Annotated in this window: 43 protein-coding genes, 2 pseudogenes and 1 riboswitch; of the genes and pseudogenes, 33 read left to right on the forward strand and 12 right to left on the reverse strand. The window is 70.3% G+C overall.

From position 1 onward, the window contains the following. From E3T48_RS14185 to E3T48_RS14230, 10 genes are all read left to right on the forward strand, one after another. A partial coding sequence (locus E3T48_RS14185; protein WP_198417680.1) for an FGGY-family carbohydrate kinase occupies positions 1-279 on the forward strand: 279 nt, incomplete at its 5' end. 195 nt (positions 280-474) lie between these two features. Continuing rightward, on the forward strand, positions 475-1,311 hold the full coding sequence (locus E3T48_RS14190; protein WP_134524691.1) for an SDR family oxidoreductase: 837 nt from the start codon (positions 475-477) through the stop codon (positions 1,309-1,311). 134 nt (positions 1,312-1,445) lie between these two features. Further along, a riboswitch (cyclic di-GMP riboswitch) is annotated at positions 1,446-1,519 on the forward strand. A 16-nt stretch (positions 1,520-1,535) separates the two neighbouring features. After that, complete coding sequence (locus E3T48_RS14195) at positions 1,536-3,074, forward strand: GGDEF domain-containing protein (RefSeq protein ID WP_134524692.1); 1,539 nt, start codon at positions 1,536-1,538, stop codon at positions 3,072-3,074. A 171-nt stretch (positions 3,075-3,245) separates the two neighbouring features. Then, positions 3,246-4,280, forward strand: coding sequence for a LacI family DNA-binding transcriptional regulator (locus E3T48_RS14200; RefSeq protein ID WP_134524693.1), 1,035 nt, complete (start codon positions 3,246-3,248; stop codon positions 4,278-4,280). 1 nt (position 4,281) lies between these two features. Next, complete coding sequence (locus tag E3T48_RS14205; protein WP_134524694.1) at positions 4,282-5,817, forward strand: sugar ABC transporter ATP-binding protein; 1,536 nt, start codon at positions 4,282-4,284, stop codon at positions 5,815-5,817. 18 nt (positions 5,818-5,835) lie between these two features. Beyond that, complete coding sequence (locus E3T48_RS14210) at positions 5,836-6,807, forward strand: ABC transporter permease (RefSeq protein ID WP_134524695.1); 972 nt, start codon at positions 5,836-5,838, stop codon at positions 6,805-6,807. A gap of 59 nt (positions 6,808-6,866) precedes the next feature. Further along, entirely contained in the window at positions 6,867-7,811 is a 945-nt protein-coding gene (locus E3T48_RS14215; protein ID WP_134524696.1) for a substrate-binding domain-containing protein, read from the forward strand. Continuing rightward, a complete protein-coding gene (locus E3T48_RS14220) occupies positions 7,808-8,731 on the forward strand; it encodes a ribokinase (protein ID WP_134524697.1) in 924 nt (307 codons plus the stop codon). Before E3T48_RS14215 ends, E3T48_RS14220 begins: the two co-directional genes overlap by 4 nt. After that, a complete protein-coding gene (rbsD, locus tag E3T48_RS14225; RefSeq protein WP_134524698.1) occupies positions 8,728-9,111 on the forward strand; it encodes a D-ribose pyranase in 384 nt (127 codons plus the stop codon). The genes E3T48_RS14220 and rbsD overlap by 4 nt, the downstream gene beginning before the upstream one ends. Positions 9,112-9,281: 170 nt before the next feature. Next, on the forward strand, positions 9,282-9,809 hold the full coding sequence (locus tag E3T48_RS14230) for a pyridoxine/pyridoxamine 5'-phosphate oxidase (protein ID WP_134524699.1): 528 nt from the start codon (positions 9,282-9,284) through the stop codon (positions 9,807-9,809). 131 nt (positions 9,810-9,940) lie between these two features. On the opposite strand, the gene E3T48_RS14235 is transcribed toward E3T48_RS14230, so the two are convergent. Beyond that, positions 9,941-10,330: a heavy metal-responsive transcriptional regulator gene (locus E3T48_RS14235; protein WP_134524700.1), complete on the reverse strand. Its 390-nt coding sequence runs from the start codon at positions 10,328-10,330 to the stop codon at positions 9,941-9,943. A 134-nt stretch (positions 10,331-10,464) separates the two neighbouring features. Between E3T48_RS14235 and merA the strand changes: the two genes are divergently transcribed. Next, a complete protein-coding gene (gene merA / locus E3T48_RS14240; RefSeq protein WP_134524701.1) occupies positions 10,465-11,907 on the forward strand; it encodes a mercury(II) reductase in 1,443 nt (480 codons plus the stop codon). Positions 11,908-12,009: 102 nt separating this feature from the next. On the opposite strand, the gene E3T48_RS14245 is transcribed toward merA, so the two are convergent. Further along, positions 12,010-13,095 (reverse strand): nucleoside hydrolase, encoded by a 1,086-nt coding sequence (locus tag E3T48_RS14245; RefSeq protein ID WP_134524702.1) that lies wholly within the window; start codon positions 13,093-13,095, stop codon positions 12,010-12,012. 44 nt (positions 13,096-13,139) lie between these two features. Next, entirely contained in the window at positions 13,140-14,546 is a 1,407-nt protein-coding gene (locus tag E3T48_RS14250) for an MFS transporter (protein ID WP_134524703.1), read from the reverse strand. 107 nt (positions 14,547-14,653) lie between these two features. Between E3T48_RS14250 and E3T48_RS14255 the strand changes: the two genes are divergently transcribed. Both E3T48_RS14255 and E3T48_RS14260 read left to right on the forward strand, forming a co-directional pair. Next, positions 14,654-15,442, forward strand: a complete 789-nt coding sequence (locus E3T48_RS14255) for a GntR family transcriptional regulator (RefSeq protein WP_134524704.1) — start codon at positions 14,654-14,656, stop codon at positions 15,440-15,442. A 111-nt stretch (positions 15,443-15,553) separates the two neighbouring features. After that, positions 15,554-15,742, forward strand: a pseudogene (locus E3T48_RS14260) (HPr family phosphocarrier protein); the annotation flags it as partial. Positions 15,743-15,810: 68 nt separating this feature from the next. Here E3T48_RS14260 and E3T48_RS14265 read toward each other — a convergent pair. After that, the gene (locus E3T48_RS14265; protein ID WP_134524705.1) at positions 15,811-16,626 is read right to left on the reverse strand and encodes an alpha/beta fold hydrolase; all 816 of its coding nucleotides are present in this window, start codon (positions 16,624-16,626) and stop codon (positions 15,811-15,813) included. Positions 16,627-16,710: 84 nt separating this feature from the next. Here E3T48_RS14265 and E3T48_RS14270 point away from each other — a divergent pair, with 84 nt between their 5' ends. After that, a complete protein-coding gene (locus E3T48_RS14270; RefSeq protein WP_134524706.1) occupies positions 16,711-17,640 on the forward strand; it encodes an AEC family transporter in 930 nt (309 codons plus the stop codon). 260 nt (positions 17,641-17,900) lie between these two features. On the opposite strand, the gene E3T48_RS14275 is transcribed toward E3T48_RS14270, so the two are convergent. Then, positions 17,901-18,398 carry a putative antibiotic biosynthesis monooxygenase gene (locus E3T48_RS14275; protein WP_241986837.1) on the reverse strand — a complete coding sequence of 166 codons (498 nt, stop codon included), beginning with the start codon at positions 18,396-18,398 and terminating at the stop codon, positions 17,901-17,903. 208 nt (positions 18,399-18,606) lie between these two features. Beyond that, the gene (locus tag E3T48_RS14280) at positions 18,607-19,443 is read right to left on the reverse strand and encodes an exodeoxyribonuclease III (RefSeq protein WP_134524708.1); all 837 of its coding nucleotides are present in this window, start codon (positions 19,441-19,443) and stop codon (positions 18,607-18,609) included. A 99-nt stretch (positions 19,444-19,542) separates the two neighbouring features. Here E3T48_RS14280 and E3T48_RS14285 point away from each other — a divergent pair, with 99 nt between their 5' ends. The 5 genes from E3T48_RS14285 (at position 19,543) to cofC (ending at position 23,730) form a co-directional block, all read left to right on the forward strand. After that, entirely contained in the window at positions 19,543-20,544 is a 1,002-nt protein-coding gene (locus E3T48_RS14285) for a TIGR03557 family F420-dependent LLM class oxidoreductase (protein WP_134524709.1), read from the forward strand. After that, positions 20,541-21,482, forward strand: coding sequence for a coenzyme F420-0:L-glutamate ligase (locus E3T48_RS14290; protein ID WP_241986839.1), 942 nt, complete (start codon positions 20,541-20,543; stop codon positions 21,480-21,482). The genes E3T48_RS14285 and E3T48_RS14290 overlap by 4 nt, the downstream gene beginning before the upstream one ends. A 210-nt stretch (positions 21,483-21,692) precedes the next feature. Next, the gene (locus E3T48_RS14295; RefSeq protein WP_134524710.1) at positions 21,693-22,235 is read left to right on the forward strand and encodes a TetR/AcrR family transcriptional regulator; all 543 of its coding nucleotides are present in this window, start codon (positions 21,693-21,695) and stop codon (positions 22,233-22,235) included. Then, positions 22,232-22,894, forward strand: a complete 663-nt coding sequence (locus E3T48_RS14300; RefSeq protein ID WP_166789752.1) for a GAP family protein — start codon at positions 22,232-22,234, stop codon at positions 22,892-22,894. The genes E3T48_RS14295 and E3T48_RS14300 overlap by 4 nt, the downstream gene beginning before the upstream one ends. A gap of 44 nt (positions 22,895-22,938) precedes the next feature. Further along, positions 22,939-23,730, forward strand: coding sequence for a 2-phospho-L-lactate guanylyltransferase (gene cofC, locus E3T48_RS14305; protein ID WP_134524711.1), 792 nt, complete (start codon positions 22,939-22,941; stop codon positions 23,728-23,730). A gap of 33 nt (positions 23,731-23,763) precedes the next feature. On the opposite strand, the gene cofD is transcribed toward cofC, so the two are convergent. The 4 genes from cofD to E3T48_RS14325 form a co-directional block, all read right to left on the reverse strand. Beyond that, a complete protein-coding gene (gene cofD / locus E3T48_RS14310) occupies positions 23,764-24,861 on the reverse strand; it encodes a 2-phospho-L-lactate transferase (protein ID WP_134524712.1) in 1,098 nt (365 codons plus the stop codon). Further along, a complete protein-coding gene (locus E3T48_RS14315; RefSeq protein WP_134524713.1) occupies positions 24,858-25,805 on the reverse strand; it encodes an ABC transporter ATP-binding protein in 948 nt (315 codons plus the stop codon). The genes cofD and E3T48_RS14315 overlap by 4 nt, the downstream gene beginning before the upstream one ends. After that, entirely contained in the window at positions 25,796-26,851 is a 1,056-nt protein-coding gene (locus E3T48_RS14320; protein ID WP_174844179.1) for a putative F420-0 ABC transporter permease subunit, read from the reverse strand. Before E3T48_RS14320 ends, E3T48_RS14315 begins: the two co-directional genes overlap by 10 nt. Positions 26,852-26,984: 133 nt before the next feature. Next, positions 26,985-28,013 (reverse strand): putative F420-0 ABC transporter substrate-binding protein, encoded by a 1,029-nt coding sequence (locus E3T48_RS14325; protein ID WP_134524714.1) that lies wholly within the window; start codon positions 28,011-28,013, stop codon positions 26,985-26,987. Between the two features lie 657 nt (positions 28,014-28,670). Between E3T48_RS14325 and E3T48_RS14330 the strand changes: the two genes are divergently transcribed. After that, a complete protein-coding gene (locus E3T48_RS14330; RefSeq protein ID WP_134524715.1) occupies positions 28,671-29,303 on the forward strand; it encodes an HNH endonuclease family protein in 633 nt (210 codons plus the stop codon). A gap of 90 nt (positions 29,304-29,393) precedes the next feature. Here the strand turns inward: E3T48_RS14330 and E3T48_RS14335 are convergent, their stop codons facing one another. Further along, positions 29,394-30,764, reverse strand: coding sequence for an aminotransferase-like domain-containing protein (locus E3T48_RS14335; protein ID WP_134524716.1), 1,371 nt, complete (start codon positions 30,762-30,764; stop codon positions 29,394-29,396). Positions 30,765-30,956: 192 nt separating this feature from the next. Here E3T48_RS14335 and E3T48_RS14340 point away from each other — a divergent pair, with 192 nt between their 5' ends. From E3T48_RS14340 to E3T48_RS14385, 10 genes are all read left to right on the forward strand, one after another. After that, positions 30,957-31,835, forward strand: coding sequence for a nitrilase-related carbon-nitrogen hydrolase (locus E3T48_RS14340; protein ID WP_134524717.1), 879 nt, complete (start codon positions 30,957-30,959; stop codon positions 31,833-31,835). Positions 31,836-31,896: 61 nt separating this feature from the next. Next, positions 31,897-32,157: a hypothetical protein gene (locus tag E3T48_RS16845; RefSeq protein ID WP_166789753.1), complete on the forward strand. Its 261-nt coding sequence runs from the start codon at positions 31,897-31,899 to the stop codon at positions 32,155-32,157. Further along, positions 32,154-33,599 (forward strand): dihydropyrimidinase, encoded by a 1,446-nt coding sequence (gene hydA, locus E3T48_RS14350; RefSeq protein WP_134524718.1) that lies wholly within the window; start codon positions 32,154-32,156, stop codon positions 33,597-33,599. The genes E3T48_RS16845 and hydA overlap by 4 nt, the downstream gene beginning before the upstream one ends. Before the next feature lie 10 nt (positions 33,600-33,609). Then, the gene (locus E3T48_RS14355; protein WP_134524719.1) at positions 33,610-34,626 is read left to right on the forward strand and encodes a TIGR03842 family LLM class F420-dependent oxidoreductase; all 1,017 of its coding nucleotides are present in this window, start codon (positions 33,610-33,612) and stop codon (positions 34,624-34,626) included. Then, positions 34,623-35,528, forward strand: a complete 906-nt coding sequence (locus E3T48_RS14360; protein ID WP_241986838.1) for an ABC transporter permease — start codon at positions 34,623-34,625, stop codon at positions 35,526-35,528. Before E3T48_RS14355 ends, E3T48_RS14360 begins: the two co-directional genes overlap by 4 nt. 29 nt (positions 35,529-35,557) lie before the next feature. Beyond that, positions 35,558-36,397: an ABC transporter ATP-binding protein gene (locus E3T48_RS14365; RefSeq protein WP_198417681.1), complete on the forward strand. Its 840-nt coding sequence runs from the start codon at positions 35,558-35,560 to the stop codon at positions 36,395-36,397. Next, complete coding sequence (locus E3T48_RS14370; protein ID WP_134524720.1) at positions 36,394-37,203, forward strand: ABC transporter permease; 810 nt, start codon at positions 36,394-36,396, stop codon at positions 37,201-37,203. The genes E3T48_RS14365 and E3T48_RS14370 overlap by 4 nt, the downstream gene beginning before the upstream one ends. 84 nt (positions 37,204-37,287) lie before the next feature. Next, positions 37,288-38,439: an ABC transporter substrate-binding protein gene (locus tag E3T48_RS14375; protein ID WP_134524721.1), complete on the forward strand. Its 1,152-nt coding sequence runs from the start codon at positions 37,288-37,290 to the stop codon at positions 38,437-38,439. 121 nt (positions 38,440-38,560) lie between these two features. Continuing rightward, on the forward strand, positions 38,561-39,883 hold the full coding sequence (locus E3T48_RS14380; protein ID WP_134524722.1) for an aspartate aminotransferase family protein: 1,323 nt from the start codon (positions 38,561-38,563) through the stop codon (positions 39,881-39,883). Positions 39,884-40,106: 223 nt separating this feature from the next. Further along, positions 40,107-41,606 (forward strand): CoA-acylating methylmalonate-semialdehyde dehydrogenase, encoded by a 1,500-nt coding sequence (locus tag E3T48_RS14385; RefSeq protein WP_134524723.1) that lies wholly within the window; start codon positions 40,107-40,109, stop codon positions 41,604-41,606. A 67-nt stretch (positions 41,607-41,673) separates the two neighbouring features. Here E3T48_RS14385 and E3T48_RS14390 read toward each other — a convergent pair whose 3' ends face one another. Beyond that, positions 41,674-42,612 carry a LysR family transcriptional regulator gene (locus E3T48_RS14390; protein WP_134524724.1) on the reverse strand — a complete coding sequence of 313 codons (939 nt, stop codon included), beginning with the start codon at positions 42,610-42,612 and terminating at the stop codon, positions 41,674-41,676. A 136-nt stretch (positions 42,613-42,748) separates the two neighbouring features. Here E3T48_RS14390 and E3T48_RS17445 point away from each other — a divergent pair, with 136 nt between their 5' ends. The 3 genes and pseudogenes from E3T48_RS17445 to E3T48_RS14400 form a co-directional block, all read left to right on the forward strand. Next, positions 42,749-42,871 carry a hypothetical protein gene (locus E3T48_RS17445; RefSeq protein ID WP_255455840.1) on the forward strand — a complete coding sequence of 41 codons (123 nt, stop codon included), beginning with the start codon at positions 42,749-42,751 and terminating at the stop codon, positions 42,869-42,871. 64 nt (positions 42,872-42,935) lie between these two features. Continuing rightward, the gene (pyrE, locus tag E3T48_RS14395) at positions 42,936-43,484 is read left to right on the forward strand and encodes an orotate phosphoribosyltransferase (RefSeq protein WP_134524725.1); all 549 of its coding nucleotides are present in this window, start codon (positions 42,936-42,938) and stop codon (positions 43,482-43,484) included. Beyond that, positions 43,484-44,516: pseudogene (locus tag E3T48_RS14400) on the forward strand (hypothetical protein); the annotation flags it as partial. The gene pyrE and the pseudogene E3T48_RS14400, both read left to right, overlap by 1 nt.

Here is a 44,516-nt window from a genome sequence, read left to right on the forward strand (position 1 = left end):
GACCTCTGGCTCGCCGGCGGCGGCACGACCTCGACGCCCTGGCGCGGGATGCTGGCCGACCACCTCGGCCACGGGCTGGCCGCCCTTGAGGTGCCCGGGGCATCCGCCCGCGGCGCGGCGATCGTCGCCGGGCTGGCCGTCGGGCAGGTCGAGAGGGCCGGGATATCCGGGGCGCTGGCCCCCGCGCGGCGGCACGTGGCCGACCCGCGGCCGGGCTCCTTCACCCAGGTCGAGGAGCGGGCCGCGCTCTGGGCGGACGCCGTGCGGCGAAGCCTGTAGGGATCCTTACGCCGAGATCGACCTTTCCGGCCCAGACCGACCGGTGTGCCGGTTAACCTCGACCGGAAAGGTAGATCTCGGCGGGAGTCGGGAGGCGGGAGGCGGGAGTCGGGAGGCGGGCGGCGGGAGGCGGGAGGAAGGTGCCCGCGGGGGGAGGTGGGGGCCGCGCGCGGAAAGTCTTGGGATGATGGAGCAATGACTCGAACCGTATCCGGAGCCCGCGTGCTGATCACCGGCGCAGCGATGGGCATGGGCCGCCTCTACGCCGAGCGGGCAGTCGCGGAGGGAGCGAAGGCCGTGATCCTCTGGGACCGCGACCCCGCGGCGCTGGCCGTCACCACCGCCATCCTGAACGAACGCGCGGATGGTCGCAGCCAGGTTGCGCCGTACGTCGTCGACATCGCCGACCTGGGAGCGATCGCCCAGACGGCCCAGCGGGTGCGCACCGAGGTTGGAAATCCCGACATCGTGATCAACAACGCCGGCATCGTGCGCGGCTCCTACTTCTGGGAACACGACAACGGCGACGACACCCGCCCGACCATGCAGATCAACGCCCTCGCCCCCATGTACATCACGCGTGAGTTCCTGCCCGCGATGATCTCGGGGGCCGGCCGCGAATCGCGCATCGTCAACATCGCCTCGGCGGCCGGGATGCTGTCCAACCCCCGGATGAGCGTCTACGCCGCCTCGAAGGCCGCGCTGATCGGCTGGAGCGATTCCCTCCGCCTCGAACTCACCCAGCAGGGCCACGGCCACGTCAAGGTCACCACTGTCTGCCCGAGCTACATCACGACCGGCATGTTCGAGGGCGCTCGCGGCCCCCTGCTCACCCCGCTGCTGACCCCGGAGCACGTCGTCGACCGGGTGTGGCGCGCCATGCTCGCGGGCCGTCCGATGCTCCTGATGCCGTGGACGGTCGGCCTGTCCAGCGCCTTGCGGGGCCTGCTCCCTCTCCCCGTCTGGGACTTCGTCGCCGGCCGGGTCTTCGGCGTCTACCGGTCGATGGACTCCTTCGTCGGCCGCCGCTGACCTGCCCGCCCCGCCGCATCCGCAGCCCCGCCGGGCTCACACGTGCCCCGAACTGGGGTCCTCATTTATGAGGACAAGACGGTGGTTCTCGCCTACGTTGAAGGTGCACCCCCGGGCGAGCCGACAACCGTCGTCCGGAGGACAGGCACACGCGTCGCAAGGCGGGGTCGCAAAGGCACGGGGCCTCAAGGTCAGCCGGCCCACCGGGAATAGGAACCAGTTCGATGAACACAGTGACCGACGGCCCCGCCGTCCGCACGGGTGGGTCGGAAATCTTCACGCGTCCGACGGGCATTTCGGATGGCGCCCGCTGGCTCTTCCTCTGGCTCGCCGTCGTATCCGTGCTCCTGGCCCTTCCCGGAGTGCTGTTCACGGCGCGGGGCGGACTGCTGGCCCTGGGGCTCGCGGGTGCTGCTACGCTCGTGTTCTCGCTCGCCACCGGTTTCGTGCGCCGACGCATCCCCCTGGGCGTCGACCTGATCGACGCCCTGGCGATGATGGCCTTCGCGCTGGCGTCGCCGAAGGCCTTCTCCGTGGTCATGATCATGTTCGGCGCCCTCTGGTTCCGTTCGCTGTACGGCTCGGGCGGGCAGGCCCTGCTGCGGGTCAGCGTGTATGCCGCGGCCCTCGGCTCGCTGTTCGTGGCGTGGCCTCTGCTGCGCGAAGACTGGATAGGAACCGATTTCGGTGCCTTCCTCGGCGTTCTCCCCACGATGTTCTTCACCGTGTTCATCGCCCGTCAGTTGGGCAAGTCGCTCGCCGCCCGGGAGCAGAGCATGGGGCGCGACCGGGTGCTCGCCGCCACCGGGTCCCAGCTGCTCGGCGCCACAGGCACGGCCGCCATCCTGGCCCTGGCCTGGACGGCGTCGAAGGAGTTCTGCGCGGCGACGCCGGGGCTCCGGCTGGTCCTGCTCGCGCCGGACGGCCGCACCCTTCGGATCGAGGGGACCGCAGGCCACTTCCGGAACGTCCCGGGCCGGCTGCCCGGCGAGGTCCTGTTCACCCGGCCGGGGGCATCCCTCGCACGCATCCTCGACCCGGCGCCGTTGAACGCGGTGGTCGGCGAACCGCTGATGTGGGAATGCCTCGAATTCGAGGGGCGGGACGAGCGAAGCTGGCTGCTGGTCGGCGCGCCGGGCCGGATCCCCACCGAGGCGATCCTCTCCGTGCGTGGCCTGGTCGGCCAGGTCGCGCTCGCCATCCGCAACAGCCACGCGCACGAGGAACTCTCGACCCAGGCGCGCACCGACTCGCTGACCGGGTTGCACAACCGCGCCTCGCTGCTCGCCGGGTTGTCCGCCAGCCTCGCCATTGCGGAGGGAGGCGAGGGGCTCCAGGTGCTCTTCCTCGACCTCGACGACTTCAAAGACGTCAACGACGAGCGGGGACACCGGGCCGGCGACGCCGTGCTGATCGAGGTTGCCGCCAGGCTGCGCGCCTCGGTGCGCCCGACCGACATCTGCGCGCGCCTCGGCGGCGACGAATTCGCGGTGCTCCTGCACGGCACCGGTCTGGTTGAGGCCACCGAAATCGCCCAGCGCATCGTCGACTCCGTGGCAGAGCCCTTCCTGGTCGGCGCGGACTCGATGAAGGTCGGCGCCAGCATCGGCATCGCAACGCCCGCCGCCGGAGTCGACATCGAAGAGCTCGTGCACCAGGCCGACGTGGCGATGTACGCCGCCAAGGCGAAGGGCAAGGGCCGGGTCGAGGCGTTCACCCCCGACCTCCTGACCGTGGATCGGTCCCAGGCCGTCCACGCCTGACCTGGCACCGCGGACCCGAACGCGGCGCCAGGCACGGGACACAGCGCACCGCGCGCCAGCGCCATCGCGCAACCGCGGCGGCGGCCCGGTTGACGGATGCTCACCCAGGGACGTAGTATGGAATCGTTTCCATGGAAACGATTCCATACCTACACGATGAGGTGACACCCGATGGTTGCGATCACGATCAAGGACGTGGCGGCGCTCGCCGGCGTCTCGGCGGCCACGGCCTCGCGGGTGCTCTCCGGCAACCCCGCCACTTCGCCGGACTCCCGGGCCAGGGTCGCCGCGGCCGTCACCGAACTCGACTACCGGCCCAACGCCCAGGCCCGCGCACTGCGCTCCACCAGGTCCGACTCGATCGGCCTCCTCGTCTCCGACGTGCGCAACCCGTTCTTCGCCGACCTGGCCCACACCGTGGAGCAGGCCGCGCTGGCCGCCGGCTACGTCACCCTGCTCGGCAACGCCAATGAGCGCAAGGAGCAGCAGGACCGCTACCTCGACACCCTGATCTCCCGCCGGGTGGACGGCATCATCGTGGCCCCGCTCGGCGACGGCAGCGGCAGCATCCGTTCGCTCATCACCCGGGAGATCCCCACCGTCTTCGTCGACCGCACCGTGGACGGCCTCGACATCCCGAGCGTGACCACCGACAGTGAGGCCGGCATCCGGCAGGCCGTCGAACATCTCGCGGCTGCCGGGCACACCCGCATCGGCTACATCTCCGGGCCGCAGGCCACCTCGACCGGCCGGGACCGGTTCGCCGCGTTCACCCGGGCGATCGCCGACAAGGGCCTCAGCCAGGATCACGAACTGGTCTACTTCGGCGACTACCAGGCGGCCAGCGGTTCGGCCGGGGTGCACGCCCTCCTGCAACTGCGCCGCCCGCCCACCGCGCTGCTCGCCGCCGACAGCCTGATGGCCGTCGGCGCGATCGCCATCCTGCACAAGCTCGGCCGCCGGATCGGCGTCGACATCGCGCTGATCGCCTTCGACGACATCGAGTGGTTCGCCCTGCTCAACCCCGCGCTGAGCGTCATCTCGCACAGCGTCGAGGAGATGGGCCGGATCGCCGTGGACATGCTGCTCCAGGTCATCGACGGCGGCCAGCCGGAATCGGTGGTGCTGCCCAGCGAACTGATCGTGCGCGCCTCGTCGTCGACCCCCACCTCACCCGTATCCGGGCCCAGCCTAAGGACGAACTGAAATGAGCCAACAACCACTCGTCACCCTGCAGAACGTGGGCAAGACGTTCGGCCCGGTCACGGTCATCAAGGACGTCACCGTGAGCGTCTACGCCGGCAAGGTGCAGGTGCTGCTCGGCGAGAACGGCGCAGGCAAGTCCACGCTGATCAAGATGATGGCCGGCGTGTACCAGCCCGACGCGGGCCGGATCGTCGTCGACGGCAAGACCGTCACGCTGCCGACCACCCGCGCCGCCGAGGAGCTCGGCATCGCCACCATCCATCAGGAGCTCAACCTGGTGCCCACCCTGAGCATCGCCGAGAACGTCATGCTGGGGCGGATGCCGACCAGGCACGGCATGGTCGACCGCAGCGCCCTCCGCAACCGGGCGCGCGCCGCCCTCTCCCTGATCGGCCTCGACATCGACGTCGACACCCTGGTCGGGGAGCTCGGAATCGCCCGCCAGCAGCTCGTGGAGATCGCCAAGGCGCTCAGTATCAACGCCCGCATCCTCATCCTGGACGAACCGACGGCGGCCCTGACCCGGCACGAGACCGAGAGCCTGTTCGCGGTGATGGCCGACCTGCGCAGCCGCGGCGTCGGGATGCTCTTCATCAGCCACCACCTCGACGAGATCGCCGAGGTCGGCGACACCGTGACCGTGCTCCGCGACGGCGAGTTCATCGCCGAGGTGCCGGCCTCCACCCCGGAGGACGAACTCGTCAAGCTGATGGTCGGCCGGAGCATCGAGGACCAGTACCCCCGCAACACCGGCGGCGCCCCGCAGCCGGCCGCCCCGCAGCCGGCCGAGACACAGTCGGCCGAGATCCTGTCGGTCGAGCACCTCAGCTCGAGCGGGCGGTTCACCGACATCAGCTTCACCGTGCGCGCCGGAGAGGTGCTCGGCATCGCCGGTCTGGTCGGAGCCGGCCGCACCGAACTGATCCGTGCCATCGCCGGCGCCGACCACTACGACTCCGGGACCGTCACGGTGCGCGGCCGGGCACTGCCCAGGGGCAACATTCAGGCGGCGATCAAGGCCGGCATCGGTCATGTGCCCGAGGACCGCAAGGGCCAGGGTCTCGTGACGAGTGCCTCCGTCAACGACAACCTCGGCTACGCCACCCTCGCCTCCACCGCGCGGCTCGGCCTGGTTGACTTCGCCGGCCAGCGCAGCCGGGCGCAGGCGGTCGCGACCAAGCTGCGCATCCGGATGCACACCATCGACCAGCCGGTCGGCGCCCTCTCCGGCGGCAACCAGCAGAAGGCCGTGTTCGGCCGGTGGATCATCGCCGCCTCCACCGTGCTCCTGCTCGACGAACCCACCCGGGGCGTCGACGTCGGCGCGAAGGTCGAGATCTACGAGCTGATGAACGCGATCACCGCGGCCGGCGGCGCGATCGTCATGGTCTCCAGCGAACTGCCCGAGATCCTCGGGATGAGCGATCGCATCCTCGTGATGCGCGACGGCAGGCTGGCCGGCGAACTCACCGCGGCAGAGGCCACCCAGGACGCAGTAATGACACTCGCCGCCCGCGATGTCGACGAGAAGAACTGAAAGAAAAGGGATCCACGCATGTCAACGACAACCCAGCCCGCAACGCGGCGCGGCTTCGACTACAAGAAGTTCCTCGCCAACAACGGCGCCCTGGTCGGCCTCGTGGTGCTCTGCATCGCACTGTTCATCGCGACCCCCGACTTCCTGACCGGGCAGAACCTGCTCAACATCGGCATCCAGGTCTCCACCGTGGCCGTGCTGGCCTTCGGCATGACGTTCGTCATCGTCGCCGGCGGGATCGACCTGTCGGTCGGCGCCGTGGCGGCCCTGTCGGCGATGGTGTCGAGCTGGCTGTTCGTCGGCGCCGGGCTGCCCGGCTGGCTCGCCCTCGCCGGCGGGCTCGTCGCCGGCCTGCTCGCCGGCGTGGTCAACGGCCTCGCCAACGCCTATGGCAAGCTGCCCAGCTTCATCGCAACCCTCGCCATGCTCAGCGTCGCCCGCGGCCTGACCCTGGTCATCTCCGACGGCCGGCCGATCAAGACTCCCGCCGAGGTCTCCTTCCTCGGCGGAAACCTGGGCCCCGTGCCGATGCCCATCGTGGTGCTCCTCGTTGCCGCCCTGGTCGCGTCCTTTCTGCTCAACCGCACCGTCATCGGCCGCTCGATGTATGCCGTCGGCGGCAATGCCGAGGCCGCCCGGCTGTCCGGGCTGCCGGTCAAGCGCATCCTCGTCACCGTGTTCGCGCTCGCCGGGCTCTTCGCGGCGCTCGCCGGGCTGCTGCTGGCCGGCCGCCTCGACTCCGCCCAGCCCCAGGCCGCGGCCGGCTACGAACTCGACGCGATCGCCGCGGTCGTCATCGGCGGTGCCTCGCTCTCCGGCGGTCTCGGCAAGATCTCGGGCACCTTCGTGGGCGCCCTGGTGCTCGTGGTCATCCGCAACGGCCTCAACCTGCTCAACGTCACATCGTTCTGGCAGCAGGTCGTGATCGGCCTCGTGATCGCCCTCGCCGTCGGCGTCGACGTGCTGCGCCGCAAGACCCGCAGCAGCTGAGCCCTCCCGCTCGCACCCCGCGCCTTCCCTCACCCCGATCCACCAACAAAGGAAAAACAATGAAGTCCTCCTCATTCCGCAAGATCGCCGCACTGACCGCCACCGCGGCCCTGATCCTCGCCGGCACGACCGCCTGCGGCCGGGGCGGCGGCGACGCCGGCGGCAGCACCAAGATCGTGATGGCCATCTCCACCCTGAACAACCCGTTCTTCGTCGAACTGCGCGACGGAGCCCAGGCGGCGGCGAAGAAGGCCGGCGTTCAGCTGAACATCGTCGACGCCCAGAACGACTCCGCCACCCAGGCCAACCAGCTGGCCACCGCGGCCGCCGGCGCCACCAAGGCCGTCATCGTCAACCCGGTCGACTCGGATGCCGCGGCCTCGGCCGTCAAGGCCCTGACCAAGGCTGACATTCCGGTCGTCGCCGTCGACCGCACCGTCAACGGCGCCGCCCTCACCTCCCTCGTCGCGAGCGACAACGTCGCCGGCGGACGCCAGGCCGCCGACGAGCTGGCCAGGTCGATGGGCGAGAAGGGCAGCGTCATCGCCCTGCAGGGCGTGTCGGGCACCTCCGCCAGCCGCGACCGCGGCGCCGGCTTCGCGGAGGGCATGAAGGCCTACCCGAACATCACGGTCGTCGCCAAGCAGACCGCGAACTTCGACCGCGCGGCCGCGCTCGACGTGACCACGAACCTGATGCAGGCGCACCCCGAGGTGACCGGCCTGTTCGCGGAGAACGATGAGATGGCCCTCGGCGCAGTGCAGGCCCTCGGCGCCCGCGCCGGCACGGTTGTCATGGTCGTCGGCTTCGACGGCACCGCCGACGGCCTCGCCGCCATCAAGAAGGGCACCCTCGTCGCGACCATCGCTCAGCAGCCGGCCGAGCTGGGCAAGCTTGCCGTCGAACTCGCCGTCAAGGCCATCAAGGGCACCAAGGTCGACAAGACCGTCCCCGTCGAGGTCGTCTCGGTCACGAAGACGAACGTGGGCGACTTCGCCAAGTGAGTCCCTCCACAGCGTCGGTGGTCGTCGTCGGATCGATCAACGTCGACCAGCTGATCACCATCGAACGCCACCCCCTGCCCGGTGAGACCCTGATCGGGAAGTCGATGGAGTTCCTCCCGGGCGGCAAGGGCGCCAACCAGGCCGTCGCCGCAGCCCAACTGGGTGCCGCCGTAAGCCTGGTCGGCGCCGTCGGCCGGGACGCGCAGGCCCCGATTGCCACCGCGATCCTCACCCGTTCGGGTGTCGGCCAGTCGGCCGTGCGGGCCGTCGACGGCCCGACCGGCCTCGCGCTGGTGACCGTGGCCGACGACGGCGAGAACACCATCGTCGTCATCCCCGGCGCCAACGCGCTGATGGGCGCGGATGCCGTCACGGCCAGCGCGGGCGAGATCGCCGCGGCCGCGGTGGTCGTGCTTCAGGGCGAGATCCCGGCGGCCGGCATCGACACCGCTGCCCGCCTCGCCACGGGAAGGGTGGTGCTGAACCTGGCGCCGGTCATCCCCGTCGCCGCCGAGACGATCCGGCGTGCCGATCCCCTCGTCGTGAACGAGCACGAGGCTGCCCTCGTGCTCGCCCAGATCGACCCCGGTGCGGCCATCCCCACGGCGGACGAGGATCTGGTGGCCCGCCTGCGCGAGTGGGGCGTGGCATCCGTCGTGCTCACCCGCGGCGCGAAAGGGGCGATCTGCGCCGACTCAGGCGGCACGACCAACCTGCCGTCACCGGTGGTGTCCGCGGTGGACTCCTCGGGGGCAGGCGACGCGTTCGTCGGGGCGTTGAGCGCGAGGCTGGCGACCGGCGCGTCGCTGCTGGACTCGGCGCGCTTCGCCGTGCGGGTCGGCGCCTTCGCGGTGCAGGGCCGCGGCACCCAGACGTCGTACCCGACCCTGGCCGATACCCTGCCGGAGGTGCTCGCATGAAGCGCCGCGGCATCCTGAACGCCGAGCTGTCGGGGGCCATCGCCCGGCTCGGGCACACCGATCTGGTGCTGCTCGCGGACTGCGGGATGCCCATCCCGCGCGGCGTGCCGGTGGTCGACCTGGCGCTCGTGCACGGCGTGCCGCGGTTCGAGCAGGTGCTCGACGCGCTGCTCGGCGAGCTGGTCGTGCAGCAGTGCATCGCGGCCGATGAGGCGCACACTGCGCCGGCCGGGGCCTGGCTGGCCGACCGGTTCGACGAGATCGAGTACATCAGCCACGAGGAGTTGAAGGACCTCTCCGCTTCGGCGAAGCTGTTCATCCGCACGGGCGAGGCCACCCCGTTCGCCAACGCGGCGCTGGTCTGCGGCGTCTCGTTCTGACACCCGTCCTGACACTCGCCCCGGGCCCGTTCCGCCACGTGCCCGTTCCGCCTCGCGGCGCAGGTTGGGGAAGCCGGCTCAGGTTAGACCCTGCGCCCGCTTCCCTAACCTGCGCCGGGACGGCGAGGCGGTCCGGAGGGATGAGCGGGATGGCGGAGTAGGCTCACCGGATGACTGAAGCCTTCCGCCGCCGGCTGCGCGCCCTCCCGGATTTTCCCGACGATCTGCCGGTGTTCGACCCGGCCACCGCGCCGGACGACCCGATGGTGCTGTTCAAGGAGTGGTTCGAGGATGCCCTCGCCGCGGGGGTCCCCCAGCCGCACGCCTTCAGCCTCGCCACGGTCGGCCCGAAGGGAATGCCGTCCTCCCGGATGCTGATCCTCAAGAACCTCGACGCCCGGGGCTGGCAGTTCGCGTCGGCGCGTACCTCCCGCAAGGGGCGGGAACTGGGAGAGAACCCGCGGGCCGCGATGAACTTCTACTGGTCGCGCCTCGGTCGGCAGGTGCGCGTGCTCGGGCCGGTCTCCGAACTGTCGGCGGAGGCATCCGCCCTCGACTGGGCCGAGCGACCGGCGGCGGACGGCGAGGCCAACCCGGCCTGGCAGCTCTACACACTGCTCCCGGTCGAAATCGAGTTCTGGCAGGCCAGCCCCGATCGCAATCACGTGCGGCACCGCTACGCCCTTCCCGCCGACTGAGCGGCGCAGACCCGCAGACCCGCCGATCCGCTGACCTGCCTGCACCGTCGTATCCCGAAGAGCACCTGCCGCTCGCGGCTGGGCGCTGCAGCGGACGGCCCAATCGACGACGGATGCGCGAGGCGCGAGTCCTATAGGTAGCTGCAGATCTCGTCGGGTTCGCATCTGGTGGGGTCTGCCGCGGCGACGTCCCGATAGAAGCCGGCGACTGTCGTGCGCAGTGCGGTCAGTTCCGTGATCCGCGCGTCCAGTTCGGACAGCCGCCTGGCGAGCAGGTCGCGCACGTGGGTGCAGGGGGAATCGCCGGAGTCGCGCAGGTGAAGGATGTCCTGGATGTGGGCCAGTGTCAGTCCGGTGGCGCGGGCGCGGCGAATGAAGTCCAGCCGGCTGAGGGCGTCCTGCCCGTACTCTCGGTACCCGTTGGCGGCGCGCTCTGCCGTCGGCAGCAGGCCGCGGTCCTCGTAGAACCGCAGTGTTTTCGTCGTCATCCCGGCCGCGTCGGCCGTTTCTCCTATGCGCATGCCGTGCTCCTGCCGTGACCGGATTTGCAGTCCGTCTTGACCTTCCAGCATAGGGGAAGGTGCATGCTTGGCTCAGCGCACACCGGCTCTGTCCAGCGGCGACGCGATGACCATTGGCGCCACCTGGAGGATTCATGTCTGACGTAACACCGGCCCACTATGACCTGGCGATCATCGGTTCCGGTGGCGGTGCGTTCGCCGCTGCAATCCGGGCGACCAAGCTCGGTAGGCGGGTGCTGATGGTCGAGCGTGGCACCATCGGCGGCACCTGCGTCAATACCGGGTGTATTCCCTCCAAGGCCTTGCTGGCGGCCGCCGAGTCCCGCCACGTTGCCCTGGATTCGAGCCGGTTCCCGGGCATCGTCGCTTCGGCCCAGCCGGTGGATATGGGAAAGCTCATCGGCGGGAAGCGTGACCTGGTCGACACGATGCGCGCGGGCAAGTATGTGGATTTGATCGCCGACTACGACTGGGATCTGCGCCACGGCGACGGTACGTTCACCGGGACGGCGGAGGAGCCTCTGCTGAACATCACCGCGACCGACGGCTCGGTCGAAACAATGCGCGCCGACCACTACCTCGTGGCCACCGGCTCCGCACCGTGGGCACCTCCGATCGAGGGGCTGTCGGAGGTGGGCTACCTCACCTCCACGACCGCAATGGAATTGGAGGAGGTTCCCAAGTCGCTTCTGGTCCTGGGCGGCGGCTACGTAGCCCTGGAACAGGCACAACTCTTCGCCCGGCTCGGCTCCCAGGTGACCGTGCTGGTGCGTTCCCGGCTGGCATCGCAGGAAGAACCCGAGGCCGCTCGGGCCCTGATGGGGGTCTTCGCTGACGAAGGCATCCGGGTCATCCGCCGGGCCACCGTGTCTGCGGTGCACCGCGACGAGAGAACCGGCGACGTGATCGCCGAGGTGACCAGCGCCGGCGGGAAGGAAAACGTCCGGGCCGGAAAACTGCTCGTGGCCACCGGGCGCCGCCCGGTCACCGCGGGCCTGAATCTCGGCGCGGTCGGCGTGACGGTCGGTGACCTGGGCCAGATCGAGGTCTCCGACATGCTGACCAGCACCAACCCGCGGATCTGGGCCGCCGGGGACGTGACCGGACACCGCGAGTTCGTGTACGTGGCAGCTTCCCATGGCGCCCTGGTCGTGCAGAACGCGTTCACCAATGCCGGGCGCACTGTGGGCTACCGCCACCTTCCCCGCGTCACCTTCACCAGCCCGGCCCTAGCCGCGGTGGGCATGACGGACAAGGAAGCAAACGCCGCCGGAATCTCCTGTGAATGCCGGGTGCTGCCCCTGGAATACGTGCCCCGGGCACTGGTCAACCGGGACACCCGCGGCTTCATCAAGATCGTCGCGGACTCCCAAACCGGACTGATAGTCGGCATCACCGCCGTCGCGAAAGACGCCGGCGAGATCGCCGCGGCCGGCGTATACATCCTGGAGGCCGGGATGACCGTCGACCAAGTCGCCACAATGTGGAGCCCCTACCTGACCATGGCCGAAGGCATCAAAATCGCCTGCCAGTCCTACGGCACTGACGTCTCCAAACTCTCCTGCTGCGCGATCTGACGCTCCGGCCCGGACGCGGTCAACGCCAACCGTGCCGTTGCGCGGCAGAAAACCCGGCTGCAGGACCGCTGGGAATCATGCAGGAGGTCCGGCCGACCTCGGTCAGGCGGCCACCGATTCGGACCGGCCGCCGGCGAAGGCAGGCTCGTGCGCGACCGGAGCCGCGGATCGTGCCGGCGTGAGGGCGAGGATGCGCTCGAGCAGGCGCGGCGCGGCATCCCGGCGCAGGGACAGCAGCACGCGCGCCTCGTGCGGGTTCTGCCCGTTGCGCACGTCGGCGCTGACCGCGCCCTCCACCTTGGCGAAGTAGGTCTGGCCCCGGCGCGGGCCGGTGCTCACGTCCACGCCGATGCGGAGGGTGGGCATCCGCTCCGGCTCGAGGTCGCCGGTGGCGAACGCCGCGGCCAGGCAGTCCTGCGGGGTCATCCGCCGGGTGCTGAAATGCTTCTCGTAGTAGGTGAAGCAGGTGCCGAGCATGTGGGCCAGCGCCTGTTGGGTCAGCCCGTCGGCGGCGGCCAGGGCGCGCCGGTGGGTCTCGTCGAACGAGTGCGCCATGGTCACGTCGAGCGGAACCAGGGTCACCGGCCAGCTGGCCGCGAACACGTCCGCGGCCGCCTCGGGGTTGGTGGCGATGTTGGTCTCGGCGAACTTGCCGGCGTTGCCCGGCACGAAGACGGCGCCGCCCATGACCGTCACGCGGCGCACCAGCCGCGGCAGCTCGGGGTCGAGGTAGAGCGCCTCCGCGAGGTTCGTCAGCGGGCCGGTGGCGATGATCTCGAGCTCGCCCGGGTGCTCGTGCGCGAGCCGGATCAGGAGCTCCGTGGCGCTCTCGTCCACGGGGTGCCGCCGCGAGCGGGGGAGCAGCACGTCGCCGATGCCGTTCTTACCGTGCCCGTTCCGGCCGTGCTCGATCTTGTTGTGCCCTGGGGTCCCCGGCCGCGTCGCATCGACGGGGTCGTAGCCGCCGACGGCGACGGGGATGTCGTCGCGGTCGGCCGTGGCCAGCAGGTTCAGGGTGTTGGCGGCGGCGACGGCCGCAGTGACGGACCCGGCCACGGTGCCGATACCGGCCAGGCGGATGCCGGGCGTCGCGAGCAGAAAGGCGAGCGCCAGCGCGTCGCCGACTCCCGTGTCGCAATCGAGGTAGATCGGGGTGATCGGCGTCTTCGGGGTGAGGTGGGAGTTCATCGGTGAACCATCCAGTTCTGGGGTCGGGTCTGGGGTCGAGGGGGTCATGCGCCGGTCTTTACGGCGGCGCGCAGGATCAGGGAGGCGAGGAAGGACCCCGCGGTCAGCAGCACGGAGATCCAGAGCGCGCTCTGGTAGCCGGCGGCGGATGCCGTCGCCACAAGTGGTGCCACGAGGGCGATGCCGGTGCCGATCCCGATCCCGAAGCAGGCGCCGTTGAGACCGGGCAGGGCGCCGCGGGCATCCGCCGGTGAATTGACGACGGACACGCCGTTGACCGCACTCTGGAACAGGCCGAGGTAGCAGATCCCCATCACGATGAGCAGGCCGAAGACGGCCCAGCGGTCGAGGGCGAACACGGCGAGGGCGAGGGCGACCAGCGCGATCAGGCCGCTGCTCAGCCGGAGAGAGGTGATCCAGCCGATCCGCACGGCCACCCAGCCGGAGAAGATCGCCGCGGTGACACCGAACAGCGCCGTGGGGGAGAGGTAGAGCAGCGCGGACATCGACGCGTTCAGGCCGTAGCCGACCTGCTGGTCCTGGCTGAGCATGATGACCGTGAAGTTGAGCGCCGAGTATGCTCCCGCCATGGTCAGGACGGTGCTGACCAGGAGCGGCCACACCTGCCGGGAACGCAGGGCGCGGATCGGGATCAACGGGCGGGCGATGCGGTTCTCGACCATGACGAAGGCGACGGCGGTGACGAGGGTTCCGACGAGGTACGCGATCGTCAGCGGGTCGGACCAGCCGGCGGAGGAGGCCTGCGAGATCAGGCTGGTGACCGAGACCAGGAACAGGGAGAGGATGCCGGCGCCCCACCAGTCCATCGACCCGGCCTGGTTCCCCGGCTCGTCCTGCGGCACGAACAGTGCGACGCAGATGATCGCGATCAGCCCGAGGGCGAGGGTGATCACGAACAGGAACCGCCAGCCGATGGTGTCGGTCACCAGGCCGCCGAGGAGTCCGTCGACCCCGAACAGGCCGCCGTTGACCGAGGTGATGATGCCGACCGCGATCCCGAACAGGCGGGAGTTCAGGCGCTCGGAGAGCAGGAGGAAGGAGATCGTGAAGGTGGCGCTGGCCGCACCCTGCAGCACCCGGCCGACGAGCAGCATCGGGAGGCTGGGGGCGAGCACGCAGACGACGGTGCCGACGAGGAGCATCGTGAGCACGATGACGAGGCTCCGCTTGCGGCCGATGAAGTCACTCCAGCGGGAGAACACCATGCCGAACACGGCACCGGCGAGGAAGAAGGTCGACTGCACCCGGGCGACGTCCCGCATGCTCTCGCCCAGCTGCACGCCGATCGCCGGAAGCGCCGCGGAGAGGAGGGTGGCGTTCAGCTGGAAGGTGAGGATGGCCAGCACCAGCGTGCCGATCAGCACCGCGGCGGAACGGGGAGCCCGGTCCCGGACGGGTGCCGGGATCGCTTCGGGGGAAAGCACGAGCATGAACGAACTCCTTCGTTGGAGCAAAGGTCGATACGCTCAGTGTACATGCATGTTATACATGTGCGATAGATCTGCACGGTATACTCGGTCGCAACCGGGGGAGACGAATGGATCGACGCACCGAGGCGGCCCTGACGGGGCCGCTCGAGAGCACCGGCGGGATTCCGCTTCGCGTGGCCGTGTATTCACGGATCACCGAGGCCATCCGCGACGGTTCGCTGCCGATCGCGTCACTCCTGCCCTCGGAGACCGAACTCGGCACCGCGATGGGCGTCAGCCGCACGGTCGTGCGCGAGGCGCTGATGCTCCTCGAGGAGGACCGCTTCGTGCGAAGCCGCCGCGGCATCGGCCGGTTCGTCGCCGATCGGCTGCCTCACCTCGGGCTGCAGAAGATCCGCCCGATCGAGGAACTGCTCGGCGAGACGGGCCAGCCGGTGCAGGTGCGGCGCACCCAGAACGCACTGCAGCCCTCGTCGCCGGCTTTCACCGCCGACGCGATCGGGATTCTTCCCGGTGAACCGTCCTGGTTCATCGAGAGTGTCATCTCCCGCGACGGCGCGCCGATCGCCCTGCTGCAGGAACACGTGCCGGCCGAGAGCCTCGACCGGCTCGGGCCGACCGCCGTCGCGGCCGTGTCCGACGACCAGCCGGATGCCCGCAGCGTGCTCTCGGCCCTCATCGCGATGCTCGGGCCGACCTTCGGGCCCGGCGAAACCGACATCACGATCGGCGTGCCGGGTGCGACACGGGGCAAGCTGCTCGGGCTGCCCGCCGGCAGCCCCGTGCTCATCCTCACCCAGACCCTCGAACGCGAGGGGCACCCGTTCTACCTCTCCAAGGCCCTGATCAACACCGCCACCGTGCGGCTGACGATCAGCCACTCCGCGCAGTCCTGATCAGGGCGGGGTCTCGACAGGCTCGACCACCGGTGATTGAGCTTGTCAGGCTGGCGGGGTCTCGACAGGCTCGACCACCGGGGATTGAGCCTGTCGAAATCAGGCCTGCCGATCGAGGTCACCATCGGCCTCGCGAGCGCCCCGGCCGAGGACGCGATGGATGCCTCGAGCATCCTGAGCCTGATGAGCCTCGGCGCCGCCAACGGCGACGTCGTCGTGCTCCGCGCCGAGGGCGCCGAGGCCGACGAGGCCCTCGAGGCCCTTGTCAAGATTCTCGAAACGGACCTCGACGCCACGTAGCTGCCGCTCCCACAGCGGAGATCGCTGGGTCCTCGTCAATGGCCGATCGATGGCGCGGGTGTGGTGGGCTACAGCCCGTTCTCGGCCAGCCAGGCCACGAGCACCCGCTCGAACTCCGCCGGGCGCTCCACGCTGGGCAGGTGCGCGGTGTCCCGAAAGGTGCAGCCGCTCGCTTTCGGCAGGGTCGACAGCAGGTATTCGTACTGCGCCAGCGCGGGGGTGATGTCGAATTCGCCGACCGTGACCAGTGCGGGCACCTCGATGTCGACCACCCGGATGCTCGCCGGCGGTTCCAACGGGATGGGAAGCGGATTCTCCTCGGCGTGCACCACGTTCACCCGGTTGAGGGCATAGGCCGTGGAGAGGAACTCGGGGTCGACGTCGGCTTCGGTGCGGAGCGGCCCGATCGCCCACAGGGCGACCTCGAGCCGGGCAAGCCGGTGCCAGTCCTTCGCGTCGAAGGCCAGGTCGAGTTCGTCGAAGAGGGCGTCCTCCGCCTCGGTCAGTTCCACCTCGGGGAATCCGCTGGGGCCGGACCCGATCGTGACGAGCCCGGCCACCCGGTCGGGGTGCTCCAGGGCCACGTCGATGGCGATCGAGCCGCCGCGGGAGCAGCCGACCAGGGTTGCCACCGGCAGACCGAGGTGGTCGAGCACGGCGACGGCATCCGCCCGGTTGGAGAACGCCACGTCCTCGGTGGTGGTCTGGCCGAATCCGCGGCTGTCGAAACGGATGACGAAATGGCCGGCCGCCAGCGCGGCGACCTGCGGGTCCCACATCCGCAGGTTCGCGATGCCGGCGTGCAGCAGCAGGAGGGCCGGCGCCGAGGCGTGCCCGTCGGTCTCGTAGTACAGCGATGCGCCTGGAACGGTGAGATGGGGCATGGCTCGAGCGTAGGCGGGCGGCTTCTCCGGCCGCAAGGACCCGGCAGACTATTCGGCCGCCGCCGCACCCCTAGGCTCGGACTCATGGGTGGTGTGCTGGTCGGATTCTCCATCATCGGGTTTGTGATCCTGGTGGGCTACCTGATCGAGCGAGCCGGAATCGCGGGCGCGGGCGCCGGGAGGGTGCTCAACCGGGTCGCCTTCTTCGTGGCGACGCCGGCCCTGCTGTTCACGGTGCTCTCCCACGCGGACGCCCGGGTGCTGTTCTCCTCGTTCCTGTTGACCAGCCTCTGCAGCGTTCTGCTCGGCGTGGGCGTCTATCTCCTGGTCGCCCGGCTGTTCTTCCACACCCCTGTCGCCGAGACCGTGCTCGGGGCCGCATCGTCCAGCTATGTCAATGCGAACAACATCGGTCTGCCCGTGGCGATCTACGTGCTCGGCAGCGCCCGCTTCGTCGCACCGATCCTGCTGCTGCAACTGCTCGTGCTCGCCCCGGTGATCCTGGCCGTGCTCGATGTGTCGACCAGCGGGCGGATGTCCGTGCGCGCCATCCTGACGCAGCCGTTGCGGAACCCGATGATCATCGCCTCCGCCGCCGGGGTGCTGGTCTCGGTCTCGGGGCTCCGGCTCCCTGCCCCGGTGCTCGCGCCGCTGGAGCTTCTCGGCGGAGCGGCGATCCCGATGGTGCTGCTCGCGTTCGGGATGTCGTTGCACGGGGAGCGACTGCTCAAGGCCGGTCCGGGCCGCATCCGGGTCGTGGTGGCCGCCGTGATCAAGGTGGCCGTGGTGCCCTTGCTTGCCTACCTGTTCGGCCGGTTCGTGTTCGCGCTCGACGCCGCAGAGCTGTTCGGGGTGGTCACGATCTCCGCGCTGCCCACCGCGCAGAACATCTACAACTTCGCCGCCCGGTATGACCGGGCCGTCGCGGTGACGCGGGACACCGTGCTGGTCACGACCCTCGCGTCGGTGCCTGCGCTGCTGCTGATCGCGGCTCTGCTGGCCCCGGGTCGGTGATCGAGCCCGTCGAAGCCACGCCGCGCCGGTGATTGAGCCTGTCGAAATCGGCGCACCGGGTCTCGACAGGCTCGACCACCGGTGATTGAGCCTGTCGAAATCGGCGCCTCGGGTCTCGACGGGCTCGACCACCGTCGGTGATTGAGCCTGTCGAAATCGGCGCCCCGGGTCTCGACGGGCTCGACCACCGTCGGTGATTGAGCGTGTCGAAATCGGCGCCCCGGGTCTCGACGGGCTCGACCACCGTCGGTGGTGCCCGATCAGGTGCCTGTGGGCTTCCGGCGGTTCAGCCAGGGCCGCAGCATCCGGGTGACCCACGGCATCACCAGGAAGGTCATGGCGGGGGCCATCACGAGTGTCGTCACCAGGATCTTGGGGAGCATCTCCACGTCGTGCCAGCCCGGGATCAGCCAGGTCGCGAGCAGGGTGAAGGCCAGGTTAGAAGGGAGGAAGCCGAGGCCGATGCTCACGGCCTGTTTCCAGCGCGGCGGCTGGAAGGACGGCGCAGCGTCGGCGTCGTCATCGTCGGAGACGGGCGCGTCGAACCAGCCCTCGATGCCGGTGCGCTTCTCCACCCGGGCGTCGAGGATGAGATCGTGGCCGTCGATCAGCCAGTGCGCCCGTTCCGCTGAGCCTTCCCAGGCATCCAGCAGCTCGGAGTTCGCGAAGCGGTAGAGCATGTGCCAGCTCAGCGAGTCCGCGGTGGCGCGCACCCAGCCGGAGCCGAGGAAACCGGGGAAGCTGCTCGCCAGGTCCATGCCCTGCTGGGCCCAGTGGGTGGCCTCCTGGATGCGGGTGGGTTCGACCGGGTGACGGACACGGTGACGGAGGACGCTGGCCGCGCTTGTGGCGCTCCGGCGGCGTTCCCCGGGGGCACGGAAGACATGGTTCCAGTATCGCCGGTGCGTCCGCCCCCGCCGTTGCCGGCTCGTTTCCGGCTGGTTGCCGGGTGACGGGACGGGAGGGTCAGAAGATCATCGGCCGGTCGTCGTCCTGGCCCTCGAGGGCCAGTTCGACGACCACGGGCACATGGTCGCTGGGCGCGTCGCCCTTGCGTTCGTTGCGGTGGATGCTCGCGCCGGTGACCAGGTCGGCGAACGCCGGCGAGCCGAGGATGAAGTCGATTCGCAGTCCCTCGTTTCGCGGGAAGCGCAGCTGCTTGTAGTCCCAATAGGTGAAGCCCTCCGGCACCAGCGGGCGCACCACGTCGTGCAGGCCCGCGCCTTCGAAGGCCTCGAAGGCCGCGCGTTCCGGAGGCGAAATGTGGGTCGACACCCCCTGGATCAGGGTGGGGTCGCCGACGTCGCGCTCGAGCGGGGCGACGTTCCAGTCGCCCATCAGGGCCAGCGCGAGGTGTGGGTCGGCGGCGAGTTCCTGCCGCGCGTGCTCCTCGAGCCGGGCCAGCCAGTCCAGCTTGTAGGCGTAGTGCGGGTCGTCGAGGGAACGCCCGTTCGGCACGTACAGGCTCCACAGTCGCAGGTCGCCGACGGTGGCGCCGAGCGCGCGCGCCTCGAGCGGCAGGCCGGGACCTTCCTCCCCCTTGAGGAAGCCGGGCATCCCGGGGAAGGCGGTGGCGACATCCGTCAGCTCGTGGCGGCTGGCGAACGCGACCCCGTTCCACTGACTCAGGCCGTGGATGGCCAGCTCGTAGCCGGCCTCCTCGAACTGGCGTGCCGGGAACTGTTCCGGCTTGCACTTGATCTCCTGCATCGCGAGCACGTCGATGTCCTCGCGCACCATCCAGTCGACGACCCGGTCGACGCGGGCTCGGATCGAATTGACGTTCCAGGTGGCGATGCGCATGCACCCAGCCTATTTGACGGCTGCGGCGCCGCCCGGTACGGGGATACTCGGAGACAGGAATGGCAGGATTGAGGCACGACCAGAAGGCAGGGTGGACCCATGACGGATTTGCAGATCGGCTACGCGGCGATGCTGGAGCAGTTCGCCCCGGCGGAGGCCGTTTCGCTCTCGGCCTACGCCGAGGAACACGGCTTCACCGGCGTGATGGCGGCGGACCACTTCCAGCCGTGGGTGCCGGCGCAGGGCCAGTCGTCGTTCGTCTGGAGCGTGCTCGCCGCGGTCGCCGAGCGCACGAAGGGCGACTTCGGCCCCGGCGTCACCGCGCCCACCTTCCGCTGGCACCCGGCCATGGTCGCCCAGGCCTCCGCAACGCTCGCGTCGATGTACCCGGGCCGGCACTGGCTCGGCCTCGGCTCAGGCGAGGCCCTCAACGAACACATCGTCGGCGGCTACTGGCCGGAGGCCCCCGAACGCATCAACCGCATGTTCGAGGCCATCGAGATCATCTCGAAGCTGTTCACCGGATCGATCGCCGGCAAGGACGTGAAGCACTCCGGCCAGTTTTTCAAGCTCGAGTCGACCCGGCTCTGGACCATGCCCGAGGTGGCGCCCGAGATCCTCGTCGCGACCGCCGGGCCGGTCACCGCCAAGCGCGCGGGGCGGCACGCCGACGGTCTGATCACGGTCGGTGCCCCGCTGGAGAAGATCTCGATGCTGTTCGGCAAGTTCGACGACGGCGCCCGCGACGCCGGCAAGGACCCCTCGACCATGCCCAAGGTGCTGCAGCTGCACATGAGTTGGGCCGAGACCGACGAGGAGGCGATGACGAACGCGTTGCGCGAGTGGCCGAACGGCGGGATGAAGTTCCCGAAGGCGGACATCCGGTCGCCGTTCGAATTCGAGCAGATGGCGAAGCTGGTGCGGCCGGAGGACTTCGAGGGCCGGATGATCATCTCGGCCGACCCCGACGACCATCGCGCCTACATCCAGAAATTCGTCGACCTCGGCTTCGACCGGATCTACCTGCACAATGTGGGTCGCAACCAGCGCCAGTGGATCGACGTGTTCGGCGCATCCGTGCTGCCGAAACTCGTGCGCTGAGCGTGGGCGGCCCCACCGGATTGCTCGTCTTCGCGCTCGAGGGGATCGGCGAGGTCCGGGCCGGTGACGACCTCGCCGCGCTCATCGCCGGTGCCGCCGGCTCGCGCCTGCTCGACGGGGACATTCTCGCCGTGACCAGCAAGATCGTCTCCAAGGCCGAGGGCCGCCAGGTCGCTGCCGCCGACCGGGAGCAGGCGATCACCGACGAGACCGTGCGCGTGGTAGCGACCCGCGCCTACCCGGGCGGGGTCACCCGCATCGTCGAGAACCGGCAGGGGCTGGTGATGGCCGCGGCCGGAGTCGACGCGAGCAATACCCCCGACGGCACGGTGCTGCTGCTGCCCGTCGACCCGGATGCCTCTGCCCGTGCGCTCTGCGCCGCCCTCCGCGAACGCACCGGGCTTCGGCTCGGCGTGCTGATCACCGACACGGTCGGCCGCCCGTGGCGAGAGGGCCAGACCGACATCGCGATCGGCGCCGCCGGGGTGGCCGTGCTCGACGACCTGCGTGGCACGACGGATGCCTCCGGCCGGCGCCTCGACGTCACCGTCGCCGCCGTCGCCGACGAGATCGCCGGCGCGGCCGACCTGGTGAAGGGCAAGACCAGCGGCAACCCGGTCGCGGTCGTGCGCGGGCTCGGCCGGCTGGTCGATGCGGGGGTGCCTGGGGTCTCGGGGGTGCAGGATGCCGCGCGCGGCGCATCCGCGTTGCTGCGGCCCGGTGAAAACGACATGTTCCGGCTCGGCACGGCCGAGGCCGTGGCAGAGGGCTTCGCCGCGGGCTATGCCGCCGGACTCGCCGCGGCCGGCGGGGGAGTCGGCGCGGCCGGCGCGGTGGGGGCCACCTCGGTAGAAACAGGGCGGGGCGCCGAACCAGGGCCGCAGCGGGCTAGATCCGGCCCAGGCTTCGCAGCTCGTCGCGGGAAGCCGACCTGCTGACATTCGGGATGGAGCTTTTCGCGACGCGCCGATTGCCCCGGCGCGAATTGCGGCGTGTCGCGGAAATCTCCGGCTGAACCGACCTGGCGGCCCAGCGGATGCCGTGACCTGCGCAGCCGACCGCCCGCCGAGAAACGCACTCCGACCCTTCTGCTCTGGGGCCGGCCGTCGACCCAACCGACTGGTCGGTTGGTGTGCTATCGTGCTGCCATGACCAGCCGAGACGACATCCTCGCCGGTATGCGCCGGCTCACCATCGACACGGGGGTGCTGCCCTCCATGGACGAGGTCGCCCGCGCCGCAGGTCTGTCGAAGGGTGGGCTGATCCACTATTTCCCGACCCGGGCCGCCCTTGTCGACGGGCTGATCGGGAGGGCCGTTGCCGAGGTCGACGAGGGGATGGCCCTGGCCGCGGCAGCCGGGCACGCCGCGCGCAGCTGGTTGCGGCTCTCCGCGCCGGATGGCGACGAGCTCGAGTTGTACCGCGCGATGACGGTGGCGCTGAAGGCGCTGGGCGCGGCGCAGGGAAGCGCGACGAATCAGGACTCGGCGCAGCCCGGGGCATCCGTTCTCGTCGCCGAGGCGATCGCGCGCTGGGACGCGCTACTCACGGCCGAACTGGGCGACGCCACGGACGCACTGATCGTGCGGCTGGTCGGCGACGGCTTGTTCTTGAACGCCCTATCGGGAACACCGGTGCCGCAGCAGGACGTCGACGCGATCGAGCGCCGGCTCGGCGGGACTGTTTCGTGACCCCGGTGCTGCTCGCGGGCGTGGCCGGGCTGGCCCTGCTCGATTCCCTGAACCCGGCGACGATCCTCTCCATCACCCTGATCCTGCTGGCCGGCCTGCGGCGGCCCGTGGTGTCGGCCCTCGCCTTCGTGCTCGGGGCGTTCGCCACGGTCTTCACGCTCGGGTTGGCGATCTTCCTCAGCGCCGGGGCGGCGGCCGACGTGGTCTCGGGCGGGGTGGTCTGGCTGCGCCGGATCGCCTTCGGGGTGGCAGCGGTCGCGCTGCTGGTCGCGGCGTTCCGTCGCCTGCGCGATCGCCCCCGTGAGGGCGTCACCCTGCCCCGCTGGTTCTCGCCGGTCACGGCGCTGCCGCTCGGAGTGATGATGACCGGCGCTGACCTTCCGAACGCCTTCCCCTACTTCATCGCGATCGAGCGGATGATCAATGCCGAGGTTCCGGCTGCGACCGGGGCGCTCGTTCTGGCGGGCTACGCCCTCGTCTATTGCCTGCCCTGCCTGGTGCTGCTCGTGCTCGGGATCCTGTTCCGGGAACGCGTGCGCCTCCGGCTGCAGGTGCTCGTCGACCGGTTCAGCACCGGCACGGTCAGGCGCAGCGCGGGGGCCGCCGTGCTGCTCGCCCTGGCTGCTCTCGGCGTGGCGTCGGTGGCGGCCTGGCCGTGACGCTGCAGGGCCGGTCCGTTCCCCGCGACGGTAAACTTCGGGGCATGGAATCGGAGCAGTCGGCGCGGTGGGTGGCCGTCGTTCCGGTGAAGGGGAACCCGGGCGCGAAGAGCAGGCTCGGCGAGCGTCCCGATCGCGCCCGCCTGGCGGATGCCTTCGCCCTCGACACCGTCGCTGCCGTGCGTGCGGCACGCGGAGTGGACCTGGTCCTGGTGGTCACCGCCGACGACGAGATCGGCGCCCGCCTCGCCGATCTCGGCGCGGAGATCGTGCCGGAGGGGCCGGCGGCCGGCGGCCGCGCGCCCGGGCGGCCGGGGCATCCGCTCACCATGGCCGTGTCTGTGACGGGAGCGGCTGCGCCCGAGAACGGATCGGCGGCGACCCTGGCGGGCATGGCGTCGTCCGGGAGAGTCCCGGTTCCGGCCGACCCGATGAACGCCGCGATCCGCACCGGGCTGGCGGCGGCGCGGGCACGATTCCCGCGGGCGAACCTGATGGTGCTGACCGGAGACCTCCCGGCGCTCACGCCCGCAGACGTGGAGCGCGCCCTCGCGCTGGCCGCCGGGCACGAGCGTTCGATGCTGCCGGACGCCGCCGGCACCGGCACGACGACCCTGTTCGCGCTCGCCGGGGTGCCCATCGAGCCCCGGTTCGGGCCGGGCTCCCGGGCCGCGCACGAGGCCGCAGGGCACGTGCCGCTGGACATCCCGCCGTCCAGCAGCATCCGCTGCGACGTCGACACCGCCGCCGACCTGCTTGTCGCGGAGCGTCTCGGGCTCGGCGCGCATACCCTCCCGCTCGTCGCCGACGACTCGGTGGCGGCGGGCGGGAGCTGACCCCCGGTTCGGCGCGGCCTCGCCGGCCGGCGCTTACCGCTCGAGATGGAGTTTCTGGCGAGGCGCGGCGTTTCCGGTCACGATTCGCGGCGCGTCGTGAAAATCTCCATCCGGGCCATCGCGCCGGCCGCGTCGATCGGTGCCGACGGAGCGCCCGAGGGCGAGAGCGTCCGCCGCAATCCGGGCGGTCGACGCCACGTCACGCATCCAGAGCGGCACTGCTGCCGAGCGGATGCCCGCGGCCGCCAGCGCGGGCAGCGCCGCGGCATCCGTCTCGTCCACCAGCCACGCGTCGAGCACGCCCCCCGAGGCGCGGGAGCCGTAGTGCAGGCCGACGGCCTCGGCCGCGGTCTCGACTCCGATCGTGCGGAGGCAGGCGTCGGCCATGCCGCGCACGGCGGAACCGGCGATGATCGGCGACACCCCCACAACCGGCGCTGAGGTGCCGCGGAGCGCGTCGCGGATCCCGGGGACGGCCAGGATCGTGCCCACGGAGACGACCGGGTTCGAGGGCGGCAGGATGACCAGGTCGGCGTCCAGGAGTGCGGCGAGCACCCCGGGGGCCGGGGCGGCGTGCTCGAGGCCGACCTGCACGAACTCGGTGACGTCGACCTGGGCGCGGTAGCGCACCCACCACTCCTCGAAGTGGATCAGGTCGCCGGCCCCGTGCTCGTCGATCGCGGCGTCGAGCCGCACCTGGGTCTCGACCGGCTGGTCGCTCATCGGCAGCAGCCGGGCGCCCGGCTGCCAGCGCCGGCAGAGGAAATCTGTCGCCTCACTCAGGGTGGCCCCGCCGCGGAGCAGGTCGCTGCGCACGATGTGGGTGGCCAGGTCGAGGTCGCCGAGGGTGAACCAGGACCAGCCGCGACCGTAGGCGGCGATCTCGGCCGAGGTGCGCCGGGTCTCCTCCGGCCGACCCCAGCCCTGTTCCTCGTTGATGCCGCCGCCGAGCGTGTACATCACGGTGTCGAGGTCGGGGCAGATGCGCAGCCCGTCGAGCCACATGTCGTCGCCGGTGTTCACGATCACGGAAACGGCCGTGTCGGGGGCGGTGGCGGCCAGGTGGTGCAGCAGGCCGCGGGTGAACCTGGCGCCGCCGATTCCGCCGGCCAAGACGGTGATGCGTGTCATGCGGATGCTTCCTTCGTCGGGTCTGGATCCTCCAGCTCAGCCCTCACGGTCCGCCCCACGGGTCGGCCCCGTCGAATTCGACGGAGATTTTGCTTCGGATTGCGGTTTTTGGCCTCTACCGGGCCCGATGAACGAAAATCCCCGTCGAATTCGACGGGCGGACGAGGCTCTTCCGCGGCCGGGGAGAAGACGATCACCGGATGCCCGCCCCGCGGATGCGCGACGATGTCGCAGGCCACCCCGTAGACCTCGGCGATGGTCTCCGGAACGAGTACCTCGGCGGGGCTGCCGGCCGCAACGAGCCGTCCGCGGTGCAGCAGCAGGATCCGGTCGCAGTACGCGGCCGCGAGGTTCAGGTCGTGCAGGGCCATGATCGCGGTCAGCCCCAGTTCCCGCACCTGGCCGAGCAGGCCCAACTGGGCGCTCACGTCGAGGTGGTTGGTCGGCTCGTCCAGCAGCAGCAGGCTCGGGCGTTGCGCCAGTGCCCTGGCGATCTGCACCCGCTGCTGTTCCCCGCCGCTGAGGCTGTGCCACAGTCGGGCCGCCAGCGCGCTGCCGCCGACCATGGCGAGCGATTCCTCGGCCACTCGGTGGTCCTCCTCGCCGCCGAAGCCGCCGAGCAGGCTGCTGCGGTGCGGGATGCGGCCGAGCAGCACGACCTCGCGCACCGCCAGGTCGACACTCGGTGCCGCATTCTGTTCGAGCAGGGCCACCCGCCGCGCCGTCTCCCGGCGGGTCAGGCTGTGCAGCGCGGCCCCGTCGAGTTCGACCTGGCCGCTCGCCGGTGTGTCGAGGCCGGCGATCAGCCGGAGCAGGGTGGACTTGCCGGCGCCGTTGGGGCCGAGCAGCCCGGTCACCGAGCCGGTCGGCAGCTGCGCCGACACGTCGTCGAGGATGGCCGTTCCGTTGATCCGGAACGACACCCGATCGAGCGTCACGCCCATGCCGCGGCCCTCCGGCTCTTGATCAGCGCGATGAAGACGGGCACACCGATGAGCGCGGTGATGATGCCGACCGGCAGTTCGCGCGGGTCGAAGACCGTGCGGGCGAGTGTGTCCGCCACGACGAGGAACAGCGCGCCGAAGACCACGGTCAGCGGCAGCAGCCGGCGGTGGCCGGGTCCACTCAGCCCCCGCACGAGGTGCGGCAGGATCAGCCCGACGAAACCGATCGCTCCGCTGACGGCGACCATGGCCCCGGTGAGGAGGGCGACCGCGCCGAGCAGCACCCACCGGGTGGCGTTGACGTTGATGCCGAGGGATGCCGCGGCCGTGTCGCCGAACGCGAACGCGTCCAGCCGGGTGGCCGCGAGCACGATCCCGGTGCCCACGACCACGAGTGCGCCGCCGGAGATGAGCACGCTGGTCCAGGAACTGCCGGCCAGGGAGCCGAGGAGCCAGTTGAGGATCTCCCGGTAGGAGTCGCCCTTGGCCGACCAGAAGATGACGAAGGATGTCCCGGCCGCACCGAGCTGGGCGATCGCCAGCCCGGAGAGCACCGCCCGGCCGGGGGTGATGGTGCCGCCGACCCTGGCGATGCTCAGCGTGGCGACCAGGGCGGTGAGCGCGCCGAGGAACGCCGCTGCCGGCAGGGCGAAGGCGACGCCGAGGATGACCACGCAGACCGCGCCGAGCGACGCCCCGCTGGACAGGCCGAGCAGATAGGGGTCGGCGAGCGGGTTGCGGGTGACGCTCTGCATCACGGCGCCGGAGAGCGCGAGCCCCGCGCCGACAGCGGCCGCGGTGAGCACCCGCGGCAGGCGCAGCTGCCAGACGATGGAGTCGGCCAGCGGCGGGACATCCGCCAGGCCGGGCAGGCCCAGGTGCCCGCCGACGCTCGCGATGACGGCCGGGAGCCCCACGTCGGCCGGGCCGATGGCGACGGCGGCCGCACAGACGAACAGGAGCGCCAGGGCCGAGACCGCGACGAGGCCGAGGTAGCGCCCGCGCGCCGCGGCCCGGCCGGTCACGGTCCGTCCGCCTGCGGTCACGGTGTGCCCCCGGTCACGGTGTGCCCCCGGTCACGGTGTGCCCCCGGTCACGGTGTGCCCCCGGTCACGGTGTGCCCCCGGTCACGGTCCGTCCGTCCCCAGCCACGGTATCCCCAGTCACGGTGAGCCCCGGCTACTTGGTCTTCTGCTTGTCGAGCGCGGCCAGCTGGTCGATGGCCGACCCGGCGGCCTCCACGTTGCGGATGCCGGCCTCGGTGGACGCGAACGGCAGCACGATGTAGCGCTTGTCCTGCACGGCGGCGAGCCCCTGGGTTGCCGGGTTCGACTCGAGCGCGGCGATCTTCGACGCGGCCGTGTTCCAGGTGGCGTCGACCAGCACGATCACGCTCGGGTTCGCCTCGATCACCGATTCCCAGCCGACCGAGGTCCAGGTGTCGCGCACGTCGGCGAACACGTTGCTCAGGCCGGCGGCCGTCATGATCATCGCGGGCGAGCCGATCCCGGCCCCGACATAGGGACTGTCGGTGCCGCTGGAGTACCAGAGTGCCGTGGTCTTCGTGCCGGCGGGGGCAAGGTCGCCCAGCGCCTTCTTCTGCATCGTCACGAGCCGGTCGGCAGCATCCGCGCGGCCGAAGAGGGCGCCGGCCTCGGTGATCTCCGCGAACACGGAGTCGAAGGTCAGCGGGTCTGGCATGTAACGGGCGCCCTTGCATGCGGCGGGGGAGACGTAGCTGCCGATGCCGAGGCCGCCCAGCTGGCCGCGCTCGCCGACGCCGTCGGCCGTGAAGTTGGACTCCCAGCCGCCGTAGACGAAGTCGGGCGTGAGGGCCAGGACAGCCTCCTGGCCGGGCACGAAGTCGCTGACCACGTTGAGGCCCTTGCCCGCCTTGGCCAGGGATGCCGGCAGCGGGCCATCGAGGAACGCCGAGCCGACGATGCGGTCGCCGAGGCCGAGGGCGAGCAGCAGCTCCGTGGTCGACGATTTGATGGTGACGATGCGCTCCGGCGCCTGGGCCACGGTCACCGGGGTGCCGCAGTTGTCGAGCGTGACAGGGTACCCCGCCGTTGCTCCCGCCGCGGTCGCCGTGCTACCCGCGGTCGGTGCCCCGCCGGCGGTGCCGCCGGCCCCGGCGCATCCGCTCAGCACCAACGCAACGGATGCCGCGCCTGCGACGAAAAGAAGAACACTTCGACGGTTCATGAAGACCTCACGTTTCGAAACCGCCCACTCCCCTTCCGCGAGAGTGCACTTTCTGCCCTCACAGCGGTGCTGAAGGGGCGAGAACTGCACTCTCGCGGCCGGAGACGGGGTGGCGGGGCGGGGGAGTAGCGGGGGAGCCGCGGGAGAGGGGGGAGTAAGTGGGGGGACCTGCCGCCCAAGTCAGGGTCGGCGCGACCGGTCAGAGCCAACCGGCGGTCTGCGTCAAGCCTAAACCCATCCTGTTCCGGGCGGGGCCTGTCGCCGACGACCCGGGCGGCACCGGCACGGAGGGGTGTTATGCGGACTGCTCCCACTGGGTCGGTCGGCCGTGATTTCGATGTTCCTGCCCCGGCGACCGAGCCTCGCGGCTCAGGATAGAGGTGCCGGCGCACGATATACCCCTCGCCCGCTTCCACGACCTGCGCCACGAGGAGAACCCGCCCGCCCGAACCCACCGAACCCGTCGCCAAGAAGTGAGCTGAGCATCCGTTCGCCCCTGGGAAGGCGGCCGAACTCTCGGTTCGGCGGCTCCCGGCGCGTTCGACGGATGCCGGCCGTTCACCAGAAGGGGCCTGCGGCATCCATCCGCCGCACGACAGGATCGAGACGAGCCACCGAATCGAGGCTTTCGGTTCGCGGCCGAACCGAGGAGTCCCCATGAAGCGTCCATCCCCAGCCCTGTTCGTGATCGGTGCACTCGTCGTCGTCGCGACGCAGCTGAGCACTACAGCAGCCTTCGCCTCGCCGCCCGACCCGCCGGCACTCGGCACGATAGCTGGCGAGCTGGCCGCGATCCCCACCCGCGTCGAGACCGGTTCGGCCGGGTACTCCCGAGACCTCTTCCCGCACTGGGCCACCCAATCCGGCAGTTGCGACACGCGGGAGACCGTGCTGGCGCGCGACGGCGAGAACGTCGTGACCAGCAGCACGTGCTCCGCGATCTCGGGGAGCTGGTACTCGGTCTACGAGGGCGCCTGGAACTACGCGTCGTCGGACGTCGACATCGACCACGTCGTTGCCCTGTCCGAGGCGTGGGGATCCGGGGCGTCGACCTGGACGACGACCAAGCGTGGGCAGTTCGCCAACAGTCTCGGCGACGGCCAGCTGATCGCGGTCACCGACAACGTCAACGCGTCGAAATCCGACCGGGACGCGGCTGAGTGGCAGCCGCCGTTGGCCTCGTACCACTGCACCTACGCCAAGCAGGTCGTGCACGTGAAGTACGGCTGGGGCCTGTCGATGGACTCCGCTGAAAAGGCCGCGATCAACGCGATGCTCGCCACCTGCTGACTGAGTGAGCCCGCGAGAGTGCAGTTTTCGCCCCCACAGCGAAACTGAAGGGGCGAAAACTGCACTCTCGCGGCCGTTGGCGAATGGCACTCAGGCCCAGCGGGCGGCGGGCTCCGACCCGACGGCCCCGGCGCTGCGGCGCAGCACGGCGGCCAGGGCCAGCGCCACCTCCGCCGGGTCCCCGATCAGGGCGCCGGCGGTCACCCGGATGAACGCCTCCGGGCGCACCTCGGCCTGGAACGGTGAGCCCCCGGCAACACGGATGCCCGAGGCCGCCAACTGCACGATGGCATCCCGTTCGTCGGCCACCGGGAGCCAGGTGTTGATCCCGTCCGCCTGCCCGGTCGGCAGTCCGAGCGCGGTCAGCGCCTCGGCCAGGGACTTCTGCCTGGCGAAGTAGATCCGCCGTGCCTCGCCGATCTGGGCGATGCTGTCACCGTGGGTAAGCAGGTCGTAGAGGATCGACTGCAGCATCCGGCTGGTCCAGCCGGGCCCGAGCATCCGTCTGGCCACGATCCGGTCCACGAGGGCCGTCGGCCCGCCGAGCGCGGCGATGCGCAGGTCGGGGCCGTGCGACTTCGAGTAGCTGCGCACGTGCAGCACCCGGCCGGTCAGCCAGCGGCCCAGGCTCACGTCCGGGGCCACGCTGATCTCGCCGGAATGGTCGTCCTCGATCACGACGGTCTGCGCGTTGCGCCTGTGCACGCTGAGCAGCCGGGCCAGCTCCTGGGCTCTGGCGGCCGGCATCGACACCCCGGTCGGGTTCTGCGCGCGCGGCTGCAGGATGACCGCTGCCGGCGACCGCGAGAGGGCCGCCGCGAAGGCGGAGGGAACGATGCCATGCTCGTCGACCGGCACCGGCAGGCGCTCGATGCCGAGCTGGTCGAGCAGGTCGAAGAACGGCGGAAAGCCCGGGTCCTCCACGATGACCCGGTCGCCGAACCGGGCCACCACGTCGAGACTGCGGGAGATGGCGTCGAGGGCGCCGTCGACGACCGTGATCGACTCGGCCGGGAACGGCCAGGACTCCCGCAGCACCGCGAGGAGCTCCGGGATCACCGGCAGCTCCTGGTACACCACGGTGGCGGCCCGTTGGGAGACCCGGGAGAGCGCCGGCGCGAGGTCGGGCAGGAGCTGGGGGTCGGGCGTGCCCCTCGACAGGTCGATCCTGGCACCGCGGTGATAGCCGGCCATCGACTGGCTGCGTGTCGGCAGCCAGCGGGGAGCAGCGTCGAGAACGAAGGTGCCGCTACGCCCCCGGGAAACGATCAGCCCAACCGCGGAGAGCGCCTGCCAGGCGCGGCTGACCGTCGCCGGGCTCACCGCCAGGGCCGCGGCCAGCGCCCGCACGGTGGGCAGCCGGTCGCCCGGGGCGAGCCTGCCGGAGCTGATCAGGCGGCCGAGCGCGGCCGCGATCCCCTCCGGGGTGCGGTGCTCGACCTCGTCGATAACGGTTTGCATGACCCCTTGCCTCCGGCTGGTCAGGGCGACAGGATGATTAACGCGTGCGTCACACACAGAAACAGAACTGAAATGTTTACGTCGAAGAATAACAAACACGGACAACGCAGTCCGATTCGACTCAACTGATTCGGCGCTGCGTCTCCCGGCCCCTGGGCCAGCTCAGCGCCGAGCTCGATGTGGAGGCAAAGGATGACCGGGGACACCAGCACGACCGACGGGCGCACACTCGTGCGGGCCGCCATCACCCAGACCGACTGGACCGGCGACCAGGAGTCGATGATCGTCAAGCACGAGGGGTTCGTGCGCACGGCGGCCGAGGCCGGCGTGCAGGTGATCTGCTTCCAGGAGCTCTTCCACGGCCCGTACTTCGGCATCGTGCAGGACCCGAAGTATTACGACTACGCCCAGGCCGTTCCCGGCCCGCTGGTCGAACGTTTCCAGAAGCTCGCCGCGGAGCACAAGATGGTGATCGTCCTCCCCGTCTACGAGGAGGAGCAGCCCGGCGTGCTCTACAACACCGCCGCGGTGATCGACGCCGACGGGAGCTACCTCGGCAAGTACCGCAAGCACCACATCCCCCACCTGCCCCAGTTCTGGGAGAAGTTCTACTTCCGCCCCGGCAACGGCGACTACCCGGTCTTCGACACCATGGTCGGTCGGATCGGCGTCTACATCTGCTACGACCGGCACTTCCCGGAGGGCTGGCGCGTGCTCGGCCTGAACGGCGCCGAGATCGTCTTCAACCCCTCGGCCACCAAGCCAGGCCTCTCCAACCGGCTCTGGGAGCTCGAACAGCCGGCCGCCGCGGTCGCCAACCAGTACTACGTCGGCGCGAACAACCGCATCGGCACCGAGAGCCGCGAGTTCGGCGATGAGGCGGTCACCTTCTACGGCAGCTCCTACTTCGTCGACCCGCGCGGCAATTACGTCGGCGAGGTGGCGTCGACGGATGCCACGGAGATCGTGATCCGCGACCTCGATCTCGGCGTCATCCGGGAGGTGCGAAATTCGTGGCAGTTCTACCGCGACCGCCGCCCCGACTCCTACGAGCCGATCGTCGAACCCTGAGCCCGGTGATCGAGCTTGTCGAGATCCCGGTGATCGAGCGTGTCGGTGATCGAGCTTGTCGGTGATCGAGCTTGTCGAGATCAGGGTCTCGACAGGCTCGACCACCGGGGCGAGGGTCTCGACAGGCTCGACCACCGGGGCGAGGGTCTCGACGGGCTCGACCACCGGGCAAGGCTCGACCACCGGGGCGAGGGTCTCGACGGGCTCGACCACCGGGCGGGCTCGACCACCGGGCGGGCTCGACCACCGGTCGGTGATTGAGCCTGTCGAAATCATGAACCAAGTCGACATCACGAACATCCAGGACGGGAACGGGCGATGAAAACCTTGATCAGAAACGGCACCGTGGTCAGCGCCACCGGCCGCGTGCAGGCAGACGTGCTCATCGACGGCGAGACGATCGCCGCGGTGCTGGCACCCGGGTCCCGGCTCCTCGGCGCCGACCTGGCCTCCGGCGTCGACCGGGTGATCGACGCGACCGGGAAGTACGTGATCCCGGGCGGGATCGACGCGCACACCCACATGCAGCTGCCGTTCGGCGGCACCGCGGCATCCGACACCTTCGAGACCGGCACCCGCGCGGCCGCGTGGGGCGGAACGACCACGATCATCGACTTCGCCGTGCAGAGCTACGGCCAGCGCGTCTTCGACGGCCTCGCCGCGTGGCACGAGAAGGCCGCAGGCAACTGCGCGATCGACTACGCCTTCCACCAGATCATCGGCGACCTCAATGCGGACTCCCTCCAGGCGATGGACGGGCTGCTCGCCGAGGGGGTCTCCAGCTTCAAGCTGTTCATGGCCTACCCGGGGGTCTTCTACTCCGATGACGCGCAGATCCTCAAGGCGATGCAGAAGTCGGCCGAAACCGGGCTGATGACCATGATGCACGCCGAAAACGGACCGGCGATCGACGTGCTCGTCGGCCAGCTGCTCGCCGAAGGCAAGACCGACCCGTACTACCATGGCGTCGCCCGCGCCTGGCAGCTCGAGGAGGAGGCCACCCACCGGGCGATCATGCTCGCCGACCTCACCGGGGCGCCGCTCTACGTCGTGCACGTCAGTGCCAAACAGGCCGTCGCCCAGATCGCGGCCGCCCGGGGCACGGGCCAGAACGTCTTCGGCGAGACCTGCCCGCAATACCTCTACCTCTCGCTCGAGGAGAACCTCGGCGCCCCCGGCTTCGAGGGCGCCAAATGGGTGTGCTCCACCCCGCTGCGCTCCCGAGCCGAAGGGCACCAGGACCACCTCTGGCAGAGCCTGCGCACCAACGACCTGCAACTGGTCTCCACCGACCACTGCCCGTTCTGCATGAAGGGCCAGAAGGACCTGGGCCTCGGCGACTTCTCCAAGATCCCGAACGGGATCGGCTCGGTCGAGCACCGCCTCGACCTGCTCTACCAGGGCGTGGTCACCGGCCGGATCTCACTCGAACGCTGGGTCGAGATCACCTCCACCACGCCGGCACGCATGTTCGGCCTCTACGGGAAGAAAGGCGTGATCCAGCCCGGAGCGGATGCCGACATCGTCGTCTACGACCCTGACGGCCACACGTCCATCGGCTACGGCACCGACGAGTTCGGCGAGCCGACCGGGCGCAGCCACCACATGAACATGGACCATTCGGCCTGGGAGGGCTACGAGATCGACGGTCACGTCGACGTCGTGCTCTCCCGCGGCAAGGTCGTCATCGAGGGCAACAGCTACCTCGGCGCCAAGGGTGACGGTCGGTTCGTCAAGCGCGGCCTGAGCCAGTACCTGATCTAGGGCGGACCAAATGGACTTCGGAGCAGTACTCCAGACCAACCCGCCGTCGGCGCGCGTCGTGCAGCTCGCCCAGCTCGCCGAGGTGCACGGCTTCAGCCACGTCTGGACCTTCGACTCGCATCTGCTCTGGCAGGAGCCGTATGTGATCCACAGCCGTATCCTCGCCGAGACCCGCAAGATCGTGGTCGGGCCGATGGTCACCAACCCGGCCACCAGGGACTGGACCGTGACGGCGTCGACCTTCGCCACCCTGAACGAGATGTACGGCAACCGCACCATCTGCGGCATCGGCCGCGGCGACTCCGCGGTGCGGGTCACCAACGGGGCGCCCACCACCCTGAAGACGTTGCGCGAATCGATCCACGTCATCCGGGAGCTGGCCAATTCCCGCGCGGTCCTGCACAACGGCGCCACCCTCCGGTTCCCGTGGAGCACGGGCTCCAGCCTCGAGGTGTGGGTGGCGGCCTACGGCCCGCTCGCGCTCAAGCTTGCCGGCGAGGTCGGCGACGGCTTCATCCTGCAGATGGCCGACCTCGACGTGGCCGAATGGATGATCGGCACGGTGCGGGATGCCGCCGCGAACGTGGGACGCGACCCGGCGTCGATCTCCATCTGCGTCGCAGCGCCGATGTACATCGGCGACGACTGGGAGCACATGCGTAACCAATGCCGGTGGTTCGGCGGAATGGTCGGCAACCACGTCGCCGACATCGTCGCGAAGTACGGCACCGAGTCCCTCGTGCCCAAGGCCCTCACCGACTACATCGCCGGCCGAAGCGGCTACGACTACAACCAGCACGGCCGCGCCGGCAACACGCACGCCGACTTCGTGCCGGACGAGATCGTGGACCGGTTCTGCCTCCTCGGAACCTCGAAGGACCACATCGTGAAGCTGCAGGCCCTCAAGGAACTCGGGGTCGACCAGTTCGCCGGCTACCTCCAGCACGACAACAAGGAGGAGACCCTGCGCGTCTACGGCGAGACCGTGATCCCCGCTCTCACCGACCCGATCGTGGCGAAGCTGTGACCACGGCCGTCCCCGCCCGTTCCCGCCGCGGCCCGCTCCCCGCGCGCCGGCTTGTCGTCGGCGCGCTCGGCCTGGTGCTGCTCGCCGGGATCTGGGAGCTGTACAAGCTGCTCGGCCCGGCGGGCGGCGTCGTGCTCGCCGGGGTCACCGTGCTGCCCCGCACCAGCGACCTGGCCATGCCGCACCTCTGGGTGATGGCCGGGCGCGCGCTCGAACCGGTCACCGGCGCCGGCGGCGCCGTGCCGCTCTGGCGGGCCGTTCTCGACGCCTCCCTGTTCACCCTCGGCATCTCCACGGTGGGCTGGCTCGTCGGCGTCACCGTCGGCCTCGCGCTCGCGCTCCTGATGCAGCGGTTCCGGCTGGCCGAGGCGGCCGTGCTGCCCTGGATCATCCTCAGCCAGACCGTTCCGCTGATCGCCCTGGCCCCGCTCGTACGGCGCTGGGGGGCCCAGATCCAGTTCGGCGCGTTCAGCTGGGAGAGCTGGATGTCGGTGGCCCTGATCGCCTCCTACCTCGCCTTCTTCCCGGTCTCGGTCGGCGCTCTCCGGGGCCTCGGCTCACCCGACGCCAACCACGTCGACCTGATGCACTGCTATTCGGCCGGCTGGTGGAAGACCCTCTGGCGGCTGCGGCTGCCGGCGAGCGTCGGCTACCTGTTGCCCGCGTTGCGCCTCGCCGCGGCCAGCGCCGTGATCGGCAGCGTCGTCGCCGAGGTGTCGATCGGGCTGCGCGGCGGCATCGGCAGACTGATCGTCGAATACGCCGGCGCGGCCGGCGGCGACCCAGGCAAACCCTGGGCGCCGATCTTCGGCTCGGTGCTGGTCGGGCTCGTCGCCGCCGGGTTCGTCGGGCTGATCGGGCGGGGCCTCCGCCGGTTCCGGCGCGGGGAGGTCGCGGCGTGAGCGGGCTGGGACGGAATGCGACGCCAGACGTGAACGCCGGTCCGGTGCCCGGCGCGGGGGCCGCGAGCCTGGCCGTGGACGTGCGCGGGGTGAGCCGCGTGTTCGCCGGCCGGAAGGGGGCATCCGTCACGGCCCTCGACGATGTCAGCCTCACCGTGGCGCCGGGCGAATTCGTCTCGCTGATCGGGCCGAGCGGCTGCGGCAAGAGCACCCTGCTGCGGCTGATCGCCGACCTCGACACCCCGACCACCGGCGAGATCCGGGTCTTCGGCAAACCGGCCAGGCAGGCCAGGATCGACCAGGACTACGGCATCGCCTTCCAGCAGGCCGGGCTGCTGCCCTGGCGCACCGTCACCGGCAACATCGAGCTGCCGCTCGAACTGCACGGCGCCGGACGGGCGGCCCGTCGCGCCCGCGCGGCCGAGCTGATCGAGCTGGTCGGGCTGTCGGAGTTCGCCGGCCACTACCCCGACCAGCTCTCCGGCGGCATGCAGCAGCGGGTGGCGATCGCCCGGTCGCTGGCGGAGAGCCCGAGCCTGCTGCTGATGGACGAACCGTTCGGCGCGCTCGACGAGATGACCCGGGAGCGGATGCAGAACGAACTCGTCCGGATCTGCGGCGAAACGAGCGCCGCCGTGGTCTTCGTCACCCACTCCATCCCCGAGGCCGTCTTCCTCTCCAACCGGGTCGTCGTGCTGGAGCCGCGGCCGGGACGCATCCGGGATGTGCTCCGGGTCGGGCTCGGCAACCCGGGGGAGCGCGGCGAGACCCTGCGCGAGGACGAGGAGTTCTTCCGCGCGGTGAGCCAGGTGCGCGAGCTGCTGCACGGAGAGGCCCCGGCCGGGGCCAGGGGGGCCGCGACCCAATGAGCCAGGCATCCGTTCGACCGGGCGGCGCCGGAGCGGCCGGCCAGGCGCCGACCGGGCCGGTCCGCACCGTGCTGGCGCCGATCCTGCTCGGACTCGCCGTGGTACTGCTGTGGCAGGGGGCGGTCACCCTGCTGGCCATCAAACCGTTCATCCTGCCCGGGCCGCTCGCGATCGCCGACCAGTTCGGCGCGAACCTGCAGAACGTGGCCGACGGGATGCTCGCCACCGGCCGGAACGCCCTCGTCGGGCTCCTGATCGGCACCGTGCTCGGGGTGCTGCTGGCCGTCCTCGCCGCGCTCGTAAGGCTGCTCGACGAGATGGCCGCGCCGATCGTGGCTGCCATCGCGGTCGTGCCGATCGTGGCGCTCGCCCCGGTGCTCTACACGATGTACGGCGCCGGCGCCGAGACCGCCCGGCAGTTCGTGGCGGCGCTCGCCGTATTCGTGCCCGTGTACTTCAACACCCTCAAGGGGCTCCGTCAGGTGCGCCCGGTGCACCGCGACCTGATGCGGTCGTATGCGGCCACGAGCTGGCAGGCCACCCGCACCGTGACCCTGCCGACCGCACTGCCGTTCGTCTTCACGGGCCTGCGGATCGCCTCCTCGCTTGCCGTCATCTCCGCCCTGATCGCCGAGTACTTCGGAGGCCCGGTCGGCGGCCTCGGCAAGTCGATCACGTCGTCGGCGTCGAGCAGCAACTACGGACTGGCCTGGGCGTACGTGCTCGGCGGGGTCCTGCTCGGCCTCCTGTTCTATTCCGCAGCGCTCATCGTCGAGAAGCTCGTCAGCCGCCGGTCAGGCGGATAGGCGTCCGCCGCGTGCGCGCGGCGGTCGATGCACCACGATGCACCATCCACAGCAGAGTCAGGCAACCACTTCACGGAGGTAGACATGAACCACAGCACACGATGGTTGGGCGCGTTGGGCGCCCTCGCCGCCAGCAGCGCCCTCGTCCTCACCGGCTGCAGCACCGGGACCGCGTCGACCGGATCGACCTCGGGTCCCGGCGGCGACCTCGTTCCGATCACCCTGCAGCTGCAATGGGTCGCCCAGGCCCAGTTCGCCGGCTACTACGCGGCCGTCGACCAGGGCTTCTACGAGGACGAGGGCCTCGATGTCACCATCGCCGAGGGTGCCGCGGACATCGTGCCGCAGGACGTCCTCGCGGCCGGCGACGCCGACTACGCCATTTCCTGGGTGCCCAAGGTGCTCGGCTCGATCGAGCAGGGCGCCAACATCACCGATGTCGCGCAGATCTTCGAACGCAGCGCCACCACCCAGATCTCCTTCAAGGACAAGGGCATCACGTCGCCGGCCGACCTCACGGGCAAGAACGTCGGCAGCTGGGGCTACGGCAACGAATGGGAGCTCTTCGCCGGCATGCAGAAGAGCGGCGTGCAGGTGGGCGACATCAATCTCGTGCAGCAGGCCTTCGACATGAACGGGTTCCTCTCCGGGGACATCGACGCGGCCCAGGCCATGACCTACAACGAGTACGCCCAGGTGCTCGAGACCAGGAACCCGAAAACGGGCGAGCTCTACCAGCCGGCCGACCTCAACGTGATCGACTGGAACGACGAGGGCACGGCCAGGCTCCAGGATGCGATCTGGGCCGACGCCGACAAGCTCGCCTCCGACAAGGACTACGCCGCCAACACGGTCAAGTTCATCAAGGCGTCGATCAAGGGCTGGATCTACGCGGCAACCGACCCGGACAAGGCCGCCGGAATCGTCACCGCGGCCGGTTCGCAGCTGCCCGCCGGCCACCAGCTCTGGATGACCAACGAGGTCAACAAGCTGATCTGGCCGTCCACGAACGGGGTCGGCCTGATCGATGCGGCCGCCTGGAAGAACACCGTCGACATCGCGATGAACACCAGGAACGAGACCGGCGCCACCATCATCACCGCCGAACCGCCCACGACCGCGTACTCGAATGAGTACGTGCAGCAGGCGCTCGACGAGCTGAAGGCGGACGGCGTCGACGTGATGGGCGCAGACTGGAAGCCGAGCACGGTCACGCTCACCGAGGGCGGCAAGTAGGCTCGCCCCACCGCTCCTCACTGCACAGGGCCGGGCGGTCAACCGGCCGCCCGGCCCCCGCGTCCCGAAACCTTCACTCCACGCATTTCCTTCACTCAACGCAGAGAAAGACACGATATTCGTGAATGACACCACCTCCGCCAGCCTGAACGACCCTGCCTACGAGCTGGACCGGGCCTACGTCTTCCACTCCTGGTCGGCGCAGGCAGCCCTCACACCGCTCGTGATCGCGGGCGGCCAGGGCTCCCGGGTCTGGGACTACGACGGGCGCAGCTACCTGGACTTCTCCAGTCAGCTCGTCAACGTGAACATCGGCCACCAGCATCCGGCCGTCACCCAGGCCATCATCGACCAGGCCGGCACGCTCGCCACGGTCGCGCCGTCGGCCGCGAACCTGATGCGCGGCGAGGCGGCCAAACGCATCGTCGACCGCGCCCCTGCCCGCTTCAACAAGGTCTTCTTCACCAACGGCGGGGCGGATGCGATCGAGAACGCGATCCGGCTGGCCCGGCTGCACACCGGGCGGGACAAGGTGCTCTCCAGCTACCGCTCCTACCACGGCAACACCGGGGCGGCGATCGTCGCGACCGGCGACTGGCGGCGCATCCCGAACGAATTCGCGCGCGGCCACGTTCACTTCTTCGGCCCGTACCTCTACCGCAGCGAGTTCTGGGCGACGACGCCCGAGCAGGAGTCGGAGCGGGCGCTGCGCCACCTCGAGCGCGTGATCCAGAGCGAGGGGCCGACCACGATCGCGGCCGTGCTGCTCGAATCGATCCCCGGCACGGCCGGGGTGCTCGTGCCGCCGCCCGGCTACCTCGCCGGGGTGCGCGCGCTCTGCGACCGCTACGGGATCCTGCTGATCCTCGACGAGGTGATGGCCGGCTTCGGGCGCACCGGGCGGTGGTTCGCCTTCGAAGGCTACGACGTGACCCCCGACCTGATCGCCTTCGCCAAGGGCGTCAACTCCGGCTACGTGCCCACCGGCGGCGTGATCATCTCCGAGTCGATCGCGAACGACTTCGAGACCACGGTCTTCCCCGGCGGACTCACCTACAGCGGGCATCCGCTGGCGATGGCGTCCATCGTGGCCGCCCTCGACGCGATGGAGAACGAGGGCATCGTCGCCAACGCCGCCAGGATCGGACGAGACCGGCTCGCGCCCGGCCTCGCTGCGCTGCAGGAGAAACACCAGATCATCGGCGAGGTGCGCGGCGAGGGCGTGTTCTGGGCGCTGGAACTCGTCGCCGACCAGGGCACCCGCGCGCCGCTCAGCGGCGTCGTGATGGGCCGGATCAAGACCGAGCTCCTCGCCCGCAATCTCCTGCCCTTCCTCGCAGACAACCGGATCCACGTCGTGCCGCCCTGCGTGGTCACCGACGACGAGGTCGCCGAGGCGCTCGCCATCTACGACGAGGTCCTCGGCCTCGACCTCCTTGCCTGACCGGGATCTCGACAGGCTCGATCACCGACAGGCTCGAGCCCCCCCGGTGGTCGAGCCCCCGGTGGTCGAGCCCCGCCGGTGGTCGAGCCCCGCCGGTGGTCGAGCCCGTCGAGACCAACCCCCGACGCGTCCGATCGCTGTCCTCCCGGTGGTCGAGCCTGTCGAGACCAACCCCCGACACCCCTGACCCCACCAATCCCTCGACGAAGAGAAACGAAGAACAATGACTGATCTACCCGTAATCACCCACTGGATCGACGGGGCGCCGTTCGACGGCAGCTCCACCCGCACCGCGCCCGTCTTCAACCCGGCCCTTGGCGTCGTCGCCAGGAACGTGCGCCTGGCCGGCACCGGCGACGTCGACACCGCCGTCGCCTCGGCGCAGGCCGCCTACCCTGCGTGGCGGGACACGTCCCAGGCCAGGCGCCAGAGCGTCATGTTCAGCTTCCGCGAGCTGCTCAACGCGCGCAAGGGCGAGCTGGCCGACATCCTCACCGCCGAGCATGGCAAGGTGACCTCGGATGCCCTCGGCGAGATCGCGCGCGGCCTCGAGGTCGTCGAGTTCGCCCTCGGCATGCCGCACCTGACCAAGGGCGAGTACTCGGAGAACGTGTCGACCGGCGTTGACGTCTACACGCTGCGCCAGCCGCTCGGCGTGGTGGGCATCATCAGCCCGTTCAACTTCCCGGCGATGGTGCCGCTGTGGTTCTTCCCGATCGCGATCGCGGCGGGCAACACCGTGGTGCTCAAACCGAGCGAGAAGGACCCGTCGGCGTCGAACTGGATGGCCGCCCTGATGACCGAGGCCGGCCTGCCCGCCGGCGTGCTCAACGTCGTGCACGGGGACAAGGAAGCGGTCGACGCCCTGCTCGTGCACCCCGACGTGCAGGCGATCTCCTTCGTCGGCTCCACTCCGATCGCGAAATACATCTACGAGACGGCGGCGCACCACGGCAAGCGCGTCCAGGCCCTCGGCGGCGCCAAGAACCACATGCTCGTGCTGCCGGATGCCGATCTCGACCTGGCGGCGGATGCCGCCGTCAACGCAGGCTTCGGCTCGGCCGGTGAGCGGTGCATGGCGATCAGTGTCGTGGTGGCCGTCGAACCGGTCGCCGACGAACTGGTCGCGAAGATCACCGAACGGCTCACGGGGCTCAAGGTCGGTGATGGCATGCGCGGCTGCGACATGGGGCCGCTGATCACGAAGGCTCACCGGGACAAGGTCGCCTCCTACATCGAGGTGGCCCGCACCGACGGGGCCGAGGTGGTCGTGGACGGGCGCGGCATCGAGGTGGACGGTGACGCATCCGGTTTCTGGCTCGGCCCGACCCTGTTCGACCGGGTCACAACCTCCTCGGCCGTGTACCTCGACGAGATCTTCGGCCCGGTGCTGTCGATCGTGCGGGTCGGCAGCTACACGGAGGGGCTCACCCTGATCAACCGCAGCCGCTACGGCAATGGCACCGCGATCTTCACCAACGACGGCGGCGCTGCCCGGCGTTTCCAGAACGAGGTGCAGGTCGGGATGGTCGGCATCAACGTGCCGATCCCGGTGCCCGTGGCGTACCACTCGTTCGGCGGCTGGAAGGACTCCCTCTTCGGCGACGCGAAGGCGTACGGCCCGGCCGGGATCGCCTTCTACACCCGGGAAAAGGCCATCACCAGCCGCTGGCTCGATCCCAGCCATGGAGGCATCAACCTCGGCTTCCCCCACAACGCCTAGCCCCCGGCATCCCCCCTTTCCCTCTCTCCTCCCACACCCCGGTCTTTCGCGGACTGGGGGCGGGAGGTTAGGGGGAGGAGGGTGGGGCGGTCGAGGTGTGCTCGGCCTGCACCCGAGCGGCCTCGGCGCGCAGCACGTCGACGACCGTGCGCACCGCCAGGCGTTCGGCCCGATCGGGGCGCATCAGCGCCACGATCTGCCGTTCGGCATCGACCCCTCGCAGCGGCTTGAGCGTGAGCCTGCCCGGCTGGTCGCCGCCCCAGGTGTAGCGCGGCACGAGCGCGATGCCGAGCCCGGCCATCACGAACGCCTCGATCAGGCGCATGTCCGCGAACCGCTGCGCCACCAACGCCCGGCCGCCGCCCTGCTGCTCGATCTGGTGCAGGATGCGTTCGAACGGGTAGCCGTCCGGCGCGCCGATCCAGGTCTCGCCGACCACGTCGGCCGGTCCGATCCAGGCCCGGGAGGCCAGGCGGTGGTCTGCCGGCAGGCCCACGTCGAGCGGCTCGGTCATCAGCGGGACCACGGTGAGTCCCCGCCCGCCCCAGGGCAGTTGTCCGCGCAGGCTGTAGGCGAGCACGATGTCGAAGTCGGCGGTGAGGGCCGGGAAGTCGCTGAGCTCCGGGTCCTTGTCGGTGCAGTTCACAATCAGCCCGGGTACGGCCGCGATCTGCTGCAGCGCCCCCGGCAGCAGCATCTCGCCCGCGGTCGGGAAGGTGACCAGGCTCACCTCGCCGGTGGCGTGGTGCCGGAACTCGTCCCACACCGCGTTCGCCCGGGCGAGCGCGACCGCGACATCGGTCGCGCTGCGGGCCAGCGCGCGCCCGGCATCCGTCAGGATGAGGCCGCGGCCGCTGCGCTCGGTGAGCGGCAGGCCGGCTTCCCGTTCGAGCACCTTGAGCTGCTGCGAGACGGCCGAGGGCGTACGGTGCGTTGCCCGCGCGACCTCAGTGATGCTGCGGCGTTCGGCCAATTCCCTGAGCAATTCGAGCCTCTGCACATCCATGTAGCTAAGCTTCACACTTATTGCAGAACAATGCGATTGTGCTGCACTGTTTGTCGTGGTCGAATTAACACGTCGAACTCGTGCAATGGTGCCTCCGTCTCCCCGACACAACCCCCCATTCACGAAAGGTACGACCGTGTTCGTTCTCCTCGCCGTTCTCGTTCTCATCGTTCTCTCCTCCGTTGCCGCCGTCGTCGTCGACGTGCAGAAGGACGGCTACCGCCGTCTGCCAGAGCGCAAGCTCGTTCGCATCTTCTGAGCAGCCGGAGCTCCCGGCCAGGATCCACGATCCCGCTGACCGGCCGATGGCCTAAAGTTGGATTGTGAAAGACACTCGCGAGCAGCTCATCGACCACATCTCGGCCGAGGCCGTCTTCCACGGTGATTTCACCCTCACCAGCGGCAAGAAGGCCACCTATTACGTCGACCTCCGCAAGGTGAGCCTCGACCACCGGGTTGCCCCGCTGATCGGCCAGGTCATGCTCGATCTCATCGCTGAGATCCCTGACGTGTCCGCCGTCGGCGGGATGACCATGGGCGCCGACCCCGTCGCCGCCGCGATCCTGCACCAGGGGGTCAACCGAGGACTCGCCTACGACGCCTTCGTCGTGCGTAAAGAACCCAAGGACCACGGCCGCGGCCGACAGGTCGAGGGTCCCGACCTTGCGGGCAAGCGCGTCATCGTGCTCGAAGACACCTCCACGACCGGCGGATCCCCGCTCGCCGCGATCGAGGCGCTGAAAAAGGTCGGCGCGATCATCGCCGGTGTCGCCGTGGTCGTCGACCGCGACACCGGCGCGCGCGAAGTGATCGAAGCGGCCGGCTACCCCTACTACGCCGCCATCGGCCTTGAGGACCTGGGGCTCCGCTGATGCCGGACAAGGACGGACAGGGCGAAGACGGCGTCGACTGGCTCGCGTCCCAACTGGGCGGCGGAGCGAAGCCCGCCAGCCCCGACCAGTTCGTCCCCCGCAAGGGCACTCCACGCGGCCCGAAGGCGACCGCCGCCCCGCCTGAGGACACTGCCCCGAAGGAGGTCGGTTTCCTCTGGGGCCTCAAGCCCACCACGGAGACCGACCCGCACGTGGCGTCGACGGATGCCGCGACTCCCGCCGCGTCCCCGGCGACCCCCGCGCCTTCCCCGGCTGCCACGGCGCCGCGTCCCGGCCGTGCCCCGGAGCCCGGAGTCGGAGCCGGCCATCGGGCCGATCCGCTCACGCCCGCACCGCCCGCTGACCTCACGCCCGCCGACCTGACCCCCGCCCGGACTGTCGGGCACACCCCGCTCATCCCCGAAGCGACCGTCCGTCCCGAGGCGCCTGCGCCCGAGCGGCCTGCGGTCGTCGCGCCTGCTCCCGCTGTTCCGGCGTCCCGCTCCGAGGCCGACCTCGAGCCGGCACCGTGGTGGACGACCCCGGCCCTGTCTCCCCTCGTGCCGACCCCCGAGGAGACCGCAGCCGCGCTCCGTGACGGCGCACACGCCGCACCGGCTGCCGCAACGTCGCCGCCGGAGCCGGTTCCCGCCCCCGCGCTTCGCCGGTTCCGGGTGAGCGACGCCGCACCTGCTCCGCTGGAGAGTGAGGCCCCGGCGGCAGTGCCCGCCGCGCTTCCTGCACCGACCCCCGAGCCCGCGCCGACCAGTGCCCTGTCAACCGAGCCGGACTCGACCCAGGTCGCCGCCACGAGTCCCGGCGCAAACCAGCCCGCAGCAGACCAGCCCGAGACCCGCCATGCTCGCAGGCTGGCGAACGCGGCCAGGACTGACCAGCAGCCGACGCCGACCCAACCGACTGCGGCTCCGAGCGCGGCACCCACCGTCGCCATCCCGGCGGGACCTGCCGCGGCATCCGCCGGTGCAGCCGGCCCTGCCGCCCCCGTGCGCCGCCGCGGTCCCGGCGGTGGCC

Source organism: Cryobacterium fucosi (assembly GCF_004403515.1).
Taxonomy (GTDB): Bacteria; Actinomycetota; Actinomycetes; order Actinomycetales; family Microbacteriaceae; genus Cryobacterium; species Cryobacterium fucosi.

Coding starts and splice junctions, on each gene's coding strand:
- E3T48_RS14190 (WP_134524691.1), top strand. CDS start 475: ATGACTCGAACCGTATCCGGAGCCCGCGTGCTGATCACCGGCGCAGCG.
- E3T48_RS14195 (WP_134524692.1), top strand. CDS start 1,536: ATGAACACAGTGACCGACGGCCCCGCCGTCCGCACGGGTGGGTCGGAA.
- E3T48_RS14200 (WP_134524693.1), top strand. CDS start 3,246: ATGGTTGCGATCACGATCAAGGACGTGGCGGCGCTCGCCGGCGTCTCG.
- E3T48_RS14205 (WP_134524694.1), top strand. CDS start 4,282: ATGAGCCAACAACCACTCGTCACCCTGCAGAACGTGGGCAAGACGTTC.
- E3T48_RS14210 (WP_134524695.1), top strand. CDS start 5,836: ATGTCAACGACAACCCAGCCCGCAACGCGGCGCGGCTTCGACTACAAG.
- E3T48_RS14215 (WP_134524696.1), top strand. CDS start 6,867: ATGAAGTCCTCCTCATTCCGCAAGATCGCCGCACTGACCGCCACCGCG.
- rbsD (WP_134524698.1), top strand. CDS start 8,728: ATGAAGCGCCGCGGCATCCTGAACGCCGAGCTGTCGGGGGCCATCGCC.
- E3T48_RS14230 (WP_134524699.1), top strand. CDS start 9,282: ATGACTGAAGCCTTCCGCCGCCGGCTGCGCGCCCTCCCGGATTTTCCC.
- E3T48_RS14235 (WP_134524700.1), bottom strand. CDS start 10,330: ATGCGCATAGGAGAAACGGCCGACGCGGCCGGGATGACGACGAAAACA.
- merA (WP_134524701.1), top strand. CDS start 10,465: ATGTCTGACGTAACACCGGCCCACTATGACCTGGCGATCATCGGTTCC.
- E3T48_RS14245 (WP_134524702.1), bottom strand. CDS start 13,095: ATGAACTCCCACCTCACCCCGAAGACGCCGATCACCCCGATCTACCTC.
- E3T48_RS14250 (WP_134524703.1), bottom strand. CDS start 14,546: ATGCTCGTGCTTTCCCCCGAAGCGATCCCGGCACCCGTCCGGGACCGG.
- E3T48_RS14255 (WP_134524704.1), top strand. CDS start 14,654: ATGGATCGACGCACCGAGGCGGCCCTGACGGGGCCGCTCGAGAGCACC.
- E3T48_RS14265 (WP_134524705.1), bottom strand. CDS start 16,626: ATGCCCCATCTCACCGTTCCAGGCGCATCGCTGTACTACGAGACCGAC.
- E3T48_RS14270 (WP_134524706.1), top strand. CDS start 16,711: ATGGGTGGTGTGCTGGTCGGATTCTCCATCATCGGGTTTGTGATCCTG.
- E3T48_RS14275 (WP_241986837.1), bottom strand. CDS start 18,398: ATGGACCTGGCGAGCAGCTTCCCCGGTTTCCTCGGCTCCGGCTGGGTG.
- E3T48_RS14280 (WP_134524708.1), bottom strand. CDS start 19,443: ATGCGCATCGCCACCTGGAACGTCAATTCGATCCGAGCCCGCGTCGAC.
- E3T48_RS14285 (WP_134524709.1), top strand. CDS start 19,543: ATGACGGATTTGCAGATCGGCTACGCGGCGATGCTGGAGCAGTTCGCC.
- E3T48_RS14295 (WP_134524710.1), top strand. CDS start 21,693: ATGACCAGCCGAGACGACATCCTCGCCGGTATGCGCCGGCTCACCATC.
- cofC (WP_134524711.1), top strand. CDS start 22,939: ATGGAATCGGAGCAGTCGGCGCGGTGGGTGGCCGTCGTTCCGGTGAAG.
- cofD (WP_134524712.1), bottom strand. CDS start 24,861: ATGACACGCATCACCGTCTTGGCCGGCGGAATCGGCGGCGCCAGGTTC.
- E3T48_RS14315 (WP_134524713.1), bottom strand. CDS start 25,805: ATGGGCGTGACGCTCGATCGGGTGTCGTTCCGGATCAACGGAACGGCC.
- E3T48_RS14325 (WP_134524714.1), bottom strand. CDS start 28,013: ATGAACCGTCGAAGTGTTCTTCTTTTCGTCGCAGGCGCGGCATCCGTT.
- E3T48_RS14330 (WP_134524715.1), top strand. CDS start 28,671: ATGAAGCGTCCATCCCCAGCCCTGTTCGTGATCGGTGCACTCGTCGTC.
- E3T48_RS14335 (WP_134524716.1), bottom strand. CDS start 30,764: ATGCAAACCGTTATCGACGAGGTCGAGCACCGCACCCCGGAGGGGATC.
- E3T48_RS14340 (WP_134524717.1), top strand. CDS start 30,957: ATGACCGGGGACACCAGCACGACCGACGGGCGCACACTCGTGCGGGCC.
- hydA (WP_134524718.1), top strand. CDS start 32,154: ATGAAAACCTTGATCAGAAACGGCACCGTGGTCAGCGCCACCGGCCGC.
- E3T48_RS14355 (WP_134524719.1), top strand. CDS start 33,610: ATGGACTTCGGAGCAGTACTCCAGACCAACCCGCCGTCGGCGCGCGTC.
- E3T48_RS14370 (WP_134524720.1), top strand. CDS start 36,394: ATGAGCCAGGCATCCGTTCGACCGGGCGGCGCCGGAGCGGCCGGCCAG.
- E3T48_RS14375 (WP_134524721.1), top strand. CDS start 37,288: ATGAACCACAGCACACGATGGTTGGGCGCGTTGGGCGCCCTCGCCGCC.
- E3T48_RS14385 (WP_134524723.1), top strand. CDS start 40,107: ATGACTGATCTACCCGTAATCACCCACTGGATCGACGGGGCGCCGTTC.
- E3T48_RS14390 (WP_134524724.1), bottom strand. CDS start 42,612: ATGGATGTGCAGAGGCTCGAATTGCTCAGGGAATTGGCCGAACGCCGC.